At 71.3% G+C, this 44,042-nt stretch carries 42 protein-coding genes, 1 tRNA gene and 1 pseudogene; 16 read left to right on the top strand and 28 right to left on the bottom strand.

Going from position 1 to position 44,042, the window contains the following annotated elements; all coding sequences use genetic code 11:
• Positions 1–128: 128 nt before the first annotated feature.
• On the bottom strand, positions 129–1,358 hold the full coding sequence (gene glp / locus VFZ39_RS17305; RefSeq protein ID WP_330867036.1) for a gephyrin-like molybdotransferase Glp: 1,230 nt from the start codon (positions 1,356–1,358) through the stop codon (positions 129–131).
• Positions 1,351–2,742, bottom strand: a complete 1,392-nt coding sequence (locus tag VFZ39_RS17300; RefSeq protein WP_330867035.1) for a UTP--glucose-1-phosphate uridylyltransferase — start codon at positions 2,740–2,742, stop codon at positions 1,351–1,353. The genes glp and VFZ39_RS17300 overlap by 8 nt, the downstream gene beginning before the upstream one ends.
• Before the next feature lie 23 nt (positions 2,743–2,765).
• Between VFZ39_RS17300 and VFZ39_RS17295 the strand changes: the two genes are divergently transcribed.
• Positions 2,766–3,368 (top strand): 5-formyltetrahydrofolate cyclo-ligase, encoded by a 603-nt coding sequence (locus tag VFZ39_RS17295; RefSeq protein WP_330867034.1) that lies wholly within the window; start codon positions 2,766–2,768, stop codon positions 3,366–3,368.
• Positions 3,369–3,421: 53 nt separating this feature from the next.
• Here the strand turns inward: VFZ39_RS17295 and VFZ39_RS17290 are convergent, their stop codons facing one another.
• Positions 3,422–6,073: a penicillin acylase family protein gene (locus VFZ39_RS17290; RefSeq protein WP_330867033.1), complete on the bottom strand. Its 2,652-nt coding sequence runs from the start codon at positions 6,071–6,073 to the stop codon at positions 3,422–3,424.
• Between the two features lie 96 nt (positions 6,074–6,169).
• On the opposite strand from VFZ39_RS17290, the gene VFZ39_RS17285 reads away from it, so the two are divergent.
• The 3 genes from VFZ39_RS17285 to VFZ39_RS17275 are packed head-to-tail and all read left to right on the top strand — an operon-like array spanning position 6,170 to position 7,608.
• The gene (locus tag VFZ39_RS17285; RefSeq protein WP_330867032.1) at positions 6,170–6,505 is read left to right on the top strand and encodes an FmdB family zinc ribbon protein; all 336 of its coding nucleotides are present in this window, start codon (positions 6,170–6,172) and stop codon (positions 6,503–6,505) included.
• Between the two features lie 54 nt (positions 6,506–6,559).
• A complete protein-coding gene (locus VFZ39_RS17280; protein ID WP_330867031.1) occupies positions 6,560–7,192 on the top strand; it encodes an SAF domain-containing protein in 633 nt (210 codons plus the stop codon).
• A gap of 56 nt (positions 7,193–7,248) precedes the next feature.
• Complete coding sequence (locus VFZ39_RS17275; protein ID WP_330867030.1) at positions 7,249–7,608, top strand: MscL family protein; 360 nt, start codon at positions 7,249–7,251, stop codon at positions 7,606–7,608.
• Positions 7,609–7,636: 28 nt separating this feature from the next.
• On the opposite strand, the gene VFZ39_RS17270 is transcribed toward VFZ39_RS17275, so the two are convergent.
• Entirely contained in the window at positions 7,637–7,828 is a 192-nt protein-coding gene (locus VFZ39_RS17270; RefSeq protein WP_330867029.1) for a hypothetical protein, read from the bottom strand.
• Positions 7,825–9,042, bottom strand: coding sequence for an LCP family protein (locus VFZ39_RS17265; RefSeq protein WP_330867028.1), 1,218 nt, complete (start codon positions 9,040–9,042; stop codon positions 7,825–7,827). Before VFZ39_RS17265 ends, VFZ39_RS17270 begins: the two co-directional genes overlap by 4 nt.
• Positions 9,043–9,190: 148 nt before the next feature.
• Between VFZ39_RS17265 and VFZ39_RS17260 the strand changes: the two genes are divergently transcribed.
• Positions 9,191–9,263, top strand: a tRNA-Arg gene (locus VFZ39_RS17260).
• A 325-nt stretch (positions 9,264–9,588) separates the two neighbouring features.
• On the opposite strand, the gene VFZ39_RS17255 is transcribed toward VFZ39_RS17260, so the two are convergent.
• Entirely contained in the window at positions 9,589–10,758 is a 1,170-nt protein-coding gene (locus tag VFZ39_RS17255; RefSeq protein ID WP_330867027.1) for a saccharopine dehydrogenase family protein, read from the bottom strand.
• A 50-nt stretch (positions 10,759–10,808) separates the two neighbouring features.
• Here VFZ39_RS17255 and VFZ39_RS17250 point away from each other — a divergent pair, with 50 nt between their 5' ends.
• From VFZ39_RS17250 to VFZ39_RS17240, 3 genes are all read left to right on the top strand, one after another.
• On the top strand, positions 10,809–12,719 hold the full coding sequence (locus tag VFZ39_RS17250) for a beta-propeller domain-containing protein (RefSeq protein WP_330867026.1): 1,911 nt from the start codon (positions 10,809–10,811) through the stop codon (positions 12,717–12,719).
• A 125-nt stretch (positions 12,720–12,844) separates the two neighbouring features.
• Positions 12,845–13,114, top strand: a complete 270-nt coding sequence (locus tag VFZ39_RS17245; protein WP_330867025.1) for a DUF2277 domain-containing protein — start codon at positions 12,845–12,847, stop codon at positions 13,112–13,114.
• A complete protein-coding gene (locus tag VFZ39_RS17240) occupies positions 13,111–13,932 on the top strand; it encodes a Sir2 family NAD-dependent protein deacetylase (protein ID WP_330867024.1) in 822 nt (273 codons plus the stop codon). Before VFZ39_RS17245 ends, VFZ39_RS17240 begins: the two co-directional genes overlap by 4 nt.
• Positions 13,933–13,951: 19 nt before the next feature.
• Here the strand turns inward: VFZ39_RS17240 and VFZ39_RS17235 are convergent, their stop codons facing one another.
• The gene (locus VFZ39_RS17235) at positions 13,952–14,638 is read right to left on the bottom strand and encodes a metal-dependent transcriptional regulator (protein WP_330867023.1); all 687 of its coding nucleotides are present in this window, start codon (positions 14,636–14,638) and stop codon (positions 13,952–13,954) included.
• A 47-nt stretch (positions 14,639–14,685) separates the two neighbouring features.
• On the opposite strand from VFZ39_RS17235, the gene VFZ39_RS17230 reads away from it, so the two are divergent.
• From VFZ39_RS17230 to VFZ39_RS17220, 3 genes are read left to right on the top strand one after another with little or no spacing between them, the layout of a single operon-like run.
• On the top strand, positions 14,686–16,008 hold the full coding sequence (locus VFZ39_RS17230; protein WP_330867022.1) for a deoxyribodipyrimidine photo-lyase: 1,323 nt from the start codon (positions 14,686–14,688) through the stop codon (positions 16,006–16,008).
• Positions 16,005–16,766 carry a hypothetical protein gene (locus VFZ39_RS17225; RefSeq protein ID WP_330867021.1) on the top strand — a complete coding sequence of 254 codons (762 nt, stop codon included), beginning with the start codon at positions 16,005–16,007 and terminating at the stop codon, positions 16,764–16,766. The genes VFZ39_RS17230 and VFZ39_RS17225 overlap by 4 nt, the downstream gene beginning before the upstream one ends.
• Before the next feature lie 44 nt (positions 16,767–16,810).
• Positions 16,811–18,391 (top strand): glycoside hydrolase family 13 protein, encoded by a 1,581-nt coding sequence (locus VFZ39_RS17220; protein ID WP_330867020.1) that lies wholly within the window; start codon positions 16,811–16,813, stop codon positions 18,389–18,391.
• A 68-nt stretch (positions 18,392–18,459) separates the two neighbouring features.
• On the opposite strand, the gene VFZ39_RS17215 is transcribed toward VFZ39_RS17220, so the two are convergent.
• The 5 genes from VFZ39_RS17215 to pdxH form a co-directional block, all read right to left on the bottom strand.
• Positions 18,460–18,918, bottom strand: coding sequence for a MarR family winged helix-turn-helix transcriptional regulator (locus VFZ39_RS17215; protein ID WP_330867019.1), 459 nt, complete (start codon positions 18,916–18,918; stop codon positions 18,460–18,462).
• Complete coding sequence (locus VFZ39_RS17210) at positions 18,915–20,513, bottom strand: MDR family MFS transporter (protein ID WP_330867018.1); 1,599 nt, start codon at positions 20,511–20,513, stop codon at positions 18,915–18,917. The genes VFZ39_RS17215 and VFZ39_RS17210 overlap by 4 nt, the downstream gene beginning before the upstream one ends.
• Before the next feature lie 381 nt (positions 20,514–20,894).
• Positions 20,895–22,889 carry an ABC transporter ATP-binding protein gene (locus VFZ39_RS17205; protein WP_330867017.1) on the bottom strand — a complete coding sequence of 665 codons (1,995 nt, stop codon included), beginning with the start codon at positions 22,887–22,889 and terminating at the stop codon, positions 20,895–20,897.
• Complete coding sequence (locus tag VFZ39_RS17200) at positions 22,886–24,622, bottom strand: ABC transporter ATP-binding protein (RefSeq protein ID WP_330867016.1); 1,737 nt, start codon at positions 24,620–24,622, stop codon at positions 22,886–22,888. Before VFZ39_RS17200 ends, VFZ39_RS17205 begins: the two co-directional genes overlap by 4 nt.
• An 84-nt stretch (positions 24,623–24,706) precedes the next feature.
• A complete protein-coding gene (gene pdxH / locus VFZ39_RS17195; protein WP_330867015.1) occupies positions 24,707–25,360 on the bottom strand; it encodes a pyridoxamine 5'-phosphate oxidase in 654 nt (217 codons plus the stop codon).
• A gap of 75 nt (positions 25,361–25,435) precedes the next feature.
• Between pdxH and VFZ39_RS17190 the strand changes: the two genes are divergently transcribed.
• Together VFZ39_RS17190 and VFZ39_RS17185 are read left to right on the top strand one after the other, a co-directional pair.
• Positions 25,436–26,575 carry a citrate synthase 2 gene (locus VFZ39_RS17190; protein WP_330867014.1) on the top strand — a complete coding sequence of 380 codons (1,140 nt, stop codon included), beginning with the start codon at positions 25,436–25,438 and terminating at the stop codon, positions 26,573–26,575.
• Positions 26,572–27,123: a GNAT family N-acetyltransferase gene (locus VFZ39_RS17185; RefSeq protein WP_330867013.1), complete on the top strand. Its 552-nt coding sequence runs from the start codon at positions 26,572–26,574 to the stop codon at positions 27,121–27,123. The genes VFZ39_RS17190 and VFZ39_RS17185 overlap by 4 nt, the downstream gene beginning before the upstream one ends.
• Positions 27,124–27,185: 62 nt before the next feature.
• On the opposite strand, the gene VFZ39_RS17180 is transcribed toward VFZ39_RS17185, so the two are convergent.
• Positions 27,186–27,587, bottom strand: coding sequence for a VOC family protein (locus VFZ39_RS17180; RefSeq protein WP_330867012.1), 402 nt, complete (start codon positions 27,585–27,587; stop codon positions 27,186–27,188).
• Positions 27,588–27,661: 74 nt separating this feature from the next.
• Between VFZ39_RS17180 and VFZ39_RS17175 the strand changes: the two genes are divergently transcribed.
• Positions 27,662–28,012, top strand: a complete 351-nt coding sequence (locus VFZ39_RS17175) for an ArsR/SmtB family transcription factor (protein WP_330867011.1) — start codon at positions 27,662–27,664, stop codon at positions 28,010–28,012.
• Positions 28,009–28,944, top strand: a complete 936-nt coding sequence (locus VFZ39_RS17170; RefSeq protein ID WP_330867010.1) for an SRPBCC domain-containing protein — start codon at positions 28,009–28,011, stop codon at positions 28,942–28,944. Before VFZ39_RS17175 ends, VFZ39_RS17170 begins: the two co-directional genes overlap by 4 nt.
• Before the next feature lie 12 nt (positions 28,945–28,956).
• On the opposite strand, the gene VFZ39_RS17165 is transcribed toward VFZ39_RS17170, so the two are convergent.
• Both VFZ39_RS17165 and VFZ39_RS17160 read right to left on the bottom strand, forming a co-directional pair.
• Complete coding sequence (locus tag VFZ39_RS17165) at positions 28,957–29,550, bottom strand: hypothetical protein (RefSeq protein WP_330867009.1); 594 nt, start codon at positions 29,548–29,550, stop codon at positions 28,957–28,959.
• Between the two features lie 105 nt (positions 29,551–29,655).
• Positions 29,656–30,198, bottom strand: coding sequence for a GNAT family N-acetyltransferase (locus tag VFZ39_RS17160; RefSeq protein ID WP_330867008.1), 543 nt, complete (start codon positions 30,196–30,198; stop codon positions 29,656–29,658).
• Between the two features lie 99 nt (positions 30,199–30,297).
• Between VFZ39_RS17160 and serC the strand changes: the two genes are divergently transcribed.
• Positions 30,298–31,419 carry a phosphoserine transaminase gene (serC, locus tag VFZ39_RS17155; protein ID WP_330867007.1) on the top strand — a complete coding sequence of 374 codons (1,122 nt, stop codon included), beginning with the start codon at positions 30,298–30,300 and terminating at the stop codon, positions 31,417–31,419.
• 61 nt (positions 31,420–31,480) lie between these two features.
• Here the strand turns inward: serC and VFZ39_RS17150 are convergent, their stop codons facing one another.
• The 13 genes and pseudogenes from VFZ39_RS17150 to VFZ39_RS17090 form a co-directional block, all read right to left on the bottom strand.
• Positions 31,481–31,978, bottom strand: a complete 498-nt coding sequence (locus VFZ39_RS17150; protein WP_330867006.1) for an O-acetyl-ADP-ribose deacetylase — start codon at positions 31,976–31,978, stop codon at positions 31,481–31,483.
• A gap of 91 nt (positions 31,979–32,069) precedes the next feature.
• Positions 32,070–32,246: a hypothetical protein gene (locus tag VFZ39_RS17145; protein ID WP_330867005.1), complete on the bottom strand. Its 177-nt coding sequence runs from the start codon at positions 32,244–32,246 to the stop codon at positions 32,070–32,072.
• Positions 32,247–32,278: 32 nt separating this feature from the next.
• Positions 32,279–32,890: a GNAT family N-acetyltransferase gene (locus VFZ39_RS17140; protein ID WP_330867004.1), complete on the bottom strand. Its 612-nt coding sequence runs from the start codon at positions 32,888–32,890 to the stop codon at positions 32,279–32,281.
• A gap of 43 nt (positions 32,891–32,933) precedes the next feature.
• A complete protein-coding gene (locus VFZ39_RS17135; RefSeq protein ID WP_330867003.1) occupies positions 32,934–33,959 on the bottom strand; it encodes a hypothetical protein in 1,026 nt (341 codons plus the stop codon).
• The gene (locus VFZ39_RS17130) at positions 33,946–35,163 is read right to left on the bottom strand and encodes an SAM-dependent methyltransferase (RefSeq protein ID WP_330867002.1); all 1,218 of its coding nucleotides are present in this window, start codon (positions 35,161–35,163) and stop codon (positions 33,946–33,948) included. Before VFZ39_RS17130 ends, VFZ39_RS17135 begins: the two co-directional genes overlap by 14 nt.
• A gap of 150 nt (positions 35,164–35,313) precedes the next feature.
• On the bottom strand, positions 35,314–36,576 hold the full coding sequence (locus tag VFZ39_RS17125) for a hydroxyacid-oxoacid transhydrogenase (protein ID WP_330867001.1): 1,263 nt from the start codon (positions 36,574–36,576) through the stop codon (positions 35,314–35,316).
• The gene (locus VFZ39_RS17120; RefSeq protein WP_330867000.1) at positions 36,573–37,469 is read right to left on the bottom strand and encodes an NUDIX hydrolase; all 897 of its coding nucleotides are present in this window, start codon (positions 37,467–37,469) and stop codon (positions 36,573–36,575) included. The genes VFZ39_RS17125 and VFZ39_RS17120 overlap by 4 nt, the downstream gene beginning before the upstream one ends.
• 93 nt (positions 37,470–37,562) lie before the next feature.
• Complete coding sequence (locus VFZ39_RS17115; protein ID WP_330866999.1) at positions 37,563–38,804, bottom strand: geranylgeranyl reductase family protein; 1,242 nt, start codon at positions 38,802–38,804, stop codon at positions 37,563–37,565.
• A gap of 52 nt (positions 38,805–38,856) precedes the next feature.
• Complete coding sequence (locus VFZ39_RS17110) at positions 38,857–39,261, bottom strand: RidA family protein (RefSeq protein ID WP_330866998.1); 405 nt, start codon at positions 39,259–39,261, stop codon at positions 38,857–38,859.
• 50 nt (positions 39,262–39,311) lie between these two features.
• The gene (locus VFZ39_RS17105; RefSeq protein WP_330866997.1) at positions 39,312–39,965 is read right to left on the bottom strand and encodes a 4a-hydroxytetrahydrobiopterin dehydratase; all 654 of its coding nucleotides are present in this window, start codon (positions 39,963–39,965) and stop codon (positions 39,312–39,314) included.
• Positions 39,966–40,061: 96 nt separating this feature from the next.
• Complete coding sequence (locus VFZ39_RS17100) at positions 40,062–40,490, bottom strand: hypothetical protein (RefSeq protein WP_330866996.1); 429 nt, start codon at positions 40,488–40,490, stop codon at positions 40,062–40,064.
• Positions 40,491–40,594: 104 nt separating this feature from the next.
• Positions 40,595–41,650: a serine hydrolase domain-containing protein gene (locus VFZ39_RS17095; RefSeq protein ID WP_330866995.1), complete on the bottom strand. Its 1,056-nt coding sequence runs from the start codon at positions 41,648–41,650 to the stop codon at positions 40,595–40,597.
• A gap of 144 nt (positions 41,651–41,794) precedes the next feature.
• A pseudogene (locus VFZ39_RS17090) lies at positions 41,795–44,042 on the bottom strand (DNA-directed RNA polymerase subunit beta'); the annotation flags it as partial.

Below are 44,042 nucleotides of genomic sequence, written 5' to 3'. Positions count from 1 at the left end.
GGGGGCGACCAGCACCCGGCCGGTCGCCACCGCCTGCCGGTCGGTGAGGTCCTTGCCGGACACGTCGACCATCCTGGCTGCACCGGACTCGTCGACGTGCGTCAGCCGGTCGGCGCGTTCGGTCATCTCTAGAACTCCTCGTCGAGCGCGAGTACCTGAACCATCTCACCTGCCGGCAGGCTCGTGGTGTCCTCGGGGACGACGATCAACGCGTTGGAGTCGGCCAGCCCGCCGATCAGGTGCGAGCCCGGTCCGCCCACGGGCGAGACCGTGGGCCCGCCGCGGCCACGCTCGAACGAGCCGCGCAGGAACTGCCGCCGCCCGGCCGGCGAGGAGAGGCCGTGGGTGAGCCGGGCGCGGGTGGCGGGACGCGAGTACGGCGCCTTCCCCATCAGCTTGCGCAGCGCGGGTTGCACGAACATCTCGAACGAGATGTACGACGAGACCGGGTTGCCCGGCAACGTGAAGATCGGCACCCGGTCCTCACCGACGACGCCGAAGCCCTGCGGCTTGCCCGGCTGCATCGCGACCGGGCCGAACCACACGGTGCCGAGTGGCGACAACGCCTCTTTGACGACGTCGAAGTCGCCCTGGCTGACCCCGCCGCTGGTGACGACCAGGTCGGCCCGCACCAGCTGGTCGTTGAGCGCGTCGAGGAAGGCGCGGGGCTCGTCGGGGACGATCCCGACCCGGTAGGCGATGGCGCCGGCACGGCGCGCGGAGGCGGCCAGCAGCCACGAGTTGCCGTCGTAGATGGAGTCAGGGCCCAGCGCGGTGCCGGGCTCGCGGAGCTCCGAGCCGGTCGACAGCACGACCACCCGCGGCCGGGGCCGCGACCGGACGGTCGCCCGCCCGACGCTGGCGAGGAGACCGAGGTGACGAGGTCCGAGGATGGTGCCGGCCTCGACGAGTAGGTCGCCCTCGCTGACGTCCTCGCCGGCCCGCCGGACGTGGGCGCCGACGTCGGCCGCCTGCGTGATCCGCACCTGCGCGACCCCGCGGTCGGTCCACTCGTAGGGGACCACGGCGTCGGCTCCCTCGGGGACCGGCGCCCCGGTCATGATCTTCGCTGCGGTGCCGGGTGAGAGCGCGAGCAGCCGGGCCTGGCCGGCCCCGATCTCGCCGACGACCGGCAGGTGGACCGGCGCGTCCGCACTCGCGGTGGCCACGTCGGCCGCTCGCACGGCGTACCCGTCCATCGCGGAGTTGTCGAAGGAGGGCAGCGCGATGGACGACACGACGTTCTCGGCAGCGGCGAGACCCATCGTCTCCATGAGCGGCTGCGGGAAGTCAGGCAGCGGCTCGATCGAGTCGAGGATCCGCGTGAGGTGCTCGTCGACCGAGATCGGCTCAGGCATCCGCACGCCCGCCACCGAGCACGGTGCCGGAGTCGACGCGCTTCGCCGACGAGGCCTCGAGCTCGACCTCACCGACCACCCGCACGTCGCGGCCGAACGTCCAGTCGCCCTCGACCGTGAGCCTGGTCGCCTCCCGCAAGGACGGCGCGCCCTCGGGGAACCGCTTGTCGAACTCGCCGACCAGTCGGTAGTGGGTGTCGTCGAGATCGACGTACGGGATCCGGTCGCCGTTCTGGTCGAGCACGAAGTCGTCGCGGATCTCGTAGACGTCGGACCGCAGCACGAGCAGGTCGTTGGTCGTCTTGACCGGCACGAACCGGTCGCGGCCCACCTCGATCGTGCGCGCATCCTCGAAGACCTCGATCGCCGAGCCCATCGCGGTCTCGATCTGGATCACCTGGGGCGAGCTCGGGTCTGCCGGGTCGACCGGCTTGACGTTGCGGATCAGCGGCAGGCCCAGGATGCCGCCCCTCACGTCGAGCGCCTGCTTCATCGCGGCCAGGTCGAACCACAGGTTGTTGGTGGAGCAGTACTTGTGGCGCGACAGGTCGGCCAGCGCCTCCCGGTCCTCCTGGGGCGTCTGCGCGGTCTCGCGCAGCACGATCCGGCCGTCGAGCCGGCGGCGCGCGAAGTGCCCGCCCTTGCGGTCCGACGGAGTACGCCGGACCGCCTCGATCGCGAACGGCGCACCGCTGCGCGCGAACCAGCCGGCGACGCGGGCGTCCGGGGTCGCGCCGAGGTTGTCGGAGTTCGAGACGAAGACGTACTGGTAGCCGGCGGCCATCAGCTTGTCGAGCAGTCCGGTCCCGCGCAGCGCGGTGTACAGGTCGCCGTGCCCGGGCGGGCACCACTCGAGGTCGGGGTCCTTCGGGTACGACACCGGCGACAGGTCCTTCACCAGCAGCTTGGGTTCCTTGTTCTGCAGGAACTCCAGCGGCAGGCCCTCCACGGGGAGGTCCCCGTACCGCGCCAGCGCCGCCAGGGTGTCGCGGCTGGTGCGGAAGCTGTTCATGAAGATCAGCGGCAGGTCGACGCCGTACCGCTGCCGCTGGTGGAGCACCTGCCGGGCGATGATGTCGAGGAACGACAGCCCGCGCCGGACGCACAGCAGTGACTTGGCGCGATCCATGCCCATCGAGGTGGCGAGCCCGCCGTTGAGCTTGATCACCGCGGTCTTGCCGATCGCCGCGGCCGCGTCGTCGTCGCTCACCTCGACGTCGGCCAGGGACTCCATCGTCAGCGGCTCGATCGACGACTCGGGGATCAGCCCGGTCTCGCCGTGCTCGAGAAGCCGGTAGTAGTGGGCGAACGTCTCGATGGCGACCTCGTCGACCCCGGCGGCGGCCATCTTCTCGCGCGCACGGTTCAAGCCTGAACTACCCATGTCGACGATCGTAGGCTGGTGGCATGGTTCTGTCCCCATCACCCCGCGACGCGACCCGGGCCGCGAAGACGGCGCTGCGCGACCAGGTGCTCGCTGCCCGGCGGGGGTTGCCACTCGCAGACCTGGGCGTGCACGGCGCGCAGCTGGCCGACGTCCTCCTGCAGCACGAGGAGGTACGGCGGGCCGCCACCGTGACGGCGTACGTCTCGATCGGCCGCGAACCCGGGACGGCCCGGCTGATCGAGGGCCTCGCGGCCGCCGGCAAGCGGGTGCTCCTGCCGGTGGTGCTGCCCGACCTCGACCTGGACTGGGCGGCCTACGAGGGTGACGCCTCGCTGGCCTCCTCGAGCTACGGCCTGCTCGAGCCGACCGGCAGGCGCCTGGGCACGGACGCGGTGGCGACCGCCGACGCGGTGCTCGTGCCCGGCCTCGCCGTGTCCGACCGGGGCCACCGGCTGGGGCGCGGCGGCGGCTGCTACGACCGCGCGCTCGGCCGGGTACCGGTCGGCACCTTCACCTGCGTGATGCTCTACGACGGCGAGGTCGGTCGCGACGTACCGGTCGAACCGCACGACCGGCCGGTGCTCGCCGCAGCCACCCCGTCCGGCGTCCGCCTCTTGCGGTAGTCCCCGACGCTTCGGCTGCCGAACGACCGGATCCGCAGCCACAGAGTCGGGGACTACCCCCCTGCGGGCGCTGGGTTCAGGGTGAGCGTGTCCTCGGCGGACTCGTCGACGGCCTGGCTCGAGAACGGCCAGGGCAGCATCTCGCCCTCCACCCAGAGGTCGGTCTGGTCGGTGTAGTGGTCGGAGAACGGGTGCCCGGAGACGCCGGTCAGGCTGATCCAGCGGGACTGGTCGAGGTCCGCCAGGCTCACGACCATCCGCATCGACGGGGCTGCGGTCACGACGTACCCCTCGCGCGAGTCCCAGGACGTCGCGTTCACGATGGCGTTCCCGCCGCCGACCTTCCAGTCGCCGCGGTTGAAGAGCCACTCGACGGGCGCCACCCCCGACGTGCCGAGCGTGGCGTGCTCCAGGTCGAGCTGGTGGAGGTGCCCCCAGTCCCAGGTCTCGGGGTTGCGGCCCTCCAGGCGGGTCAGGTCGTCGCGGGCCTCCAGCAGCGCAGTGCGCAGCACGTCGTCGCGTGTCTCGACGTCGTCCTCGGTGGTGCGGTCGTCCCACCACGGGTTCGCGGGGTCCTCGAGGAGGCTCTCGACGACCTGCATCCATCGGGAGCCGCCGGCCGGCCGGGCCGCCTCCGGCAGGTCGTCGTGGAACGTCAGCTCGAGCAGCCGGCGCCACACCACGTTGTAGTACGCCGCCGCAGCGCTGTCGGCCGGCTGGCGGAAGTCCCACTCCGCCAGCAGCCGCTGACCCGTGCTGTAGTAGCCGCTCGGGAGCGACTGGCGCAGGAGGTAGGGCACCAGCGTCGCCGCCATCGGGTTGCGGTCGTCGAGCTGGAGCTCGGCCATGTCGCCGACCGACAGCCGACCCCGCGCCTCCAGCAGGTCTCTGATCCGCTGGGCCCGGTAGCCCTGGTCCCAGTCGTCGGTGAGGAAGTAGGGGTAGTCGCCGCCGATCACCTGCTGGTTGGCGGTGACGACGAAGCCCTCCTCCGGGTCGAGGACGTTCGGCAGGCCCTCGAACGGCACCACCTCGCGGGTCCAGTCGTCATCGGCGCGCCACCCCTCCGCGGGCAGGTAGCCGTCGTTGCCGGACTGCCGGATCGGGATCCGGCCCGGCGCCTGGTACCCGATGTGGCCCTCCCGGTCGGCGTAGACGAGGTTCTGGCTGGGGACGGCGAACGACGCAACCGCGTCGCGGAACTCGTCCCAGTTCGCAGCCGAGTTCAGCTGCAGGATCGCGTCCGCCGTCGGAGCCGGTCGCAACGCGGTCCACGCCAGGGAGACGGCGTACTCACGCGGCTCGCGGCCCGGGTGCTCCGGCCGGGCGAGCTCGCCCACCTCGGCGTACTCGTCGAGGGCGTCGGACACCAACGGCCCGTGGGCCGTCGAACGGACCCGGATCGTGACGTCCTCGCCGCCGTGGACCCGGATCACCTCCTCGCGGACCTGCAGGTCGCGCCGACGCCCGTCGTGCATCCACTGGTCTCCCTCGACCTTCTCGAGGTAGAGGTCGCTGACGTCCGGCGAGAGGTTGGTGAAGCCCCAGGCGATGTCTCCGTTGTGGCCGATGATCACGCCCGGCATCCCGGAGAACGTGAACCCCGAGACCTCGAGCGGGCAGTCGGCCGACACCGTGCGGCAGTGGAGCCCCATCTGCATCCAGATGCCCGGCATCGAGACGCCGAGGTGCGGGTCGTTCGCGAGGATCGGCTCGCCGGTGGTGGAGTGGTCACCGTCGACCACCCAGCTGTTGCTGCCGATTCCTTCTCCGACGCCCACGAACGCCGGGAGCGAGGTCGCCCGGTCGCGCACCCGCGTCAGCGCTGCGATCGCAGCCTCCGACGCGAGGTAGGACGGACGCTGCGGAAAGCGGGTGCCGCCGGTCGCCTTCTGGTCGAAGACCCCGTCCACCACCGCGCCCTCGGAGACGATCGGGGCGAACCGCTGCCCGTCGTACGCCGGGTAGAGCTCGGCCACCCGCTCCGGGTCGTTCTGCGACAGCGCCAGCACCCGTTCGATCTCGTCGGTCATGTTGCCGCGGAGGTCCCAGGCCATCGCCTTCAGCCAGGCGAGCGAGTCGGCCATGGTCCACTGCTCCGGCTCGTAGTCGAGGCCGGTCGCCCGGAGCACGGTGTACTCCAGCCCCAGCTGGGTCGGAGAACGCTGGTCGAGGTACGCGTTCACGCCGTCGGCGTAGGCGTCGAACGCGGCCCGGGTGTCGGGGTCGAGGAGGGCAACCTCCTGCTCGGCGACGTCCCGCCAGCCGAGCGTGCGGATGAAGGTGTCGGTCTCGACGGTCGTCTCGCCGAACAGCTCGCTGAGTCGGCCGGAGGTGACGTGGCGCCGCACGTCCATCTCGAAGAACCGCTCCTGGGCGTGCACGAAGCCCTGCGCCCGCATCAGGTCGGCCACGCTGTCGCCGTACAGCTGCGGGATGCCGTTGGCGTCGCGCACGACCGTGACCGAGGACTCCAGGCCCGGGAGGTCGAGCTCACCGGACGTGATGGGCAGTGGTCGCCGACCGAGCGTGACCACCGCGACGAGGCCGATGACGAGCGCCAGCACCAGGCCGAGGACGACGTACGTCGTCACGCGCAGCGGCTTCGGCAGCAGCCCGAACGTGGAGCGCCAGCCGTCGGGCGCGGTGCCAGGTTCGGCGGCGTCGGCGTCGGCGTCGGCGTCGTGGGGCTCTGGCGAAGTCATGGGTTGCACATTGTGCCGTACCATTGGCAGTCGCCATGCGGGAGTGCCAGCTCTGCACGGCGCCAGCCGAACCACCGAGGACCCACAGGAACGACAGTGCCGACCTACCAGTACGCATGCACGGAGTGCGACCACGCCTTCGAGCAGTTCCAGAGCTTCACAGACGACGCCCTGACCGAGTGCCCGCAGTGCCACGGCCGGCTGCGCAAGCTGTTCAACGCCGTCGGCGTGGTGTTCAAGGGGTCGGGCTTCTACCGCAACGACAGCCGGGCACCTGAGAAGTCCGGCGCGTCGGGGTCCGAGAAGTCCGGATCGGAGAAGTCCGCGTCCGAGAAGTCCGGGTCGAACGGCTCACCGGAGAAGAAGAAGTCCGACACGTCGACAACCTCGACGACCTCGACCCCGAGCACCCCGGCCGCGGCAGCGTCCTGACGCTGCCTGTGGAGGACCGGCCCGGGCGGTTCTGAACCTGCCTACCGTCGAGGCATGTCCTCGATCCGGGCGCGAGCCCAGCAGGTCCGTCGCGTCGTACGCCGCCGGGTGCTCGCCCGGCGTCGGCTGCTGGCGGCGCTGTTCACAGCCGGCGCCGTCGCCGCGGGGCTGCAGGCCGCGCTGGGGCCACCGCCGCCGACGGTCGCGATCACGACCGCGGCCCGCGACCTCTCGGCCGGCACGGTGCTCGACGCCGATGACCTGCGAGTGCTCGAGGTGCCACCCGACGCCGTGCCCTCGGGCGTGGTCGACGACGCCACCGGCCGGACCCTGGCGGCGCCGCTGCGGTCCGGCGAACCGGTCACGGACGTCCGGCTCGTCGGCGCCTCGCTGGCCGCAGCCCACCCGGGGCTCACCGCCCTGCCGGTGCGACTCCCCGACCCGGGCAGTGCCGCCCTGCTCGAAGCCGGTGACCGGATCGACCTGGTCGCCACCGACCCGCAGGCAGGTGGGAGCCGCGTGGTCGCCTACGACGCGCTGGTGCTCGCAGTCCCCGAGAGCTCGGACGACGGATCGTCGGAGCCGGTCACCGGCGCGGTGGTGGTGCTCGCGGTCGACCCGGCAGCGGTGGCGGACGTCGCCGACGCCGCCGCGCGACTGTTCCTCACCTACGCCTTCAGCCGCTAGTGTCCAAGAACAACTCGACCCACGGCTCCTTCGTACTCGGGGCCCGAGGAGGACAAATGACCGGTTTCAGGAACTTCATCATGAAGGGGAACCTCGTCGAACTGGCAGTGGCCTTCGTCATGGCGGCCGCCTTCGCGGCAGTCGTGCTGGCCACGGTCGACATGCTCATGGACCTGATCGGCAAGGCGGGCGGCACGCCCGACTTCTCGAACTGGACGCCCGAGGGCATCTCCGTCGGGGCCTTCTTGACGGCGCTGATCTCGTTCATCGTGATCGCGGCGGTCGTCTACTTCCTGATCGTGATGCCCTACACGAAGGCGCAGGAGAAGTACTTCCCGAAGGGCGAGGAAGGCACTCCAGACGACGTAGTCCTGCTGCAGGAGATCCGGGACCTGCTGGCCAACCGGACCGTCTGACCGACGGTCCTCGTCTCGCCGTCGGGAGTCAGCCCCCGTGGTGAGGCGGCACCTGCGACCTGAGCCACTCGTCGCCGGGATCCGAGTCGTCGTCTCGGCGTACGCCGGGGTCGCGCTCGTCCTGCGTGGTCTCGGGCAGGACGTCGCCGAAGACCCGCGCTAGTCGCGCCCGGCGCTCGGCCGCGGTCTCCGGACGGTCCTGCTCGGGAGGCGTGGTCACGCGCAGAGTCCGTCCTGCTCGGCGCGCTCGGCCGCGGCGGCGATCTGCTCCGGCGTCTTCGGCTTCTTGTTCTTCTGCTTGCCCTGGCCCGGCACGCTGCCGGCGCTGATCGCGTCCCCGGTGAACCGCTTCGCGAGCGGCTCGTCGTTGGCGATCTGCTTCCAGAGCTGCTTCGCCGAGTCCTCCCAGAAGACGCGACCCCAGAATCCCGAGTCCTCGGAGTAGTAGGCGTTGGGGACGGTCAGGAACTGGATGTTGTCGAGCCCGATGTCCTGGAAGCTGACGCCGATCTTGGCGATCTTGACGACGTTCTCCAGGTCTTCGTCGACGGTGAGGGACTCGGTCGCGGCGTTCAGGAACCCGACCAGTCGGTCCACCCGCGCGAGCGTGTCCTTCGAGATGACCTTCTTGGCCATGGCGGCGATGAACGCCTGCTGGCGCTTGATCCGGCTGATGTCGGAGCCGTCACCGAGCGTGTAGCGGGCGCGGACGTAGTTGAGCGCCTCCCGCCCCTCGATCTCGCGGGTCCCCGCCGGGATGTTGATGCCGTGCGCCGGGTCGACGATGTCCTCGGGGATGCAGACCGGGACGCCGTCGATGGCATCGACCATGTCCTCGAAGCCGGCGAAGTCGACGACCACGATGTGGTCGATGTAGACGCCGGTCAGGGTCTCGAACTGCTGGACCGTGCACGTAGGCCCGGCGAGGTTGAACGCCTCGTTCCACATCACGTCGGTCGCCGGCTCGGTGTGGGAGCCGTCGGCTGTCTTGCACTGCGGCCGGTCGACGATCGAGTCCCGCGGGATGCTGACGCCGTACGCGCGCTCCCGGTCGGCGGAGAGGTGGAAGAGGATGGTGGTGTCCGACCGCTCACCCGTGCCCGTGAGGTTGTCGATGTTGTTGCCGGCCTGGTCGCGATCGTCGGAGCCCATGACGAGGATGTTCAGCGGCTCCTGCGGCCCCTGGACGTCTTCCTTGTCCGGGCGGTTCTCCAGCTGGCCGGCGATCTCGATCACCGTGAGATTGCCGTTGAGGTGTCGGTAGAAGTAGACGATGCCCAGCCCGGTCACGAGCGCGAGCACCACCGTCGAGATCAGGACCACCCGCCCCACGGCGGTCGTGCGGCGGGCCCTGGCCCGGCGCTTGGGCCCGTTCGAGCCGTTGCCGGTCGTCGAGTCGCCGAGAGCCTCGGGCGGCTCGACAGGCTCGGTCATCGGGGCGGTACCTCAGGTTCTGCCGGAGAAGAGTGCTTGCGTGAATGTGAACTCCCAATAATCGCGGCTCGCGCGGCGTGAGACAAACCGGCGAGCCTCCGCCCGCTCGGGTCTCGGCCGCTCGGCGTGGGAGGATGTGCGGTCGTCAGCCCCAGTAGCTCAGCGGATAGAGCAGCCGCCTCCTAAGCGAAAGGTCGCAGGTTCGACTCCTGCCTGGGGCGCTCCCCCTGCCGTTCCCCTGCCGTTCCCCCGCCGCCTCGTGTGCCTGAGAGTGCGCCCCAGCGCACTGTGGGGCACACGCCGCGGGGGTCAGGGGTCGTATGGGGCGGTGGACCCTAGCCCCCCGACTCGGGTCCACCGCCACGTCGGCCGGCGCGCGAAGCGGGGGCTCGGTTGGCCGTGCGGGCGTAGCCCAACGCCCGCACTTGTGAGAATCCTCCCCGTTCACGGCCCCACCCCTGGAGAGGTGGCTGCCGCCATCATCAGTCTGTGCCAGAGGCCGCGACTGCCGCAACAGCCGACCACGATTCGGGCCCAGATTTTGCCTCAGGCCACGATCTCGAAGCGGATGCCGGCCTTCTGGAGACGCGCGAGCAGCTGGTCGCCCATCGCCTGGGCGGTCGTGAGCTGGCCGGCGACGTCGGGGTTGTCGTCGAGGGCCAGGCACAGCGCTGACTCGGCGAGCATCTTCGCGGTCTCGCCGTAGCCGGGGTCGCCGCCGCTGACGCGGGTGTGGATCCGCACGTCGCCGGCATCGCCGACGAAGTCCACCGTGAACCACGACTTCTCACGTCGTGAGTCGTCCGGACCCTCACCGGGTCGGATCCGGCCGAGCAGCAGGTCGCGGAGCGGCTTCACCTGGGCCGCGGCGCCGAGAGCCGCCACCGTTGCGACGCCACCCACGGCGTACCGCAGCGACGTGGTGCCGGCGAAGTGCGCGTAGCGGAACTCCGGGCCGTACGCCGGCAGCGCCTTGCCGCTCCGGGCGACGATCAGCGGGTCGATGGTCGGGAGCGGCAACAGCCAGTAGCCGAGCTCCGCGTCGCGCCGCGGCTTGCTCCGGACGGCCCGCGACGACCGTCCGACGGGTCGGGCCTCCAGCTCCCGGCGCTCCGCGGCCGCCTCACGCATCTGTCGATGCCGCGACAGCGCCGTCAGGGCCGAGTGGAACGTGCCGCCAGACACCATCCCGCCGGCCCGGACCACGCCGCGCAGCGTGATCGGCCGGTCGGACGGCAAGTGGTGCACGGTGAAGTAGGCGCCGAGGTCGTACGGGATCGAGTCGAAGCCGCATGCGTGCACGATCCTGGCGCCGGTGCGGACAGCGGTCTCGTGGTGGGCGACGTACATCCGGTTGACGAACTCCGACTCGCCGGCGAGGTCGACGTACCCCGTGCCGGCAGCCGCGCAGGCCGCGACCAGCGGTTCGCCGAACGTGAGGTACGGCCCCACGGTGGTCGCGACGACCCGGGTGCGCGACGCCACTGCAGCCAGCGCCTCCCGGTCGGCGGCGTCCGCGGTCAGGAGCTCGAGGTCCTCGAGCCCGGGGTCGATCGCGACCAGCCGGTCGCGCACAGCGGCGAGTTTCTCGGGGTTGCGTCCGGCCAGGGCCCAGCGGAGACCCGCGGGCGCGTGCTGCGCGAGGTACTCAGCGGTGAGGGCCCCGGTGAACCCGGTGGCTCCGAACAGGACGACGTCGAGGTCACGGGTCGGCATCAGCCCATCGTTGCAGGGAACCGGCGCGCGACCAACGTCGTCCCATCGCCATGACGAGATCAGGACGCGCAGGACTGGCCGTGGCCGCTGTGGCCGCGCTGGGAACATCGTTCGTCGCCGGCATGGCGATCGCAGGGGGTACGACGGCCACGCCGCCCGGACCGCCCACACCGGGACCGGTGGACCTGCCGATCCGGTTGGCCAACGCCGACCTCCGCGTGCCGGGCAGCTGCGACGCGCTGCTCGACTCGTACATCGACCGGGGCGTCGAGCGGGTCGGGCCGTACGGGTGGGACTCGCCGGTCTACTACCTCGCCGAGGACGGGGGGGTCGTGGCGAACGAGGACTCCGCCGGGTCCGGGGACGCAGAGCCGGCGCCGACGTCCGGCGAAGGTCGGGTCGTCGAGCAGGGCAGCAGTGCGACCGGCACGAACGTGCAGGAGGTCGGAGTGGACGAGCCGGACGTCGTGAAGACTGACGGCGAGCTGCTCGTGCGCGTGCTGGAGGACGACGTCGTGCTCTACGACGTGACCGGGTCCGAGCCGCTCGAGCTGGCCCGGTTCGACCTGCCCGGGGAGGTCGAGAGCGCGGAGCTGCTGCTGGCCGGTGACTCGCTCATCGTCACCGGCACGGTCGAGCGCAGCGACGTCTCCGGCGACACCAGGGTCATCACGTACGACGTCTCGGACCCGGCCGAGCCGAGGCGGGTCGACGACCGCGGCTACGACGCTGACCTGGTCCGCGCGGTGCAGCACGACGACGACGTCCGGCTGGTCCTCAACGGCGGTCTGCCCGACCTCGACTTCGTCCAACCGCGCTTCTGGCGCGACGCCGAGGAAGCGACCGAGCGCAACCAGGACGTGGTGCGAGAGTCGACGATCGATGACTGGCTGCCCACCGTCACGACGTACGACGCCGACGGCGAGCCGACCGGCACGCAGTCATTGCTGGACTGCGCAGAGGTGACCGTGCCCGAGTCCGCCGATGCGGCACTCGGGACCATGGCCGTGGTGGGTTTCGACGCCGACGACCCCGGTGACGCCGACCTGCTCGGCGTGGCGACCGACACGCGGCTGGCCTATTTCTCGCCCACGCGGATGTACCTCGCCACCAGCGCCTGGTCGACGTGGGGCTGCTGCTGGGACGGCATGCCGGTCGCCGGGACGGCGGACGACGGCCGCAGTCGGATCTACGGGTTCGAGCTCGACGGCACCGACGCGACGTACGTCGCCTCCGGCGTGGTCGACGGCGTGATCCAGGACCGCTGGGCGATGGACGAGCACGACGGTGTGCTGCGGGTCGCGGTCGGTCCGAGCCAGGAGACCGGCAACTTCAACAGCGTCGTGCTGCTGCGGGAGGACGGCTCCGACCTCGAGGAGGTCGGCCGCGTCGACAAGCTCGGCGTGGGCGAGGACATCAAGTCGGTCCGGTGGTTCGACTCGCTCGCGATCGTCGTGACGTTCCGACAGGTCGACCCGCTGTACGCGATCGACCTGACCGTTCCCGAGCGACCGGAGCTGCTCGGCGAGCTGAAGATCCCCGGCTTCTCCGAGTACCTGCACCCGATCTCCGGCGACCGACTGATCGGCTTGGGGCAGGACGCGACGCTGAGCGGCATGCTGCGCGGCGCGCAGGCCGCCGTGTTCGACGTCTCCGACCTGACCGACCCTCGACGCACGGACGTCGTCTCCTACCGGAGTGGCTCGGTCGCCGCCGCGGCCGCCGATCCGCGTCAGTTCACGTGGCTTCCCGACGCGCGGACGGCGCTCACGGTCGTGTCCCAGGGCTGGGAGGGCCGGACCGGCTGGGTGTCGGTGCTGGCCGTCGACGGCGGCTCGCTGACGAACCGGATGGTCGAGGTGGAGTACGGGACCGACGTCGACGACGTCCGGCTGGTCCCGCTGCCCGACGGGCGGGTCGTGCTCACGACCGGCGAGGACGTGTCCTTCTTCGAGGTGTGAGGGTGCAGGGTCGCCGTTTGGACACAAACGGCGGCGACACGCCGAGCCAGCATGCCGTTTCTGCCCAATCGTCACGGCCGAAACGAGCACGACCAGCGTCGCCACCACGAAGTACGCTCGACGTCATGTGCCGCAACATCCGACCGCTGAACAACTTCGAGCCGCCGGCCACGAACGACGAGGTGGCAGCCGCCGCGCTGCAGTTCGTCCGCAAGGTGAGCGGCATGACGAAGCCCTCGCAGGCCAACCAGGCCGCCTTCGACCACGCCGTGGCCGAGATCGCCCACACCACCCGGCACCTGCTGGACGACCTCGTCACGACCGCACCGCCGAAGAACCGGGAGGTCGAGGCGGAGAAGCGGCGGGCCAGGTCCGCCGCCCGGTACGCCGGATGACGCTGCTGTCGGCCGACACCGGCCTCGACGCGGCGCTGGCGTTCCTGCGCGACCGGCCGCTGGTGGTGCTGACCGGGGCCGGGCTGTCGACCGACTCCGGGATCCCGGACTACCGCGGCCCCGGGTCGGTACGACGCAGCCCGATGACCTACCAGCAGTTCGTCTCCGGCCCCGAGGCCCGGCAGCGGTACTGGGCACGGGTGCACGTCGGCTTCGGTCGGTTCTCGGCGGCCACCCCCAACGAGGGTCACCGGGCGCTCGCGGGACTCGACCCGGAGCTGCTGATCACCCAGAACGTCGACGGACTGCACGAGGCGGCCGGCTCGCGCCGCCTGGTCGCGCTGCACGGGAGGATCTCCGACGTCGTCTGCCTGTCGTGTCGTGCCACCTGCTCCCGCCAGAGGCTCGAGCAGCGACTGGCTGCCGCGAACCCCGGCTGGGCCGAGGAGCACGCCGACCTCTCGCTGCGTCCGGATGGCGACGTGGACCTGCGCGACACCGCCCGCTTCGTGGTGCCCGACTGCGCGCAGTGTGGTGGCGTGCTCAAGCCAGACGTCGTGTTCTTCGGCGAGAACGTGCCGGCCGACCGGGTGGCCCGCTGCTACGCCGCGGTCGACGGGCTGGTCGCGGCCGAGGGCGCGCTGGTCGTCGTGGGGTCGTCGCTGACGGTGATGAGCGGGCTGCGGTTCGTGAAGCGCGCCGCTCGGTCGGGGACGCCGGTCGTCATCGCGAACCGGGGAGCGACGCGGGGCGACGAGCTGGCGACGTACCGCGTCGAGGCCGGGTGCAGCGAGTTCCTGACGGCACTCGTCGCGTAGCGCGGCGCAGGGAGCCCGGCTAGAGGACCCGCACGAAGATGTGCTCGGCCGCCTCGGGCACGATCTCGGCCGTCTCGCCACCGCTGCCGACCAGCACGCCCTCCTCGGTGCGGGCGACCGTGACGGTCTTGTCGGGGACGGCGCCGACCCGGCGCAGCGCGCCCATCAGCACCTCGTCCTTCTGCATCTCCTCGGAGATCCGGCGGACGTGGACCCGCGCCTCCTCCGTGAGGGCGATCTCCGACAGCGGGGTGACGCCGTCCATGAACTCCTCACCCTCGCGCGTGTCACCGAGCTCGTTGAGGCCGGGGATCGGGTTGCCGTACGGCGACTCGGTCGGGTGGTCGAGCAGCTCGATCAGCCGGCGCTCGACGGTCTCCGACATCACGTGCTCCCAGCGGCACGCCTCGGCGTGGACGAGCTCCCAGTCGAGCCCGATCACGTCGACCAGCAGCCGTTCGGCGAGCCGGTGCTTGCGCATGACCCGGGTCGCGAGCCGCTGGCCCTCGTCGGTCAGCTCGAGGTGCCGGTCGCCCTGGACCGTGAGCAAGCCGTCGCGCTCCATCCGGGCGACGGTCTGGGACACCGTCGGGCCGCTCTGGTGCAGGCGCTCAGCGATCCGGGCCCGCAGCGGCGTGATGCCCTCCTCCACCAGCTCGTAGATGGTGCGGAGGTACATCTCCGTGGTGTCGATCAGGTCGCTCACGTGGCCATTCTCCCCCATGGCCGGGTGGGGTGGCAGAGTGGGAGCGCATGACGGCGGTGATGTGGTTCCGGCGCGATCTGCGGCTCGCCGACAACCCCGCCCTGGTCGACGCCGCCGCCGACGGTGAGGTGCTGCCGCTCTTCGTGCTCGACCCGGCGCTATGGGGCCCGTCGGGCCTGCCCCGGAAGCTCTACCTGGGCGACTCGTTGCGAGCACTTGACGGCGCGCTGCGTGACGGTCCGCGCAACACCGGCGGGCTGCAGGTGGTGCGAGGCGACCCGGTACGACGGGTGGTGCTCGCCGCCCGGGAGGTCGGCGCGACGCGCGTCCACGTCGCGGCCGACTTCGGGCCGTACGGGTCGGCGCGCGACCGGGCGGTGGAACAGGCGCTGGCCGAGCACGGCATCGAGCTGGTCCGCACCGGCTCGCCGTACGCGGTCGCGCCGGGGCGAGTGACGAAGGCCGACGGGGCGCCGTACGCCGTCTTCACGCCGTTCAGCCGGGCATGGACCGACCACGGCTGGCGCCCACCCATCGATGCCCCGAACCGCGTCACCTACCTGACGCTCCAGGAGACCGCCGAGGTCCCCGACCGCGAACGGCCCGACGCCCTGTCGCTGCCTCAGGCAGGCGAGGCGGCGGCGGTGCGCCGGTGGCGGACGTTCCTGGACGAGCGGATCGACCGCTACCAGGACGATCGCGACAAGCCCGGCGTCGCCGGCACATCGCAGATGAGCGTCCACCTGAAGTGGGGCGAGATCCATCCGCGGACGATGCTCGCGGACCTCGCACGTCGCCGGTCGCGCGGCGCCGCGACGTATCGCACGGAGCTGGCGTGGCGCGAGTTCTACGCCGACGTGCTGCACCACCGGCCAGAGACCGCCCGTGAGTACCTGCGGGGTGAGTACGCCGCGATGGCGTACGACGAGCCGGGTGACCAGCTCGACCGCTGGCGGCGTGGTCGCACCGGCTTCCCGATCGTGGACGCCGGGATGCGGCAGCTGCAGCAGACCGGCTGGATGCACAACCGGGTGCGGATGATCGTGGCGAGCTTCCTCGTCAAGGACCTGCACGTCGAGTGGCAGCACGGAGCGCGCCACTTCATGCAACACCTCGTCGACGGCGACCTCGCCTCGAACCAGCACAGCTGGCAGTGGACCGCCGGCTGCGGCACCGACGCGGCGCCGTACTTCCGCGTCTTCAACCCGGTGAGCCAGGGCCGGAAGTTCGACCCGGACGGCGCGTACGTACGGCGCTGGGTGCCCGAGCTCGCCGACGTCGCCGACCCGCACGAACCGGTCGACCCGATCGTCGACCATGCCGAGGAACGTCGCGAGGCACTGGCCCGATGGGAGAGGATCCGGTCATGAACGAGCTGCTGGTGCCCGGCCGGTTCTGCGGTCCGCCGTCCTCGGGCAACGGCGGCTGGACGGCCGGGGCGTTGGCAGCACTGCTCGATCACGACTGCCCGGACAACCACGCCGCAGCGTGGCCGACGGTGCGGGTGACGCTGCGCCGACCGCCGCCGCTCGACGTGCCGATGCCGGTCGTCGACGGCATCGCCACGACCGAGGGCGGCGCCGTCGCGGAGGCCGAGGTGCTGGCCGACGAGCTGGGGGCGGTCGAGCCGGTGCCCCACGACGTGGCGGCGGAGGCCGCGGCGAGGTACCCCGGACTGACCAGCCACCCCTTCCCGACCTGCTTCGCCTGCGGCACCGGCCGCGAGGAGGGGGACGGCCTGCGGATCTTTCCCGGCCGGGTGGACGACGACCACGACGGCCGCACCAGGGTCGCCGCGCCCTGGACGCCACACCCGTCGGTGGCGGAGGACTGGCACGAGTACGCCGACGAGGCGCGCCGGGCCTCGGTCGCCGTCACCTGGGCGGCGCTGGACTGCATCGGCGGCTGGGCGGGCGACCTCAGCGAGCGGCTGATGGTGCTGGGTCGGATGACCGCCCGGGTCGACACGCTGCCGGTGATCGACGAGCCTCACGTCGTCATGGGCGGCGCCCGCGGCGCCGACGGCCGGAAGACGTTCACGGCCTCGTCGCTCTACGACGCCGACGGCAGGATCGTCGCCGTCGCCGAGCACGTCTGGCTCGCGGTCGACCCCGCCGACTTCGGCTGAGCCGGGTTTGACCGTCCGACGGGTCGCCGAGGACACTGGCCGGCATGGCTTTGAACGATCCAAACGCGACGCCGTGGTGGCGCGACGCGATCACCTACCAGGTGTACGTGCGCAGCTTCGCCGACTCCGACGGCGACGGGGTCGGTGACCTCGCGGGCATCACGTCGCGGCTGCCCTACCTGCGCGACCTCGGGGTCGACGCGCTCTGGATCACCCCCTTCTACCCGAGCCCCCAGCACGACCACGGGTACGACGTGGCCGACTACTGCGACGTCGACCCGTTGTTCGGCGACCTGGCCGCGGCCGACGAGCTGCTCGCCACGGCCCACGACCTGGGGCTGCGGGTCGTCGTCGACCTGGTGCCGAACCACACGTCCAGCGAGCACCCCTGGTTCCGGGCCGCGCTCGCCGCCGGTCCCGGGAGCGCCGAGCGCGCCCGCTACCTGTTCCGCGAGAGCCCCGACGGCCCGCCCAACAACTGGGGCTCGGTCTTCGGCGGCCCCGCCTGGACCCGGGTCGAGGACGGCCAGTGGTACCTCCACCTCTTCGACACCACCCAGCCCGACCTGGACTGGCGCAACCCGGAGGTGGCCGCACTGTTCGAGGACGTGCTGCGGTTCTGGCTCGATCGCGGGGTCGACGGCTTCCGGATCGATGTGGCCCACGGCCTCTTCAAGGAGTCGGGCCTGCGCGACCAGGTGCTGCCCGCCTCGGGTGACGGCCACACGGGCTCGATGGTCGAGCGGCGGTTGAACGACGAGCCGATGTGGGACCAGCCGGAGGTGCACGACGTCTACCGGCGCTGGCACCAGATCCTCGCCGAGTACGACGGCGACCGGATGGCGGTGGCCGAGGCCTGGACGCAGACACCGGAGTCGATGGCGCGGTTCGTCCGGCCCGACGAGCTGTCCCAGTCGTTCAACTTCGGCTGGCTGCTCGCCGAGTGGTCCGCCACCGCGTTCGCCGACGTCATCCACGGCACGCTGACCGCGATGGCGCCGGTCGGCGCAGCAGCGACCTGGGTGCTGAGCAACCACGACGTGGCCCGTCACGCCTCGCGGTACGGCGGCGGCGAGCGCGGCCTCGCCCGGGCCCGAGCGGCCACGCTCACGATGCTGGCGCTGCCGGGCTCGGCGTACATCTATCAGGGCGAGGAGCTCGGGCTGCCCGAGGTCGACGTCGCGCCGGAGCACTGGCAGGACCCTGCCTCCCTGCGGACCGGCCAGAAGGGGCGCGACGGCTGCCGGGTCCCGATCCCGTGGTCGGGCACCAGTGCGCCGTACGGCTTCGGTCCCGGGACCGGCCAGCCGTGGATCCCGCAACCCGACGAGTGGGCCGCACTGAGCGTCGAGGCCCAGCAGGGTCGGGCGGGGTCGACTCTGGAGTTCTACCGCGAGGCGCTCCGCGCGCGGCGGCGGTACGCGCTCGGTGCCGGCGACGACGTGCGGCTCGACGACGAGCCGCGCGACGTGCTCACCGTCCGTCGCGGGCCGCTCACCGTCGTCCTCAACTGCGGCGCGACTCCCGTCCCGCTGCCCGACGGTGACGTGCTGATCTCCAGCGGCCGGCTCGAGGACGGCAAGCTGCCCGCCGACACCGCGGCCTGGCTCCAGACTGGTCGGTAGTCCCCGACGCAGGGGTCGCGACATCAGCCGATCAACAGCCGCAGCGTCGGGGACTACCGGCTTGTCGGTCAGTCCAGTGCGGCGTTGTACTCCGCCAGCTGGGAGGCGAAGTGGGCCAGGTCGTCGTCGGACCACGCCCCGAGGCGGCGGTCGAAGCGGCGACGGCGCTCGCGCTGAACCTGCCGCAGCCGGGCGCGGGCGTCGTCGGTCACGGCGAGCAGCGTGGCGCGACCGTCGTCGGGGTCCTGGGTGCGGGTCAGCAGACCGAGGTCGACCAGCAGCTGGACCTGCCGGCTGATCGCGCCCTTGTCCACACCGGTCGCGTCGACCAGGTCGGAGGCCCGCTGGGGGCCGGACTCGTCGAGATGGGTCAGCAGCAGGTACGTCGCCGGCTGAAGGTCCGGGTGGACGGCTCGGGCCCGGTCGCCGATCACCCGGCGGACCCGGCGGATCAGGGCACCGACCTCGTGCTCGATCTGGCGGAGCGACTCGCTGCGGCTCGGGCCTACGGACCGCTCCTGCCTCACGACCGCCGCGCTCCGACGGGGGTCTCGGCAGCCACCTCGGGCGCCAGCTCGTCGGCCCGCAGCACCGTGGTCCGCAACGGCACCTCGCGGATGAAGAGCACGCACACCAGCGCGAGCACGGCGATGGGGGTGGCGACCAGGAAGATGTGCCCGGTGGCTTCGCCGAAGCCGTGCTCGAAGAGGTGGCGGATCGGGCCGGGAAGGGTGGCGAGGTCCGGGATCGCGCCGGTGGCGTGACCCTGCTCCGCCGGGATGCCGGCGTCGGCCAGGCCGTCGGTCACGCTGTCCGCCACCCGGTGGGCCAGGATCGCGCCCAGCACCGAGACACCGATCGAGCCGCCCATCGAGCGGAAGAAGGCCACCACCGAGCTCGCCGCCCCCATGTCGGCCTGAGCGGTGTTGTTCTGGACCGCGAGCACCAGGTTCTGCATGGTCGCCCCGAGTCCGAGGCCGAGCACGGTCATCGAGGCACCCACCCGCACCAGGGCCGTCGTGTCGTCGATGGTGGCGAGCAGCCCGAGACCGATGATCACGAGCACCATGCCACCGACGAGGTAGCGCTTCCAGTAGCCGGTCGCGGTGATGATCCGCCCGGTCACGACGCTGGACACCAGCAGTCCCCCGACCATCGCGATCGACATCAGCCCCGCCTCGGTCGGCGACATGCCGCGGGCGAGCTGGAAGTACTGCGAGAGGTAGACCGTCGACCCGAACATCGCGAGCCCGATCAGGACCGACGCGACGGTGGCGAGAGCCGTGGTCCGGTCTCGGAAGAGCCGCATCGGGATCACCGGTTCGCGGGCGACCCGCATCTCGACGTACACCGCGGCGCCCACCACGGCGAGGCCGACGACGACGAGGCCGAGACTGGTCGTGGAACCCCAGGCGAACTGGGAGCCGGCCAGCGAGACCCACACCAGCAGGAGGGAGACGCCACCCACCAGCAACGTCGCGCCGAGGTAGTCGATCGAGACCTCACGGTGGATCACCGGCAGGTGCAGCGTCCGTTGCAGCACGACGAACGCGAGTGCCGCCACCGGGATGCCGACGAAGAAGCACCAGCGCCAGCCGACCGTGTCGACCAGGAGGCCGCCGACCAATGGGCCGCTCACCGTGGCCATGGCGAAGGTCGCGCCGATGTAGCCGGCGTAGCGGCCCCGCTCGCGCGGGCTGACCATGCTCGCGATCACGACCTGCACCAGCGCGGTGAGCCCGCCGACGCCCAGGCCCTGGACGGCGCGTGCGCCGATCAGGACCTCCATCGACGGGGCGAAGCCCGCGACCAGCGAGCCGATCGAGAAGATGACCAGCGCCGACTGCACCAGCACCTTCTGGCTGAAGAGGTCAGCGAGCTTGCCCCAGATGGGGGTCGTCGCCGTCATGGTCAGCAGCGTCGCGACCACGACCCAGGTGTAGCCGGTCTGGCTCCCCTCGAGGTCGGTCACGATCCGTGGCAGTGCGTTGGAGACGACCGTGCTCGACAGCATCGCGACGAACATCGCGAGCAGCAGCCCGCTGAGGGCCTCGAGGACCTCACGGTGGGTCATCGGGGCGGTCACGGCCGGGGAGGCGGTCGCGGATGGGGTCTGGGTCACGGAGTCTCGCTTCACGAACGGTCATAAGGTTGTCGAGGTCAACTATATTCCCGACAACCCGCAGCCGTCGCATCGTCGACGACGGCGGCCCACCGGTCGCGGCGGATCGGCACGAGATGGAACGACCCGCAGGCGTGGCTCACTCGCCTCTCGGCGGCGGCCGCTCCGGAGGACGTGGGTCCGGATCGCCTGCGGGTCGGGTGACTGCTGTGGATTCGTCAGCAGCCGAGCGGGACAGTCCTGCCCCGCGTTGCTACTGGCTGCTAGCGGGCAGCCACCTCACGCGTCCTATAAGAATTCATTCTTCGGACCACCTCCTTTCCCGTGTGCCTCCACCGTAGGTCCCGGGTGGTGACGGGCTCAAGGGATTAAGCACGGGAATCAGACCGGTGCGTCCTCGGTCATCGGCTGCGAGAACTGTGCCGCGTGCAGCCGGTCGTAGGCGCCGTGCGCGGCGAGCAGCTCGTCGTGCGTCCCCTGCTCGACGATCGCGCCGTCCTCCATCACCAGGATCAGGTCCGCATCGCGGATCGTCGACAACCGGTGCGCGATCACGAACGAGGTCCGGTCGGCGCGCAGGGCGGCCATCGCCCGCTGCACCAGGACCTCGGTCCGGGTGTCGACCGACGACGTCGCCTCGTCGAGGATCAGCAGCGCCGGCTGGGTGAGGAACGCCCGCGCGATCGTGACCAGCTGCCGTTCACCGGCCGACAGGTTCGACCCCTCCTCGTCGATCACGGTGTCGTAGCCGTCCGGCAGCGAGTGCACGAACCGGTCGACGTACGTCGCTCGGGCGGCCTCCAGGATCTCCTCCTCGGTCGCATCCGGCCGGCCGTACGCCAGGTTGTCGCGGATCGTGCCCTCGAACAGCCAGGTGTCCTGGAGCACCATCCCCACCTGGCTGCGCAGGGTGGCGCGCGGGATCGACGTGATGTCGACGCCGTCGATGGTGATCCGCCCGGCGTCGAGGTCGTAGAACCGCATCACCAGGTTGACCAGCGTGGTCTTGCCGGCGCCGGTGGGCCCGACGATGGCGACGGTCTGCCCGGGTCGGGCGATCAGCGACAGGTCCTCGATCAGGGGCCGATCCGGCTCGTAGCGGAAGGAGACGTGCTGGAAGGCGACCTCGCCGCGGCGTACCGGAGCGGTGCCGGGCTCGACCCCCGCGTCGGGCTCCTCGTCGGCGTCGAGCAGCTCGAAGACCCGCTCGGCGGACGCGACCCCGCTCTGGAGCAGGTTCATCATCGAGGCGACCGCGGTCAGCGGTTGGGTGAACTGGCGGGTGTACTGCACGAACGCCTGCACCTCGCCAAGCGTCAGAGAGCCGCTGGCCACGCGGAGCGCGCCAACTACCGCGACCAGGACGTAGTTGAGGTTCCCGAGGAACATCATCGAAGGCATGATCAGGCCGGACACGAACTGCGCGCCGAAGCTGACCTCGAAGAGCTCGTCGTTCTCCTCGACGAAGGCACGCTCCACCTCGGCGCGGCGACCGTAGACGTTGACCAGCGCGTGCCCGGAGAAGGCTTCCTCGATCTGCGCGTTGAGTGCGCCTGTGCGGCGCCACTGCGCGATGAACTGGCCCTGGCTGCGGGCCATGATCCACCGCGTCACGAGCAGCGACGCCGGCACTGTCGCCAGCGCCACCAGGGCGAGCAGCGGCGAGATCCAGAGCATCATGGCCAGCACGCCGAAGACCGTCAGCAGTGAGGTGAGCAGCTGGCTCATCGTCTGCTGCAGCGACTGGCTGACGTTGTCGATGTCGTTCGTGACCCGGCTGAGCAGCTCTCCGCGCGGTGACCGGTCGAAGTACGACAGCGGCAGCCGGTGGATCTTGGCCTCGACGTCGTCACGCAGCGTGCGGACGGTGTTCTGCACGACCCGGTTGAGGAGCAGCCCGGCACTCCACGAGAGGAGCATCGCGACGACGTAGATCCCGAGCGCCAGCATCAGCACGTCGCGGACGGCGTCGAAGTCGATGCCCTGGCCGGGCACCAGGCCGGGCGCGCGGGACAGCACGTCGGCGAGCCGGTCGTCCCCTTGCGCGCGCAGGGCCTCCACCGCCTGCTCGCGGGTCGTGCCCTCCGGGAGGTCGCGACCGAGGAAGCCGGCGAAGATCAGGTCGGTCGCGTGACCGAGCACCCGCGGTCCGTACGCCATCAGACCGACGCTGACGACGCTCAGGAGCACGACCAGCATGACCGAGAGCCGGTCGGGGCTCAGCCGCCCGATCAGCCTGCGGGCCGACGGGCCGAAGTCCATCGCCTTCTGGCCGACCATGCCGCCGCCCATCGGGCCCCGGCCCGGCCCCGGCCCGGCCTGGATCCGCTCGGTGGCCTGGAACGCCTTGGACTTGTCGGTGGCCGGGGTGGTCATGCCACCGCCTCCTCGGCCAGCTGCGACTCGACGATCTCGCGGTACGTCGCCGACGACGCCAGCAGCTCGTCGTGCGGGCCACGGCCCACGACCCGCCCGTCCTCGAGCACCAGGATCAGGTCGGCATCGCGGATCGTGGAGACCCGCTGCGCCACGATCACGACCGTGGCGTCGGTGGTGATGGGGCGCAGCGCGGCACGCAACCGTGCGTCGGTGGCCAGGTCGAGGGCGGAGAAGCTGTCGTCGAAGAGGTAGATCGACGGGCGTCGTACCAAGGCGCGGGCGATCGCGAGCCGCTGCCGCTGACCCCCCGAGAAGTTGGTCCCGCCCTGCGCCACCGGGGCGTCGAGGCCGTCCTCCAACGCCTCGACGAAGTCGCGGGCCTGCGCGATCTCGAGGGCCGCCCACAGCTCCTCGTCGCTGGCATCGGGAAGGCTGTGCTCCAAGTTGCTGCGGACGGTGCCCGAGAACAGGTAGGCACGCTGCGGCACCAGGCCGAGCTCGGCCCAGAGAACCTCGGGCTCGAGGTCCCGCACGTCGACACCGCCGACCGACACCGAGCCTCCGGTGACGTCGAACAGCCGCGGCACGAGGTTGACCAGGGTCGACTTGCCGGCGCCGGTGGAGCCGACGACCGCGACCGTCTGGCCCGGGCGGGCCTCGAACGACACCTCGGACAGGACCGGCGCGTCAGCGCCGGGATAGGCGAACTCGGCCGCCCGTACGTCGAGGTGGCCGCGGCGCGCAGGGTCGAGGGGCTGCGGCGAGACGGGCGGCGTCACCGACGTCTCGGTCTCCAGCACTTCCGCGATCCGGTCGGCGCAGACGGCGGCGCGGGGAGTCAGCATCAGCATGAAGGTCGCCATCATCACCGACATCAGGATCTGCATCAGGTAGGACAGGAACGCAGTGAGAGGGCCGACTCCCATCAGCCCGTCGTCCACGCGGTGCGCGCCGACCCAGAGCACTCCGACGCTGCTGACGTTGACGACCACCATCACCAGCGGGAAGAGGGTCATCATCCAGCGGCCCACGCGCAGCGTCACCTCCGTGAGCTCGGCGTTGGCCAGGCCGAACCGGCTGATCTCGTGGCGTTCGCGCACGAATGCGCGCACCACCCGGATGCCGGTGATCTGCTCGCGCAGCACGCGGTTGACCTCGTCGATCCGGGGCTGCTGACGGCGCGAGTCGGGGATCATCCGGCTGACGACCAGCCCGACGGCCAGGAACAGCGCGGGGACTACGACCAGCAGGGTCCAGCTGAGCCCGGCGTCCACGCTCAGCGCCATCAGCACACCACCGACCATCATGATCGGCGCGGCCACCGCCATCGTGCACGACATGAGCACCAGCATCTGCACCTGCTGCACGTCGTTGGTCGTCCGCGTGATGAGGGAGGGCGCTCCGAAGTGCTGCACCTCCCGGGCCGAGAACGTGCCCACCCGGCGGAAGAGGGTGGCGCGCATGTCGCGCCCGAACCCCATCGCCGTGCGGGCTCCGAGCCGGACGGCCAGCACGGAGCACACGATCTGGACCAGCGAGATCGCGAGCATCATGCCGCCGAGCTCCCAGATCCGGCCCGTGTCCCCGACCGCGATGCCCTGGTCGATGATGTCGGCGTTGAGCTTGGGCAGGTAGAGCATCGCGACGACGCCGACGAACTGGAGCGCCACCACTGCCCCGAGTGCGCGCTTGTACGGCACGAGGTACTCGCGCAGCAGCCGCAACAGCATTCAGGAGTCCCCTTTCATCAGCAGGCTACGTGCGCGCGTTTACCTGAGACCGACCTCGACGGCGTTCTCAGGCGCACGCGGCGGTCAGGGCGAGAGCCGCTGCACCGCCCACGCGTCCCCGACCCGGCTGTAGACGAGCCGGTCGTGCATCCGCCCCGGCCTGCCCTGCCAGAACTCGACGACCTCCGGCCTCACCCGGTAGCCGCCCCACTCGTCGGGCACCGGCACGTCCCCGTCGGCGAACCGGGCTGCCGCCGCGTCGTACGCCGCCTCGAGCTCGGCCCGGTCGGCCACCGGTCGGGACTGGTGGGAGGCGTGGGCCCCGAGCTGAGCGCCGCGCGGCCTGGTGGCGAAGTACGCCGCGACATCCTCACGCGGGAGCAGGCTGGCACGGCCGTCCACCCGGACCTGTCGCTCCAGCGGGTGCCACGGGAACAGCAGCGCGCAGCGCGGGTCGGCTGCCAGCTCTCGGCCCTTGCGCGAACCCAGGTTGGTGAAGAATACGAACCCCGCCGTGGACACTCCCTTGAGCAGCACCATCCGGGACGACGGGTGCCCGTCGTCGGACACGGTCGAGACGACCATCGCGTTGGGCTCGTAGAGCCCGGCCGCGTGAGCCTCGGCGAACCAGCGGTCGAACATCGCGATCGGGTCGGCGGCGAGAGCGGACTCGGTGAGCCCGCGGTCGCCGTACTCGCGACGCAGCGCCGCCAGGTCCGGGCCCGGCTGGTCGATCATGGCGTCGACCCTAGACCGGCAGGCAGAATGCGTTTGCGGATCCGCTTCGGATCCATCGGGAAGCGGAAGGGTCACATGAGCGAGCAGCAGGGCGAGCGCAGCGAGCCGGGCGCGCAGACCGTCCATCACGGTCTCGAGGGCGTGGTCGCCTTCGCGTCGGAGATCGCCGAGCCGGACAAGGAGGGGTCGGCGCTCCGCTACCGCGGCGTGGACATCGAGGAGCTGGTCGGACGGGTGCCGTTCGAGAAGGTATGGGGGCTGCTGGTGGACGGCTCCTACACACCGGGCCTGCCACCGGCCGAGCCCTACAACATCGCGATCCACACCGGCGACGTCCGCGCCGACGTCCAGGCGTCCGTCGCGATGCTGGCGCCGATGCTGGGCATGGGGCAGACCTACGACATCTCCGACGAGCAGGCCCGTCTCGACCTGTCGAGGGTCGCCGTCATGGTCTTGTCCTACGCCGCGCAGAGCGCTCGCGGGATCGGCCGGCCGGTGGTGCCCCAGCAAGAGGTCGACCGGGGCAGGTCGCTCGCCGAGCGGTTCCTGATCCGGTGGCGTGGCGAGGCAGACCCTGCGCACGTGAAGGCGATCGACGCCTACTGGTCCTCCGCGGCCGAGCACGGGATGAACGCGTCCACGTTCACCGCACGGGTGATCACGTCCACGGGTGCTGACGTGGCGGCGGCGTTCTCCGGGGCGATCGGCGCGATGAGCGGCCCGCTCCACGGCGGCGCGCCGTCCCGCGTCCTCGGGATGATCGAGGAGGTGGAGCAGCGCGGCGATGCGGAGGGGTACGTCAAGGAACTGCTCGACCAGGGCGAGCGGCTGATGGGCTTCGGCCATCGGGTCTACCGCGCGGAGGACCCACGCGCCCGCGTGCTGCGCCGTACCGCCCAGGAGCTCGGCGCACCGCGGTACGAGGTCGCGCAGCAGCTCGAGCAGGCCGCCCTGACCGAGCTGCGTGAGCGCCGGCCCGATCGGGTGCTGGAGACCAACGTCGAGTTCTGGGCAGCGATCGTGCTCGACTTCGCCGGCGTCCCGGCCCCGATGTTCACGTCGATGTTCACGTGCGCCCGCACCGGCGGCTGGTCGGCCCACATCCTCGAGCAGAAGCGCACCGGCCGGCTGATCCGGCCCTCGGCCGTCTACACCGGCCCGGCGACCCGCGCCGCGGCCGACGTCGAGGGCTGGGACCCCGCCTGGGCCGGATGAGCCGGCCCGTCCTGACCACCGCCCGGCTGCGGCTCGACCCACTGACGGAGCAGCACCTCGAGGAGCTCGTGGAGCTCGACTCGGACCCGGAGGTGCTGCGCTTCATCTTCGGCCGGGCCTTGACCCGCGACGAGGTCGAGCAGGAGTGGTTGGCCAAGCGGCTGCGACCCCACGCCCACGCTCGCGGGATCGGCTACTGGGCGGGCTTCGTCGATCAGGCGTTCGTGGGCTGGTGGTGCCTGGGTGTCGACGACGAGGACCCCCAGGCTGCGGAGCTCGGCTACCGACTCCGCCGTACCGCCTGGGGCCGGGGCTACGCCACCGAGGGGTCGCGAGCGATGCTCGACCACGGCTTCGGCACCGTCGGGCTGGCCCGGGTGTGGGGCGAGACCATGGCGGTCAACGCCGGCTCCCGCCACGTGATGGAGAAGCTCGGCATGCGCCTGGTCAGGTCGTACGTCGGCGAGTGGGAGTACCCGCTGCCGGGCGCCGACCAGGGTGAGGTCGTCTACGAGATCACGCGCGCGGCGTACCTGGAACTCGGATAGTCCGCCGCCGAAATCATCACCCTCGGGCTGCGATGTGATGCATCTGGCGGCGGACTATCAGCTCACCACATCGGCTCGGGCTCCTCCTCGAACGCCGGCGGCCGGTACTTCGGCTGGTAGAGCATCATCGTCCCGGCGCCCGGGACGACCAGCTGCACCGTGGACCCCCACGGCTCCTCCTCGACGTCGCCCTCGAACCGGGCACCCCGCTCCCCGAGCTCGGCCATCGTGCCGGCCAGGTCGTCACAGATGAGCGACACGCCGAACGCTTGGGAGGTCCGGACCGTCCCACCGCCGACGTCCTCCCAGGACGCCGGGTGGACCCCCAGCTCGCTCGGGCCGGTGCGGAAGATCAGCCAGCCACCGCCGGTGTCGACCCCGGGGAGCTGCAGCACGTCGCGGAAGAACGCGCGGGCGGCGTCAGGGTCGTCGGCGTACACGAGGGTGTGGAGGGCGGTGATCATGCCGCCACCGTAGTCGCGTGCTCGTCGGATCTCCTGCTTGACATGTGACTATATGGTCACATATGGTCACGGCCATGGACTCCCAGGACGCCGTCTTCAAGGCGCTCGCCGATCCGACCCGCCGGGAGATCCTCGACCTGTTGTTCAGCCGCGACGGCCGCACGGTCGGCGAGGTGTGCGAGGAGTTCGCCGACCGGATGAGTCGGTTCGGCGTCATGAAGCACCTCACCGTCCTCACCGAGGCGGAGCTCGTCGTGACCGCGAAGGAGGGCCGCAGCAAGCGGCTGTTCCTCAACCCGGTCCCGATCGAGCAGGTCGCCAACCGCTGGATCAGCAAGTACGCCGCCCGCTTCACCTCCGCTCTGGTCGGACTGAAGCAGCACGCCGAGAACCCGCCCGACACCGCAGAAGGACCCGCGTCATGAGCCTCACCGCGCACGTCTACCAGATCCACATCAACGCCGACGCCGACCAGGTCTGGGCCGCGATCACCCAGTCGGAGTGGAAGAAGCGCTACTTCCACGGCACCTCCTATGCCGAGGGACCGACGCCGGGCGCCCGCTACCGGACCGTGAAGGCCGACGGCGGCGACGCGGTCGACGGCGTGATCGAGGAGATGACTCCGCCGGCGCCGGGTACGCCGGGCCGGTTCGTGCAGACCTGGCACGTGCTGTACGACGCGGAGCTCGCCGCCGAGCCGCCGAGCCGGGTGGAGTGGACCATCGAGCAGGTCGGTGACCGGCTGACGCGGGTGCGGCTGGTGCACGGTGGACTGGCGTTCAGCCCGCTGACCTGGGCCAACGTCAAGGACGGGTGGGTCTGGGTGCTCGACGCCCTCAAGACGGTGCTCGAGACCGGCAAGACCCTCCCCCGCGTCACGGTCGAGACCGACGACTTCCCGCCGCCGGCCGAGGGCGACTGGCACCGGCGGCAGGCGGTCGAGGCGAACAACGAGGCGTTCACGCTGCTGGCCGCCGAGCGCGACCCAGCGGCCGACGAGCGGCTGCTCCGGCTGGTCCACACCGCGGCCTACCACTGGGAGCTGGCCACCGACGCCGGACCGGTGAACGCGATCCGCGCCGACTACCTGATCTCTCGCGCGCTCACGGCCACCGGGCAGCCCGAGCGCGGGCTCGCCGTCGCCGACCGGGTGCTGGCCGGCTGTCTCGAGCATGCGATCGCCGACTTCGACCTTGCCTACGCGCACGAGGCGCGGGCGCGTGCGCTGCACGGCCTCGGCCGGTCCGACGAGGCCGCGGCGGCGTGGGCCGCCGCCCGGGCGGTCGACGTCGCGGACCCCCAGGATCGCGCGATCGTCGAGGCGGACTTCGCGGACCTGCAGCCGATCCTGGGCTGAGCAGCGGCCGGCTCAGTCGAGCCGGCCGTCGTACCAGCTGGTCCTGCCGCGGCCGCCGGGACGGCTCAGCGAGATGTGCATGTGGTTGCGATGACGCGCGGATTTGCTGCACTTCCTCTTGCTCGGACACGACGAGGCAAGGTAGGGCTCGCGCTCGAACCCGTCCCAGGCGGAGTACATGTGGTCGTTCCAGATGACGTACATGATCCCCATCCGACGCGCACGGGCGTCGGAGTTGCCCGCCTTGTCCGTTGCGCGGACCAGCCGGAGGAACCCGGTGGCCGTGCGGCGATCCTTCTTCCTGGTGGCGTCGAGGGTCCAGTCGAAGGCCCGTCCCTCCTTGTGCTCCGACGTGCCGCCGTACTTGCAGGACCGCGAGATGCCGCCGGACCCGCCGCCCTGGGTGCGCACGATCCAGCGCCCGAGCGCCTTTGTCCCCGGCTTGGCCTTGGGCCGGCACCGCTGCTGCGGGACATAGTCCGCGTAGTCCTCGATCGCCGACTCAGTGACGTGCGCCCGTGCGACGCCGGCGCCCAGCTGCCCGACAGCGGCGGCTGTCACCAGGGCGGCGAGGAGCATCGGGAGCAACGGACTGCGGCGAGACATCGAGGAACCTCCGGGGGCAGCAGGGCCCAACGACGGTACGGCGATCCATCAGACCTGTCAGCCGAACCCGGCACGTCGCCGACCCGCCCGTCAACGCAGGAGGCTTCAGAGCAGCTTGCCGAAGCAGCGGTTCTCCGGAGACCACCTGTAGTGGCCGAACCGCTCGATCCGCGTGTAGCCCGACGACTCGTAGAGCGCGATCGCCTCCGGTTGCGCGGTCCCGGTCTCCAGCACCATCGCGCGCGCTCCGGCCGCCGCGGCAGTGCGCTCGAGGTGGGCGAGCACCGTGCGGGCGTGGCCCCTCCCCCGGGCCTCGGGGACGACGAACATCCGCTTGATCTCGGCCGTCTCGTAGTTGCCGAAGGCCTCGACGTCCTCCCGGCGGCGCCAGGCTCCTGATGCCACGGGTACGCCGCCGTCGTACCCGACGAAGAAGCTGCCGCGCGGAGGGTCGAACATGACCGGGTCGAGCGGGGTGTCGTCGCGTCCGCCGTAGCGGACGACGTACTCCTCCTGCACCGCCTCGATCAGCGTCAGCGCATCCGGGTGGCCCCAGCCGACCCGGACCAGCCGCAGCCCGGGCGAGAGGCTGGCCGCGGCGCTCTGCTCTCCCAGCTGCCGCAGGCCGGGATCCGGAACCGTGCTCATGGTCTCCCCTCGGTACCGGCGCGGGGCCGGGCTGGTGCCAGAATAGGCGCCGCTGACAGCGTCGTCAGGAACTACGCCCGACCACCCGGAAGGTTGCCCATGAGCGACGCCATCAAGATCCCGACCGACCTGCTCCCGGCCGACGGTCGCTTCGGAGCCGGCCCCTCCAAGATCCAGACGAGCCACCTCGACGCGCTCGCGGCGACCGGTTCGTCCCTGATGGGCACGTCGCACCGGCAGGCGCCCGTGCGCGAGACCGTCGGCCGGGTCCGTGACGGCCTCGCGGCGCTGTTCGACCTCCCCGACGGGCACCGGGTGGTCCTCGGGAACGGTGGCGCGACGGCCTTCTGGGACGTGGCCTGCTTCGGGCTGATCCGCGAGAAGAGCCAGCACCTGTCCTTCGGTGAGTTCTCGGCGAAGTTCGCGACGTCGGTGAAGAAGGCGCCCTGGCTGTCCGAGCCGTCCGTGGTCGCCGGCGACCCCGGAACCAGGCCCGACCCGATCGCGGAGGACGGGGTCGACGTCTACGCGTGGGCGCACAACGAGACCTCGACCGCGGTGATGGCGCCGGTGGTGCGTCCGGAGGGGATCGACGACGATGCCCTCGTCCTGGTCGACGCGACGTCCGGCGCCGGCGGCCTGCCCGTCGACCTGAACCAGGTCGACGCCTACTACTTCGCCCCGCAGAAGTGCTTCGCCTCCGACGGCGGACTCTGGATCGCGATCCTCTCGCCGCGAGCGCTCGCCCGGGTGGAAGAGATCTCGGCCAGCGACCGCTACGTGCCGCCGTTCTTTGACCTGCCGACCGCAATCGACAACTCGGCCAAGAACCAGACGTACAACACCCCCGGGGTGGCGACGATCTTCCTGATGGCCGAGCAGCTGGACTGGATGAACGCCAACGGCGGGCTCGCCGGCATGGTCGAGCGCACGACGACGTCGTCGAGCGCGCTCTACGGCTGGGCCGAGAAGTCGCCCTTCGCCACGCCGTACGTCCCCGACCCCGCGGACCGCTCGCTGGTGATCGGCACGATCGACTTCGACGAGTCGATCGACGCCGCCCGGATCGCGGCGGTGCTGCGTGCCAACGGCATCGTCGACACCGAGCCCTACCGCAAGCTCGGCCGCAACCAGCTCCGGGTCGCGATGTACCCCGCGATCGACCCCTCCGACGTCGAGGCGCTCACGCGCTGCATCGACTACGTCGTCGACAGCTTCTGAGGGATAGTCCGCCGCCGAAATCAGCAGTCCGGCCCCCCCGATCGATGATTTCGGCGGCGGACTATCGCGCCAGGGCTGTGCGTACCTGCTCGTACGTCGCGGCGTCGAACGCGACCAGCCGCGCCTCCTCGACGTCGCTGGGCGTGCCGCGAAGTGTGTCGACGGCCGCGGCGATCGCGTCGTCCTTCGGCCACCCGTAGATCCCGGCGCTGATCAGCGGGAACGCGATCGACCGGGCGCCGAGATCGTCGGCTACCGCGAGCGCGCGAGAGTAGCAGGACGTGAGCAGCGAGCGGTCCCGCTCGCCCGCGACGTAATTGGGGCCGACCACGTGGATCACCCAGGTGGCGGCCATGTTCCCGGCGGTCGTCCAGCCGGCGTCGCCGGTGGCGAGCCCGTTCGGGAAGCGTCGGATGCAGTCCTCGAGCACCGCCGGGCCACCGGCCCGGTGGATCGCCCCGTCCACCCCGCCGCCACCGCGCATCGCGCGGTTGGCGGCGTTCACCACGGCATCCACCTCCTGCTGGGTGATGTCTCCTCGGACGACGGTGAGCTCCATATCCACGACGGTAGTCCCCGATTCTCTGGTTGCCGATCGGCCGTCCTGGCGACCAAAGGAGCGGGGACTACCGCCGGTGCGGGCCCGCGGGTCAGCTCGCGACGACGCACCGCGCGAGGCCATCGAGGTGGAAGCCGCCGTCGGCGACGCGGTACGGCGCGAAGGCCGCCTCCAGCTCCGACCGGACCCTCTCGAGGTCGGTGGCGAGCGACAGCGCGGCGATCACCTCCGCCGCCCGAACGCCTGCAGTCGACCGGTCCCCCGGCATGCTCAGACGCTACTCGCTGACGGCCACCGGAGTCAGACCTCGGTGCGCATCACCCATCGCCACTTGACGATCCGGCGGTCCCGGACGAACCCGAACTCGCTGAACAGCTCCTCCGGTCCGGTGTGGAGGTAGGAGCCCCGCTGCTCCTTCCGGTCGGTCGTCTGCTCGGGATAGGCCTCCACGACGCCACCTCCGGCCGCCCGGATCGCCTCCAGCGCGCCGGCCACGGCGGCACGAGCGACCCCTTGTCCGCGGTGCTTGCTCCCGGTGAAGATGCAGCCGATGCGCCAGTCCGGCAGCGAGACCGCTTCCCGCTCGTACGCTGCCTGGTTCTTGATGTTGGGCAGCTCTGCCGGTGACCCGTACTGGCACCAGCCCACGCACGAGGTGCCCGCGTACACCAGCACCTGGTGGACCGATCCGCGCCGGGTGTGCTCGCGCTTCGCTTCCCGATTGCCCTCGCGCGTGTGCCCGGCACCCACGCCCTCGGGGTGGAATCCCATGCACCAGCAGCCTCCCCACACCCCGTTGTTCGCCTCCACGAGCTCGGCGAAGTCGTCCCACGTGCTGGGCGTCAGCGGCTGGGTGGTGTAGTCGGCAGAGATGGCGGACCCCTTCCTCGTGGCTGGCCTGGTGATTCGCACCCTAGGAGGTGTTCCGGACGGGCGGCGTCCGGAACCGGCACGGTCAGCGGGGCGGATCCTGCTGGGTGGGTCGCAGAGACCTGACCAGCACGACGAGCCCCACGAGCAGCAGCGCGCTGCCGATCAGCCACGGGACGGGGTCGCGGCGTCCGGCGTCGTCGTCCTGCGGCAGCTCCTCGCCCTCCCGGCTCCGCAACGTCGGTTCGTCGGAGGGCTCGGGCTCCTCGGCCTCGGGCGTCGTGAGGGGCTCTCCCGCGACAAGGTTCGCGAGCCGCTCGGGCAGGGCCACCTCGAGCACCGGCGCTCGCGCTCCCTCGGAGCTCACGAAGACCCGATTGTCGGCGTCCACGGCGATGCCCTCGCCCTGCTGCTGCGGTGGGATGTCGAACCCGCCGACCGTCTGCAGCTCCGGCCACGAGTAGACGACCGCTCGGCCGTAGTTGCGCAACACGATGTGCCGACCATCCGGGAAGAACGCGCCGTCGGTGACCAGCGGCTGCGCGCTCCCTACCGGCTCGAGCTCCACGGTGCTTCCGGGCCGGGTGCCGTCGGGCGCGACGTACACCGTGCCGCCGAGCACGTCCTTGGTCACGACCACCAGCCGTCCGTCACGCGGGTCGGTGAGCAGCGCTTCGGCATTGGCCGGGCCCTCGGGGTAGGAGAACGTCACCCGCTCGCCGGGCACGTCCCGGTCACCCTCGCCCACCGGCACCCGAATCGCCCAGATGGCGCTGCGGCTCTCGCGGTTGTCGCCGATGTCGCCCACCCAGACCGAGTCGGCGCTGTCGGGAGCGACCGACTCGACGTCCTCGACCGCCCCCTCCCAACGGGTCACGCCCACGGTCCGACCGGTGACGGGATCGACGGTGAAGACCCGCGCCTCGTCGCCCGAGTCGTTCACGGTGACGAACCGGCCGTCCGGCAGCACGGTGAGTCCGCTGGACTCCACGATCGCCGGGTCCTCGAACCTGAACACAGGATCGGGCTCATCGATGCCTGCCCCCGCGGAGACCGCGAGCCCGAAGGGCACGGCCACCACGACCGCCGTCATCGCCTCACGCAGAGCCATGCCGCTCCAACAGCTCGGCGAGCGCGGGACGCACCGACCAGGTGGTCACCAGCTCGTCGTACTCCTTGCGGACGGCGTCGTCTCGGACCGGCGACCCGGGCCGGATCACCCGCACCAGGGTGTTGCGCGGCGTGTGGCGGCTCTCGACGAACTGCATCACGTCCACCCGGTACCCGTGCATCCGCAGCAGCGACGCACGCAGCGCGTCGGTGAGGGTGTCCGCGAAGCGCTCGCGCAGAATCCCGTGCCGGGTCAGCATCGCGTACGGCGTGGGCGTGGACGTACGTCGCAGCTGCGCCGCGATGTCGTGGTGACAGCAGGGTGCGGCGAGCACCACCGGTGCCTTCCACTCGACGGCGCGCGCCAGTGCGTCGTCGGTCGCGGTGTCGCACGCGTGCAGGGCGAGCACGACCTCCGGCGGCGGCTCGACGACCGCGTCCTGGATGGTGCCTCGGACGAACCCGGTCTCGCGACCGACGGCCTCGAGGACGGCCGGGTCGCTCCACCGTGGCTGGGCGCGCCGGTCGACACCGGTGAGGTGGACCGGCAGGCCGCGGACCTCGTGGAGGAACCGGTGGGCGGCGAAGGTCAGGTAGGCGTTGCCGCAGCCGAGGTCGACGACTCGCAGCGGGTCGTGCGGCGTCGGCTCCCGGAGGTGGCCCTGCTCGAGGGCGTCGCGGACCGAGACGTCGAGGATCCGCAGGAACTCCTCGACCTGCCGGTACTTCGACTGCCGGCTGGGCTTGACCCGACCATGCTGGTCGGAGATCCCGAGGGCCACGAGGACCGGGTCGTCCTCCGGCAACAGCCGCTGCTTGTCGCGGTCGTGGTCGCGGTCCACCTCGAGCTCGTCGGACCGTGACTGGGTGTGGAGCAGCGCCGCGCCCTTCTTCGTCACACGCAGCTGGTGCGACTCGGTCGTGGTGTCGACGTGCCAGTTGCCGAACGGCTGGTCGAGCAGCTCGTCGACCGCGGCCCTCGCCGGCTCGCCGGCCGCGTGGTTGGCGGTATGGGCCTGTGTCTCGTCGTACGACGTGACCTGCAGGTGGCGACCGGCCTTGAGGTCGACGTACCGCAGCTCGACTCGCCGCCACGGCGGCCGGACGCCCTTCCGGCGCCCGGACGCGACCGCCCGGACGAGGGCGTCGGGATCGAGCAGGTGGCTTCGCACCTGGTCGAGTGCGTCGAGGAGGGGCTCGCTCATGGCCACACCGCAGCGATCACCACGATCAGGAGCAGGACCACCAGCGCCACGGGGATCACGAGGCGGCGGTGGCGGGGGTTCACGATGCGAGTCTAGGAGGGACCTCGAGGGCGGTGGGCGGCAGCGGACGACACAGTGCGGACCAGGCGTTCACCAGAGCTCCAGCGAGTCCGCGATGATCGCGGCGAGGTCCTCCTCGGCAGCCGGCCGCGGCGCGATCGACAGCAACCGCTGCTGCTGCAGCGCACCGGCCGCGAGGTCCGTCACGTCGGGCTCCGCGTACCCGACGGCGCCGAGCCCGTTCGGCATCCCGACGTCCTGCATCAGCCTCAGCACCACCGCGGGCAGCAGGTCGGGTCCGGACCCGGTGGCGTCCGGTTCGAGCAGCCGTGCGGCGTCGAGGTGACGCTCAGGGGTCGCCCCGAACGTGAACCGGAAGGCTGCCGGGGCGGTGAGGGCCACCGCCATCCCGTGCGGCACCATCGCGGCGTCCTGGGGGTAGCCGGCCGGCCGGTAGTCGCGGACCCGGCCCGCGATCGGGTACGCGTTGGCGTGGGGGATGTGGACGCCGGCGCTGCCGATGCCCAGTCCGGCGTAGGTCGCGGCGAGCGCCATGGCCTCGCGGGCTCGCCGGTCGGACGGGTCGCGGATGGCGGCGCGGAACGAGCCGGCCAGCAGGGTCAGGGCCTGCCGGGCGAAGAGGTCCGCGACCGGGTTGGCACCGCAGTACGGCACCCGCTGCTCGGGCCGCTTGGCGTCGAAGTCGCTGTACCACCGGGCGGTGTAGCTCTCGAGGGCGTGGCACAGGATGTCGAGGCCGGAGGAGGCGGTCACCATGGCGGGCTGGGACGTCGTGAGGTCGGGATCGACGACCGCGAGCGCGGGTCGCAGCCGCGGGTGACTGATCCCGGACTTGACGCGCTGAGCGAGGACGTCGAGCACGCACACCGTGGTCGACTCGCTCCCGGTCCCGGTGGTCGTCGGGACCGCAACCATCGGCAGCAACGGCTCGGTGGGCGCGCGCCCGCCCCCGACCGGCGGGTTGACGTAGTCGAGGACCTCGCCGGGGTTGGTGGTCAGCAGGCTGACCGCCTTGGCGGTGTCGATCGACGACCCACCACCGACCGCGAGCACGGCGTCGTACGGGCCGGTCTCCCGCGCGAAGGCGGCCGCTTCCGTCAGCGAGGCGTCGGTCGGCTCGACCCGGCTTCTGTCGTACGTCGTGACCGCCAAGCCCGCCGCGTCGAGGCTGTCGACGATCCGGGCCGGATGGCCGGTGGCGGCGACGCCGCGATCGGTGACGAGCAGCACTCGGCGAGCCCCGAGCGCGGTGAGGTCGTGGGCCAGCTCGCGCGAGGCACCCGGCCCGAACTTCAACGACGGCGCACCGTAGGTGAAGACGGTCTCGCTCACCGACGCTCCCCGGCACCCGTCTCGAGACCGAGGGCGTGGCGCACGGCGGCGTAGGTCACAACAGCGCCGGACCTGATGTCGGCGAGAGACACCCATGCGACGGCGTCAGTGGTGCCGTCGACCTCGGTCAGCTGCGGCTCGGCGTCGGACGGCACCTCGGCCGAGAACAGCAGCATCACACTGTGGAAGTCCTCGTACCGCCCGTTCGGGGCGATCCCGGAGAAGTGGTCGTCGACCACGTCGAGCAGCGCGCCGACCTCGCACGTGACCCCGCACTCCTCGCGCACCTCGCGCACCAGGGCCTCGGCGGGCCGCTCGCCGTGCTCGACACCACCGCCCGGCAGCGACCACTGGCCCGAGTGGTAGCCGCGGGCCGAGACCCGGGTGAGCAGCACCCGGTCGTCCCGGCGGATGACGGCGTACGCCGCCAACCGCTGGTTCCGGTAGGGCCGGTGGTCGGCGAGTGCATCGACGACCAGCGGCGTGACCGGCACGGTGCCGTCGAGCACGGCCTCGACCGGCTGCCACGCGGCCTCGATGGTCGACCCGTCGACCTCCACCACCCGCGGCTCCGGTGACTCCACAGGGACCCAGCCGTCGTACACGATCCGGACAGCGTGAGCGTTGACCCGCCGACCGCCGCGCCAGACCGAGGGCATGTGGGCGGAGTAGACCCGCGCGGTGTCGCTGACGGTCGCGTCGAGGCCGGTCTCCTCGTGGACCTCGCGGATCACCGCGTCTCGTGGGTCCTCCCCGTGGTCGAGACCTCCGCCGGGAAGGGTCCACAGCTCCTCACTGGTCACCAGCGGGGAGAGCCTGCTCAGCAGGATCTCCTCGTCGCGGAGGATGACGGCGTACGCCGCCACCCGCTGTCGCTTCGGTGTGCTGGCCATCGTGACCAACTTAGAGGACCCGCTCGGTGGTCCCGGTGAGGGCCACCGGAGCCAGCCGGCGAGGTGGTGGAGCAGGTCGACCCGGCACCCGCCTCAGGAGAAGGGCGGCCGCGCGTCACGAGCCAGCGAGCGGCGCCCGGCCCAGCGCCAGACCCGGGCGGCCCGGTCGCGGTCCTCGTCGGTGACCAGGTTGCCCATCCAGCGAAGTGCCAGCGTCATCAGCCAGTCCGACCGCATCCCGGCCGGGCCGAGGGCCTTCAGGACGCCGGGGACCGTGACCACCCCGGCCAGCCGGCGGGCGATCGAGAACGCCTCGCCGTAGTGGTCGCGCAGCAGCTGCGGCCAGACCACTGAGAGGTCGTGGTGCTCCACCATGGTCTCGACGACGAGGCGACCGGACTCGAGCCCGTAGTCGATGCCCTCGCCGTTGAGCGGGTTCACGCAGGCAGCCGCGTCACCGATCAGCGCCCAGTTGGGCCCCGCCACGTTGGTGACCGCTCCGCCCATGGGCAGCAGCGCCGAGGTCGGCGCGCGGAGCTCGCCCGAGAGCTTGAAGTCCTCCGCGATCGTGTCCGCGTAGATCTGCATCAGGGGCTTGATCGCGACCTCTGCCGGACGCTTCGCGGTGGCGAGCGTGCCGGCGCCGAGGTTGACCGAGCCGTTGCCCAGGGGGAACACCCAGCCGTAGCCGCTGAGGATCTCGTGCTGCTCGTCACGCAGCTCGAGGTGCGAGCTGATCCACGGATCGTCCGACATCGCCGAGTCGACGTAGGCCCTGCCAGCGACCGCGTAGACGGTGTCGCGGTGCCACTCGCGGCCGAGTCGTTTGCCCAGCGGCGAGCGGACGCCGTCGGCCACGACCAGGCGTTCGCAGGCCACCTCGACGTCTCCGTCCGCGGTTCGGAGCACGACGGCGGCGACCCGGTCGCCGGCCCGGCGTACGTCGACCGCCCGCGCTCCGTCGAGGGCCCTCGCTCCGGCCTTGATCGCCGTGGTGCGCAGGTGGTCGTCGAGCTCGGTCCGGGCGACCGCGGAGCCCCAGTCGGGCAGCGAGCCGCCGGGCCACGGCAGCAGCAGGGTCTGGCCGAAGCCGTGCGCCCGCAGGCCCTGGTTCACGGTGCGGGCGCGCAGCCAGTCCTCGAGGCCCAGCCGCTGCAGCTCACCGATGGCGCGCGGTGTCAGGCCGTCGCCGCAGGTCTTGTCGCGGGGGAAGACGGCCGCGTCGACCAGCAGCGTGTCCAGTCCTGACCGTGCCGCCCACGCGGCCGCGGCCGAGCCGGCAGGCCCGGCTCCGACGACGAGGACGTCGGTGCGGAGGGGCGCGGTCTGGCTCACCCGCCGATTCTCGCAGCCGGGCGACCTGGGCCCGAATCGCGAGCAGGCGGCCTCAGGGCATCCGGGCCGCGATCGCGCTCACCTCGACCAGCGCGCCGGGCACGCCCAGGGCGGAGACCATCGCAGCTGTCACAAGGGGCGGGGTCTCGAGCCCGGCCAGCGTCTCGGCGGCCGCGGCGTACGACGCAGCCAGGTCGATCCCGTGGACCATCAGCACGGTCATGCTGATCACGTCGTCGAGCGAGGCGCCCGCGGCCTCCAGCGCGGTGACCAGGTTCGCCATTGTCTTCCTGGTCTGGGCGGCCGGGTCGTCGCCACCCACGATCGCGCCCTTCTCGTCGACGGCGTTCTGCCCGCCGACGTAGATGGTCTCCGCACCCGCGGGCACGACCGCCACGTGGCTGAAGGCGGGGCTCGCGACGAGTCCCTCCGGACTGATCAGCGTGATCGAGTTCATGGCCCGACGCTATCGGCCGCACCGGTCAGTTCCTGACCGGTGACGAGCCCTCAGCCGCCGCCGCGAGCCGCGTTGCTGCAGACGCACGCCCGGTTTCCCTGGGCGTCGGCGATCACCGTGAAGCTCGGAGCGTTGGAGTCGTCGACGACCGTGCCGCCGGCGGCGACCGCCGCCTCGATCCGGCCCGCCGCCTCGTCCGGTGTGACCCACACGTCGAGGTGGAACCGCTGCCGGGGCGTCTCGTGCCGGTCGGTGTCCTGGAACCACAGCGAGGGCAGCTGCCCGGTGGGCTCGACCAGGTCCGGGCCGATGTCGGCGGCGAGCAAGGCGGCCCAGAACGGCTTGATCTCCTCGGCGTCCCAGGTGTCGAGCGAGAGCTCGACCTCCTGCCGAGCCCCCGGCTGAGCCTCCAGTCCCATGTCGGCGGCGATCTCGCTGATCCGGCGCGCCAGCTCGACGTCCCGCTGGGTCATGCCCCCGACGTCGTGGCTGGTGAGGTCGATGTCGACGTGCGGCCACCGCAGGTCGAGGTCGGGGTGGTGGTTCATCTCCTCGGCGACGTCGGTGATCCGCCGCGCGAGCTCCAGGCTGGTGGTGAAGCCGCCGGTCTTGAACCGACCGCGCAGCGATGCGAGCACCGGGCGCCAGTCGGCCAGTCCGAGAGCAGTGATCTGGTCTCCGGTGAGGCGGTCCTTGTCTCCCATGTCGGCCACCCTGCCACCTCTCGTGCGGCGCCGACAGGCCGGACGTCGAACGGCCGGGTCGGCACTCAGACCGACCCAGCCGTTCGCGTCATCTGCTCAGGCGCAGTCGTACGACTCGGCCGCGCCCTTCCACGTCCCCACCATGTCCTCGGCGAGCGTGGACCCCGCACCGAAGTACTCCAGACCCTTGCCGTTGGCGCCGTTCTGGGTGGGGATCCGACCGGTGTCGTTCGGGTCACCGATCGTCTTGGTGGCCTTGATCTTGATGCCGACCGGGAGACCGGCCGCCCTCAGGGCGTCGTACCCGGCCTGCACCGCGCCGTCGCACTCGGCGACGAACCCGGCGATCTCATCGGCGCCACGCTCGGCCGAGTAGACGTCCCAGGTGGCGGACTGCGGCCCGTTCAGCGAGTACATCGGGACGTAGCAGTGGTGGGCACTGGCCGCTGCCGCGGTGATGGCGATGGCGGTGACGGTGCCGCCGCCTACGGTCGCGAGCCGGCGCAGAGCAGTGTGACGAGACATGTCGTGGTTCCCCCCGTTGTGGACCCGATCCGGGTCGTGTTCGCATATCCAAGCCGTAACGCCGCGGCGCACACAACCACCGTCTGGTAACAAGCGTGGGTGCCTCAGGCGGTCGCGACCGCCTCCTCGATGATGTCCCATGCGGGGTCGAGCACGCCCTCGACGTTGCAGAGCACCACCCAGGCGATGTCGGAGCCGGTCAGGTAGCGGGCGCCGGTCTCGACTCCCGGGTCACCGCCGCCGTGCCCGATGCTGCCGCCCGGCCCGAGGTAGATGCCGTACCCCATGTGCCAGCCCTCCTCCTCGTCCGCGACGTGCGGCGTCAGCATCAGGGCGGTCGTCTCCGGGCCGAGCAACGAGCCCGAGGCGACGGCGCGCAGGAACCGGTCGATGTCCGCGGCGGTCGAGTGACCACCTCCGTCCCCGCCGCCGATCACCGGGACCGAGAAGATGTTGCTCCGCCAGCGCTCGTCCCCCGTCCGGGGCAGGTACCCCACGGCCACGTCCGGGTCCGGCTCGTCCGCTCGCCGGTACGCCGAGCCGGTCATCCCGGCCGGCACGAACACCCGCTCGCTGACCGCGTGCGCGAACGGCGAGCCGGTCACCTCCTCCAGCACCGCACCGAGCAGCACGTAGCCGCCGTTGGAGTAGTGGAACTCCGCGCCCGGGGCAAAGATCGGGGTGAGGTCGGTGTAGAGCGGCAGGAAGTCGTCGGGTCGTTCCATCCGGTACATCGGTCGCGTCTCCCAGAGCGACCCGTAGTCCGCGACGTAGTGAGCGGTGTCCTCGTCCTCCTCGGCGTAGTCGCCGATGCCGGACGTGTGGGTGAGCAGGTGGTGCACGGTCACGCCGGGATCGAGCGCCCTGGGACGGCGTTCCGGAGGCAACACGTCCATCACCCGGTCTGTCGGCGCCAGCAGGCCGTCACGGACGCAGCAGAGCACCGCGGCCGCGGTGTACATCTTCGACAGCGACGCCAGCTCGAACCGGGTGCCGGGATGCACCTCCGTACCGCTGGCGCGGTCGGCCAGCCCGCCGCAGAACTCCAGCAACAGCTCGTCGCCCTGCGTCACCCGCACGATGCCGGAGAACCCCTGGTCGGCGACCAGCCGCTCCAGCCGCCCGCGGGCGGTGGTCCAGGGCGAAGTCTCGTCAGTCACACGGGGACGGTAGTCCTGGGCATTCTGGCGACGCCACGCAATATCGCCCCGATAGCGATACTCCGGGGCGGTGACGCGGCAGGTCTGCAGATGCGTCACGCCCCCCTCACGCTTCGCGTGAGGGGGGCGTGACCGCCGCTTCGATCAGTTCTGGTACGAACCAAAGTCGAAGTCGTCCAGGGCGACTGCCTGACCACCGCTGTTGCCGAACTCGTAGTCGTACGAGTCGTACCCGGTGACGCTGTACGCCGCCGCGCGGGCCTCCTCGGTCGGCTCGACCCGGATGTTGCGGTAGCGCTCCAGACCGGTACCGGCCGGGATCAGCTTGCCGATGATCACGTTCTCCTTCAGGCCGCGCAGCGAGTCGCTGCGACCGTTGATCGCCGCGTCGGTGAGGACGCGGGTCGTCTCCTGGAAGGAAGCGGCCGACAGCCACGACTCGGTGGCCAGCGACGCCTTGGTGATGCCCATCAGCTCAGCGCGACCCGAGGCCGGCTTGCCGCCCTCGGTCACGACCCGACGGTTCTCCTCCTCGAACTTCACCCGGTCGACCAGGTCGGACGGCAGCAGCCGGGTGTCACCGGACTCGATGACCGTGACCCGGCGCAGCATCTGCCGGACGATGATCTCGATGTGCTTGTCGTGGATCGACACGCCCTGCGAGCGGTACACCGCCTGCACCTCGTCGACGAGGTGCTGCTGCGCCCGGCGGATGCCGAGGATCCGCAGCACCTCCTTCGGGTCGGGGGTACCGACCGTCAGCTGCTGACCGACCTCGATGTGGTCGCCGTCGGCGACCAGCAGGCGCGACCTCTTGCTGACGGGGTACTCCTGCACCTCGGAGCCGTCGTCGGGGGTGACCAGGACCTTGCGGGCCTTGTCGGTCTCCTCGATCTCGACCCGGCCGGCGGCCTCCGAGATCGGCGACAGGCCCTTGGGCTGCCGCGCCTCGAAGAGCTCCACCACGCGGGGCAGACCCTGCGTGATGTCGTCGGCCGACGCCACACCACCGGTGTGGAAGGTACGCATCGTCAGCTGCGTGCCCGGCTCACCGATCGACTGGGCCGCGATGATGCCGACGGCCTCGCCGATGTCGACCAGCTTGCCGGTCGCCAACGACCGGCCGTAGCACTTGGCGCAGGTGCCGGTCTTGGCGTCGCAGGTCAGCACCGAGCGGACCTTGACGGTCTCGATGCCGGCCGCCACGAGCTCGCCGATCTTGACGTCGCCGAGGTCCTCGCCCGCCCCGACCAGCGTGTCGCCGGTCTCGGGGTGGGCGACCGCGACGGCCGCCGTCCGGGCATAGGCCGCGGTCTCGGCGTTGTCGTCCTTGCGGACCACGCCGTCCTCGCCCTTCACGCCGATCAGCTTGTCGAGGCCGCGCTCGGTGCCGCAGTCGTCCTCACGGATGATGACGTCCTGCGACACGTCGACCAGCCGCCGGGTCAGGTAACCCGAGTCGGCGGTCCGCAGCGCGGTGTCGGCCAGACCCTTGCGGGCACCGTGCGTGGAGATGAAGTACTCCAGCACCGACAGACCCTCGCGGAAGTTCGCCTTGATCGGCCGCGGGATGATGTCGCCCTTCGGGTTGGCCACCAGGCCACGCATGGCCGCCACCTGACGGATCTGCATCATGTTTCCGGACGCACCCGAGTCGACCATCATGTAGATCGGGTTCGACCGGTCGAAGGTCGACTCCATCGCCTTGGCGACGTCGTTGGAGGCCTGGGTCCAGATCTCGATGAGCTCCTGGCGGCGCTCCTCGTCGGTGACCAGGCCGCGCTCGAACTGCTTCTGGACCTTGTCGGCCTGCTTCTCGTAGTCACCGAGGATCTCGGCCTTGTTGTCCGGCGTGGTGACGTCGTCGATCGACACCGTGACCCCCGAGCGGGTGGCCCAGTGGAAACCGGCGTCCTTCAGCGCGTCGAGCGAGGCAGCGACCTCGACCTTGGTGTAGCGCTCGGCCAGGTCGTTGACGATCGCGCCCAGCGCCTTCTTGCCGACCTCGTAGTTCACGTACGGGTAGTCGGCAGGCAGCGTGTCGTTGAACAGCGCGCGGCCCAGCGTGGTCGCGAGCGTGATCGACCGGCCCTCCTCCCAGTCCTCGCCGAGCTCGAGGTCGAGCGGCGGGACGATGTCGGAGAACCGGATCTTGACCTGGCTCTGCAGGCTGATCTCGCCGCGGTCGAACGCCATGATCGCCTCGGCCTGCGACGCGAACGCCCGGCCCTCGCCCGGCTCGCCCTCACGATCGGTCGTGAGGAAGAACAGGCCGATGATCATGTCCTGGGTCGGCATGGTGACCGGCCGGCCGTCGGACGGCTTCAGGATGTTGTTCGTCGACAGCATCAGGATCCGGGCCTCGGCCTGCGCCTCGGCCGACAGCGGCAGG

This window comes from Nocardioides sp. (assembly GCF_036374615.1).
Lineage (GTDB): Bacteria > Actinomycetota > Actinomycetes > Propionibacteriales > Nocardioidaceae > Nocardioides.
The sequence above is the reverse complement of the archived record's forward strand: the minus strand, read 5'-3'. Positions and strand labels throughout refer to the sequence as shown.

Coding starts and splice junctions, on each gene's coding strand:
- glp (WP_330867036.1), bottom strand. CDS start 1,358: ATGCCTGAGCCGATCTCGGTCGACGAGCACCTCACGCGGATCCTCGAC.
- VFZ39_RS17300 (WP_330867035.1), bottom strand. CDS start 2,742: ATGGGTAGTTCAGGCTTGAACCGTGCGCGCGAGAAGATGGCCGCCGCC.
- VFZ39_RS17295 (WP_330867034.1), top strand. CDS start 2,766: ATGGTTCTGTCCCCATCACCCCGCGACGCGACCCGGGCCGCGAAGACG.
- VFZ39_RS17290 (WP_330867033.1), bottom strand. CDS start 6,073: ATGACTTCGCCAGAGCCCCACGACGCCGACGCCGACGCCGACGCCGCC.
- VFZ39_RS17280 (WP_330867031.1), top strand. CDS start 6,560: ATGTCCTCGATCCGGGCGCGAGCCCAGCAGGTCCGTCGCGTCGTACGC.
- VFZ39_RS17275 (WP_330867030.1), top strand. CDS start 7,249: ATGACCGGTTTCAGGAACTTCATCATGAAGGGGAACCTCGTCGAACTG.
- VFZ39_RS17265 (WP_330867028.1), bottom strand. CDS start 9,042: ATGACCGAGCCTGTCGAGCCGCCCGAGGCTCTCGGCGACTCGACGACC.
- VFZ39_RS17255 (WP_330867027.1), bottom strand. CDS start 10,758: ATGCCGACCCGTGACCTCGACGTCGTCCTGTTCGGAGCCACCGGGTTC.
- VFZ39_RS17250 (WP_330867026.1), top strand. CDS start 10,809: ATGACGAGATCAGGACGCGCAGGACTGGCCGTGGCCGCTGTGGCCGCG.
- VFZ39_RS17245 (WP_330867025.1), top strand. CDS start 12,845: ATGTGCCGCAACATCCGACCGCTGAACAACTTCGAGCCGCCGGCCACG.
- VFZ39_RS17240 (WP_330867024.1), top strand. CDS start 13,111: ATGACGCTGCTGTCGGCCGACACCGGCCTCGACGCGGCGCTGGCGTTC.
- VFZ39_RS17230 (WP_330867022.1), top strand. CDS start 14,686: ATGACGGCGGTGATGTGGTTCCGGCGCGATCTGCGGCTCGCCGACAAC.
- VFZ39_RS17225 (WP_330867021.1), top strand. CDS start 16,005: ATGAACGAGCTGCTGGTGCCCGGCCGGTTCTGCGGTCCGCCGTCCTCG.
- VFZ39_RS17220 (WP_330867020.1), top strand. CDS start 16,811: ATGGCTTTGAACGATCCAAACGCGACGCCGTGGTGGCGCGACGCGATC.
- VFZ39_RS17205 (WP_330867017.1), bottom strand. CDS start 22,889: ATGACCACCCCGGCCACCGACAAGTCCAAGGCGTTCCAGGCCACCGAG.
- VFZ39_RS17200 (WP_330867016.1), bottom strand. CDS start 24,622: ATGCTGTTGCGGCTGCTGCGCGAGTACCTCGTGCCGTACAAGCGCGCA.
- pdxH (WP_330867015.1), bottom strand. CDS start 25,360: ATGATCGACCAGCCGGGCCCGGACCTGGCGGCGCTGCGTCGCGAGTAC.
- VFZ39_RS17190 (WP_330867014.1), top strand. CDS start 25,436: ATGAGCGAGCAGCAGGGCGAGCGCAGCGAGCCGGGCGCGCAGACCGTC.
- VFZ39_RS17185 (WP_330867013.1), top strand. CDS start 26,572: ATGAGCCGGCCCGTCCTGACCACCGCCCGGCTGCGGCTCGACCCACTG.
- VFZ39_RS17180 (WP_330867012.1), bottom strand. CDS start 27,587: ATGATCACCGCCCTCCACACCCTCGTGTACGCCGACGACCCTGACGCC.
- VFZ39_RS17175 (WP_330867011.1), top strand. CDS start 27,662: ATGGACTCCCAGGACGCCGTCTTCAAGGCGCTCGCCGATCCGACCCGC.
- VFZ39_RS17170 (WP_330867010.1), top strand. CDS start 28,009: ATGAGCCTCACCGCGCACGTCTACCAGATCCACATCAACGCCGACGCC.
- VFZ39_RS17165 (WP_330867009.1), bottom strand. CDS start 29,550: ATGTCTCGCCGCAGTCCGTTGCTCCCGATGCTCCTCGCCGCCCTGGTG.
- VFZ39_RS17160 (WP_330867008.1), bottom strand. CDS start 30,198: ATGAGCACGGTTCCGGATCCCGGCCTGCGGCAGCTGGGAGAGCAGAGC.
- serC (WP_330867007.1), top strand. CDS start 30,298: ATGAGCGACGCCATCAAGATCCCGACCGACCTGCTCCCGGCCGACGGT.
- VFZ39_RS17150 (WP_330867006.1), bottom strand. CDS start 31,978: ATGGAGCTCACCGTCGTCCGAGGAGACATCACCCAGCAGGAGGTGGAT.
- VFZ39_RS17145 (WP_330867005.1), bottom strand. CDS start 32,246: ATGCCGGGGGACCGGTCGACTGCAGGCGTTCGGGCGGCGGAGGTGATC.
- VFZ39_RS17135 (WP_330867003.1), bottom strand. CDS start 33,959: ATGGCTCTGCGTGAGGCGATGACGGCGGTCGTGGTGGCCGTGCCCTTC.
- VFZ39_RS17130 (WP_330867002.1), bottom strand. CDS start 35,163: ATGAGCGAGCCCCTCCTCGACGCACTCGACCAGGTGCGAAGCCACCTG.
- VFZ39_RS17120 (WP_330867000.1), bottom strand. CDS start 37,469: ATGGCCAGCACACCGAAGCGACAGCGGGTGGCGGCGTACGCCGTCATC.
- VFZ39_RS17110 (WP_330866998.1), bottom strand. CDS start 39,261: ATGAACTCGATCACGCTGATCAGTCCGGAGGGACTCGTCGCGAGCCCC.
- VFZ39_RS17105 (WP_330866997.1), bottom strand. CDS start 39,965: ATGGGAGACAAGGACCGCCTCACCGGAGACCAGATCACTGCTCTCGGA.
- VFZ39_RS17100 (WP_330866996.1), bottom strand. CDS start 40,490: ATGTCTCGTCACACTGCTCTGCGCCGGCTCGCGACCGTAGGCGGCGGC.